The organism is Paraburkholderia edwinii (assembly GCF_019428685.1).
GTDB classification, from domain to species: domain Bacteria; phylum Pseudomonadota; class Gammaproteobacteria; order Burkholderiales; family Burkholderiaceae; genus Paraburkholderia; species Paraburkholderia edwinii.
The window spans coordinates 4,651,650-4,709,320 of the sequence record NZ_CP080095.1; the positions used below are offsets into that span (position 1 = coordinate 4,651,650).

The 57,671-nt window shown below is 63.9% G+C and carries 45 protein-coding genes and 1 pseudogene (2 of these 46 cut by a window edge); 12 read left to right on the forward strand and 34 right to left on the reverse strand.

The window, feature by feature from the left end:
* From gmhB to KZJ38_RS20680, 3 genes are all read left to right on the forward strand, one after another.
* Positions 1-126 carry the 3' end of a D-glycero-beta-D-manno-heptose 1,7-bisphosphate 7-phosphatase gene (gene gmhB / locus KZJ38_RS20670; protein ID WP_219797999.1) on the forward strand. The gene continues 432 nt to the left of window position 1, outside the view, so the window shows 126 of its 558 coding nt (coding positions 433-558); its start codon lies off the left edge, out of view; its stop codon occupies positions 124-126.
* Between the two features lie 40 nt (positions 127-166).
* A complete protein-coding gene (locus KZJ38_RS20675) occupies positions 167-925 on the forward strand; it encodes a lysophospholipid acyltransferase family protein (protein WP_219798000.1) in 759 nt (252 codons plus the stop codon).
* Positions 926-990: 65 nt separating this feature from the next.
* On the forward strand, positions 991-1,848 hold the full coding sequence (locus KZJ38_RS20680; protein WP_219798001.1) for a M48 family metallopeptidase: 858 nt from the start codon (positions 991-993) through the stop codon (positions 1,846-1,848).
* Positions 1,849-1,907: 59 nt separating this feature from the next.
* Here KZJ38_RS20680 and gloA read toward each other — a convergent pair whose 3' ends face one another.
* From gloA to KZJ38_RS20715, 7 genes and pseudogenes are all read right to left on the reverse strand, one after another.
* Positions 1,908-2,294: a lactoylglutathione lyase gene (gene gloA / locus KZJ38_RS20685; protein WP_219798002.1), complete on the reverse strand. Its 387-nt coding sequence runs from the start codon at positions 2,292-2,294 to the stop codon at positions 1,908-1,910.
* A gap of 87 nt (positions 2,295-2,381) precedes the next feature.
* Positions 2,382-3,542, reverse strand: a complete 1,161-nt coding sequence (locus tag KZJ38_RS20690) for a porin (protein ID WP_219798003.1) — start codon at positions 3,540-3,542, stop codon at positions 2,382-2,384.
* 274 nt (positions 3,543-3,816) lie between these two features.
* Positions 3,817-5,388: pseudogene (locus KZJ38_RS20695) on the reverse strand (YadA family autotransporter adhesin); the annotation flags it as partial.
* Between the two features lie 774 nt (positions 5,389-6,162).
* Positions 6,163-7,092: a ribosomal RNA small subunit methyltransferase A gene (locus tag KZJ38_RS20700; RefSeq protein WP_219798005.1), complete on the reverse strand. Its 930-nt coding sequence runs from the start codon at positions 7,090-7,092 to the stop codon at positions 6,163-6,165.
* Between the two features lie 31 nt (positions 7,093-7,123).
* Complete coding sequence (gene pdxA, locus KZJ38_RS20705) at positions 7,124-8,146, reverse strand: 4-hydroxythreonine-4-phosphate dehydrogenase PdxA (RefSeq protein WP_219798006.1); 1,023 nt, start codon at positions 8,144-8,146, stop codon at positions 7,124-7,126.
* 69 nt (positions 8,147-8,215) lie between these two features.
* Positions 8,216-9,589, reverse strand: a complete 1,374-nt coding sequence (locus KZJ38_RS20710; protein ID WP_219798007.1) for a peptidylprolyl isomerase — start codon at positions 9,587-9,589, stop codon at positions 8,216-8,218.
* 97 nt (positions 9,590-9,686) lie between these two features.
* Complete coding sequence (locus KZJ38_RS20715) at positions 9,687-12,056, reverse strand: LPS-assembly protein LptD (protein WP_219798008.1); 2,370 nt, start codon at positions 12,054-12,056, stop codon at positions 9,687-9,689.
* Positions 12,057-12,285: 229 nt separating this feature from the next.
* Between KZJ38_RS20715 and KZJ38_RS20720 the strand changes: the two genes are divergently transcribed.
* Positions 12,286-13,416 carry an aminoglycoside phosphotransferase family protein gene (locus tag KZJ38_RS20720; RefSeq protein ID WP_219798009.1) on the forward strand — a complete coding sequence of 377 codons (1,131 nt, stop codon included), beginning with the start codon at positions 12,286-12,288 and terminating at the stop codon, positions 13,414-13,416.
* A gap of 8 nt (positions 13,417-13,424) precedes the next feature.
* Positions 13,425-14,180, forward strand: coding sequence for an N-acetylmuramate alpha-1-phosphate uridylyltransferase MurU (gene murU / locus KZJ38_RS20725; RefSeq protein WP_219798010.1), 756 nt, complete (start codon positions 13,425-13,427; stop codon positions 14,178-14,180).
* A 127-nt stretch (positions 14,181-14,307) separates the two neighbouring features.
* Here the strand turns inward: murU and KZJ38_RS20730 are convergent, their stop codons facing one another.
* A complete protein-coding gene (locus tag KZJ38_RS20730; RefSeq protein ID WP_219798011.1) occupies positions 14,308-16,224 on the reverse strand; it encodes an ABCB family ABC transporter ATP-binding protein/permease in 1,917 nt (638 codons plus the stop codon).
* 171 nt (positions 16,225-16,395) lie between these two features.
* Here KZJ38_RS20730 and KZJ38_RS20735 point away from each other — a divergent pair, with 171 nt between their 5' ends.
* Complete coding sequence (locus KZJ38_RS20735) at positions 16,396-16,791, forward strand: acyl-CoA thioesterase (protein ID WP_219798012.1); 396 nt, start codon at positions 16,396-16,398, stop codon at positions 16,789-16,791.
* Positions 16,792-16,861: 70 nt separating this feature from the next.
* Here the strand turns inward: KZJ38_RS20735 and KZJ38_RS20740 are convergent, their stop codons facing one another.
* Both KZJ38_RS20740 and KZJ38_RS20745 read right to left on the reverse strand, forming a co-directional pair.
* Positions 16,862-19,987, reverse strand: coding sequence for a sensor domain-containing protein (locus KZJ38_RS20740; protein ID WP_219798013.1), 3,126 nt, complete (start codon positions 19,985-19,987; stop codon positions 16,862-16,864).
* A 196-nt stretch (positions 19,988-20,183) separates the two neighbouring features.
* Positions 20,184-20,660, reverse strand: a complete 477-nt coding sequence (locus tag KZJ38_RS20745; protein ID WP_219798014.1) for a nitrate reductase associated protein — start codon at positions 20,658-20,660, stop codon at positions 20,184-20,186.
* 236 nt (positions 20,661-20,896) lie between these two features.
* On the opposite strand from KZJ38_RS20745, the gene fdhD reads away from it, so the two are divergent.
* The gene (gene fdhD / locus KZJ38_RS20750) at positions 20,897-21,733 is read left to right on the forward strand and encodes a formate dehydrogenase accessory sulfurtransferase FdhD (protein ID WP_219798015.1); all 837 of its coding nucleotides are present in this window, start codon (positions 20,897-20,899) and stop codon (positions 21,731-21,733) included.
* Between the two features lie 206 nt (positions 21,734-21,939).
* Here fdhD and KZJ38_RS20755 read toward each other — a convergent pair whose 3' ends face one another.
* The 17 genes from KZJ38_RS20755 to KZJ38_RS20835 all read right to left on the reverse strand — a co-directional run bounded on the left by KZJ38_RS20755 (position 21,940) and on the right by KZJ38_RS20835 (position 44,061).
* The gene (locus tag KZJ38_RS20755; RefSeq protein ID WP_219798016.1) at positions 21,940-22,704 is read right to left on the reverse strand and encodes an enoyl-CoA hydratase; all 765 of its coding nucleotides are present in this window, start codon (positions 22,702-22,704) and stop codon (positions 21,940-21,942) included.
* Between the two features lie 340 nt (positions 22,705-23,044).
* A complete protein-coding gene (locus tag KZJ38_RS20760; RefSeq protein WP_219798017.1) occupies positions 23,045-24,253 on the reverse strand; it encodes an acetyl-CoA C-acyltransferase in 1,209 nt (402 codons plus the stop codon).
* Between the two features lie 22 nt (positions 24,254-24,275).
* Positions 24,276-26,714: a 3-hydroxyacyl-CoA dehydrogenase/enoyl-CoA hydratase family protein gene (locus tag KZJ38_RS20765; protein WP_219798018.1), complete on the reverse strand. Its 2,439-nt coding sequence runs from the start codon at positions 26,712-26,714 to the stop codon at positions 24,276-24,278.
* Positions 26,715-26,846: 132 nt separating this feature from the next.
* Positions 26,847-28,634 (reverse strand): acyl-CoA dehydrogenase C-terminal domain-containing protein, encoded by a 1,788-nt coding sequence (locus KZJ38_RS20770; RefSeq protein WP_219798019.1) that lies wholly within the window; start codon positions 28,632-28,634, stop codon positions 26,847-26,849.
* Positions 28,635-28,697: 63 nt separating this feature from the next.
* Positions 28,698-29,303: a TetR/AcrR family transcriptional regulator gene (locus KZJ38_RS20775; RefSeq protein ID WP_219798020.1), complete on the reverse strand. Its 606-nt coding sequence runs from the start codon at positions 29,301-29,303 to the stop codon at positions 28,698-28,700.
* Between the two features lie 213 nt (positions 29,304-29,516).
* Positions 29,517-30,776 (reverse strand): cardiolipin synthase ClsB, encoded by a 1,260-nt coding sequence (clsB, locus tag KZJ38_RS20780; RefSeq protein WP_219798021.1) that lies wholly within the window; start codon positions 30,774-30,776, stop codon positions 29,517-29,519.
* Entirely contained in the window at positions 30,773-31,261 is a 489-nt protein-coding gene (nudB, locus tag KZJ38_RS20785; protein WP_219798022.1) for a dihydroneopterin triphosphate diphosphatase, read from the reverse strand. Before nudB ends, clsB begins: the two co-directional genes overlap by 4 nt.
* Positions 31,262-31,422: 161 nt before the next feature.
* Positions 31,423-33,225, reverse strand: a complete 1,803-nt coding sequence (aspS, locus tag KZJ38_RS20790; protein ID WP_219798023.1) for an aspartate--tRNA ligase — start codon at positions 33,223-33,225, stop codon at positions 31,423-31,425.
* Positions 33,226-33,289: 64 nt separating this feature from the next.
* Positions 33,290-33,949, reverse strand: coding sequence for a DUF502 domain-containing protein (locus KZJ38_RS20795; protein ID WP_219798024.1), 660 nt, complete (start codon positions 33,947-33,949; stop codon positions 33,290-33,292).
* 84 nt (positions 33,950-34,033) lie between these two features.
* Positions 34,034-34,483 (reverse strand): FmdB family zinc ribbon protein, encoded by a 450-nt coding sequence (locus tag KZJ38_RS20800; protein WP_219798025.1) that lies wholly within the window; start codon positions 34,481-34,483, stop codon positions 34,034-34,036.
* 288 nt (positions 34,484-34,771) lie between these two features.
* On the reverse strand, positions 34,772-36,352 hold the full coding sequence (ubiB, locus tag KZJ38_RS20805; RefSeq protein ID WP_219798026.1) for a ubiquinone biosynthesis regulatory protein kinase UbiB: 1,581 nt from the start codon (positions 36,350-36,352) through the stop codon (positions 34,772-34,774).
* A gap of 15 nt (positions 36,353-36,367) precedes the next feature.
* Positions 36,368-37,012: a ubiquinone biosynthesis accessory factor UbiJ gene (locus tag KZJ38_RS20810; RefSeq protein ID WP_219798027.1), complete on the reverse strand. Its 645-nt coding sequence runs from the start codon at positions 37,010-37,012 to the stop codon at positions 36,368-36,370.
* A 171-nt stretch (positions 37,013-37,183) separates the two neighbouring features.
* Entirely contained in the window at positions 37,184-38,188 is a 1,005-nt protein-coding gene (locus KZJ38_RS20815; protein WP_219798028.1) for a Tim44 domain-containing protein, read from the reverse strand.
* Positions 38,189-38,226: 38 nt separating this feature from the next.
* Positions 38,227-38,958: a bifunctional demethylmenaquinone methyltransferase/2-methoxy-6-polyprenyl-1,4-benzoquinol methylase UbiE gene (ubiE, locus tag KZJ38_RS20820; RefSeq protein WP_219798029.1), complete on the reverse strand. Its 732-nt coding sequence runs from the start codon at positions 38,956-38,958 to the stop codon at positions 38,227-38,229.
* 82 nt (positions 38,959-39,040) lie between these two features.
* Positions 39,041-39,463 (reverse strand): gamma-butyrobetaine hydroxylase family protein, encoded by a 423-nt coding sequence (locus KZJ38_RS20825; protein WP_219798030.1) that lies wholly within the window; start codon positions 39,461-39,463, stop codon positions 39,041-39,043.
* 7 nt (positions 39,464-39,470) lie between these two features.
* The gene (locus KZJ38_RS20830; RefSeq protein WP_219798031.1) at positions 39,471-39,899 is read right to left on the reverse strand and encodes an HIT family protein; all 429 of its coding nucleotides are present in this window, start codon (positions 39,897-39,899) and stop codon (positions 39,471-39,473) included.
* Between the two features lie 34 nt (positions 39,900-39,933).
* A complete protein-coding gene (locus KZJ38_RS20835; protein WP_219798032.1) occupies positions 39,934-44,061 on the reverse strand; it encodes a DUF3683 domain-containing protein in 4,128 nt (1,375 codons plus the stop codon).
* Between the two features lie 628 nt (positions 44,062-44,689).
* Between KZJ38_RS20835 and ilvA the strand changes: the two genes are divergently transcribed.
* Genes ilvA through queF form a run of 3 tightly spaced genes read left to right on the forward strand, consistent with a single transcriptional unit; the run spans position 44,690 to position 47,982 of the window.
* Positions 44,690-46,213 (forward strand): threonine ammonia-lyase, biosynthetic, encoded by a 1,524-nt coding sequence (gene ilvA, locus KZJ38_RS20840; RefSeq protein WP_219798033.1) that lies wholly within the window; start codon positions 44,690-44,692, stop codon positions 46,211-46,213.
* Between the two features lie 39 nt (positions 46,214-46,252).
* Positions 46,253-47,161 carry a 5'-nucleotidase gene (locus tag KZJ38_RS20845; RefSeq protein WP_219798034.1) on the forward strand — a complete coding sequence of 303 codons (909 nt, stop codon included), beginning with the start codon at positions 46,253-46,255 and terminating at the stop codon, positions 47,159-47,161.
* Complete coding sequence (queF, locus tag KZJ38_RS20850; protein WP_219798035.1) at positions 47,158-47,982, forward strand: NADPH-dependent 7-cyano-7-deazaguanine reductase QueF; 825 nt, start codon at positions 47,158-47,160, stop codon at positions 47,980-47,982. Before KZJ38_RS20845 ends, queF begins: the two co-directional genes overlap by 4 nt.
* Positions 47,983-48,238: 256 nt before the next feature.
* Here queF and KZJ38_RS20855 read toward each other — a convergent pair whose 3' ends face one another.
* Together KZJ38_RS20855 and KZJ38_RS20860 are read right to left on the reverse strand one after the other, a co-directional pair.
* Positions 48,239-48,625 carry a RidA family protein gene (locus KZJ38_RS20855; protein WP_219798036.1) on the reverse strand — a complete coding sequence of 129 codons (387 nt, stop codon included), beginning with the start codon at positions 48,623-48,625 and terminating at the stop codon, positions 48,239-48,241.
* A gap of 35 nt (positions 48,626-48,660) precedes the next feature.
* Entirely contained in the window at positions 48,661-50,184 is a 1,524-nt protein-coding gene (locus tag KZJ38_RS20860) for an N-acyl-D-amino-acid deacylase family protein (protein ID WP_219798037.1), read from the reverse strand.
* A gap of 172 nt (positions 50,185-50,356) precedes the next feature.
* Between KZJ38_RS20860 and KZJ38_RS20865 the strand changes: the two genes are divergently transcribed.
* Positions 50,357-51,640: an amino acid deaminase gene (locus KZJ38_RS20865; protein ID WP_219798038.1), complete on the forward strand. Its 1,284-nt coding sequence runs from the start codon at positions 50,357-50,359 to the stop codon at positions 51,638-51,640.
* A 108-nt stretch (positions 51,641-51,748) separates the two neighbouring features.
* Here KZJ38_RS20865 and KZJ38_RS20870 read toward each other — a convergent pair whose 3' ends face one another.
* The gene (locus KZJ38_RS20870) at positions 51,749-52,213 is read right to left on the reverse strand and encodes a MarR family winged helix-turn-helix transcriptional regulator (RefSeq protein WP_219798039.1); all 465 of its coding nucleotides are present in this window, start codon (positions 52,211-52,213) and stop codon (positions 51,749-51,751) included.
* 87 nt (positions 52,214-52,300) lie between these two features.
* A complete protein-coding gene (locus KZJ38_RS20875) occupies positions 52,301-53,896 on the reverse strand; it encodes an MDR family MFS transporter (protein WP_219798040.1) in 1,596 nt (531 codons plus the stop codon).
* A gap of 182 nt (positions 53,897-54,078) precedes the next feature.
* Between KZJ38_RS20875 and KZJ38_RS20880 the strand changes: the two genes are divergently transcribed.
* Positions 54,079-54,921: an EcsC family protein gene (locus KZJ38_RS20880; protein ID WP_219798041.1), complete on the forward strand. Its 843-nt coding sequence runs from the start codon at positions 54,079-54,081 to the stop codon at positions 54,919-54,921.
* On the opposite strand, the gene KZJ38_RS20885 is transcribed toward KZJ38_RS20880, so the two are convergent.
* From KZJ38_RS20885 to KZJ38_RS20895, 3 genes are all read right to left on the reverse strand, one after another.
* Complete coding sequence (locus KZJ38_RS20885; RefSeq protein ID WP_219798042.1) at positions 54,891-55,850, reverse strand: alpha/beta hydrolase; 960 nt, start codon at positions 55,848-55,850, stop codon at positions 54,891-54,893. The genes KZJ38_RS20880 and KZJ38_RS20885 overlap by 31 nt on opposite strands.
* Positions 55,851-56,025: 175 nt before the next feature.
* Positions 56,026-56,460, reverse strand: a complete 435-nt coding sequence (locus KZJ38_RS20890; RefSeq protein WP_219798043.1) for a CHRD domain-containing protein — start codon at positions 56,458-56,460, stop codon at positions 56,026-56,028.
* Positions 56,461-56,595: 135 nt separating this feature from the next.
* Positions 56,596-57,671: the end of an ATP-binding protein gene (locus KZJ38_RS20895; RefSeq protein ID WP_219798044.1), read on the reverse strand. It continues 2,767 nt past the right edge of the window; only the last 1,076 of its 3,843 coding nucleotides appear in the window; the start codon falls outside the window, past its right edge; the stop codon is at positions 56,596-56,598.

Below are 57,671 nucleotides of genomic sequence, written 5' to 3' on the forward strand. Positions count from 1 at the left end.
CCGCACCTGGTGCTGACCGGCAAAGGGCAAAAGACGCTGGCCGCCGGCGGCCTGCCCGAAGGCACGCGCATTCACGACGACCTGCGCGCCTTTGCTTTGGATTTCCTCGCCGAAGAACAGGATTGATGCGCGTCGTGAGCATCACCGATACCCGTTGAACCGACCGATGCGCTTTATACGCTCCCTGCTGCTCTTTATCTTTTTCATCGTCTTCACGATTCCGTATGCGACGGCCTGCTTTATCGCGTTTCCGTTCATGCATGCGGACCGGCGCTACTGGATGGCGGTCGGCTGGTGCAAATCCGTATTCGTGGTGCTGCGCGGCGTAAATGGCATCCGTCATCAGGTGCAGGGGTTCGAGAATCTGCCCGACGGGCCGGCCGTGCTGCTGTCGAAGCATCAGTCCGCATGGGAAACGCTCGCCTTCCCCGCACTCATGCCGCGGCCGCTCTGCTACGTGTTCAAGCGCGAACTGCTGTACGTGCCGTTTTTCGGCTGGGCGCTCGGCATGCTGAAGATGGTCCATATCGACCGCAAGGAAGGCAAAAACGCTTTCGCATCGGTGACGAGGCAAGGCAAGCGGCGCATGGAAGAAGGCGCATGGGTCATCATGTTTCCCGAAGGCACGCGCACGCCGACCGGCAAGCAAGGCAAGTACAAAACGGGTGGCGCGCGCTTCGCGATTGCAACCGGCGCGCCTGTCGTGCCGATCGCCCATAACGCGGGGCGTGTGTGGCCGCGCAACTCGTTTATCAAATATCCGGGTATAGTCACGGTGTCGATCGGCAAGCCGATCGACACGCGCGGGCTCACGCCCGATGAAGTGAACATGCGCGTCGAAACATGGATCGAAGCCGAGATGCGACGCATCGATCCAGCCGCATATGGCGCCGGGCACAACGCGCCTGCCGCCGCGCAAATCTGACGCGCGCACGCCGTCTCTTCGTCATATTCGTCATCGAGACGGCGTATTAGCGTGAAGCGAGTCCGATGCAGAAGTCTTCCAAGCCGCAACCCGCCGCGGCGCTCGATAGCCGGCAACTCGATCTGCCGCTCTTCGAAGAGCCCGGCCTGTCCGAATCGCCGTCGCCGCAAAAACCGGCGGTGCCGCTTGCGCCCGACGGCACGAAGCTGCGCCACGTTACGCTCGGCGCGCGTTCGCTCTACTACCATCTGAAACGTTCGTCGCGCCGCTCGATCGGCTTCGCGATCGACACCACGGGGCTCACGATCACCGCGCCGCGCTGGGTCACGCTGACCGACATCGAAACCGCGATCGCGGAAAAACAGCGCTGGATATTTAACAAGCTCACCGAATGGCAGACGCGTGTCGAGCAGCGTGCGTTGCCGCGCGTCGACTGGAAAGATGGCGCGCAGGTGCCGTATCTCGGCCACCCGGTGCGCGTGACGCTCGGCGCGCCGAACGGCACGCTGCTACTCGATGAGAAAGCGGCCACGCTCGCCCTGCCGCTGCCGATGCAGGCCGACCCGCAACAGATCAAGGATCGCGTGCAGGGCTGGCTGCAAAGCGAGGCGAAGCGCCTGTTCGGCGAACGCCTCGATGTCTACGCGGAAAAGCTTGGTGTGAATTACCGCGCGTATGCGCTGTCATCCGCGGCGACGCGCTGGGGCAGTTGCTCGAGCGACGGCAAGATTCGCCTGAACTGGCGGCTCATTCACTTCCCGGTGTCGATCATCGACTATGTCGTTGCGCACGAACTTGCGCACTTGCGCGAAATGAACCACAGCCCGCGCTTCTGGCAAACGGTCGAATCGATTTTCCCCGAGTTCCGCGAAGCGCGGCAGACGCTCAAGCATCATCCGCCCGAGTTGCTGCCGGCGCTCTGAGTGCGGGTGATTGCGCGGGTGACGGCGCGGCTCATTCGCCAGCCGGTTGCGCCGGCCGGTTACGACTTCTTCTGGATGAACTCGATCTTGTAGCCGTCCGGGTCGGTGATGAATGCGATCACCGTCGTGCCGTGCTTCATCGGGCCGGCTTCGCGCACCACCGTGCCGCCCTGCGCCTTGATTTTTTCGCATGCGGCGTACGCGTCTTCGACTTCGATCGCGAGATGGCCGAAGCCGCTGCCGAGGTCGTACGACTCGGTGTCCCAGTTGTGCGTCAATTCGATGACCGTGCCCTCACGCTCGTCCGTATAGCCGACGAAAGCGAGCGTGAATTTGCCGTCCGGATAATCCTGGCGGCGCAGCACTTTCATGCCGAGCAGTTCGGTGTAGAACTTGATCGAGCGATCGAGATTGCCGACGCGAAGCATAGTGTGGAGAAGGCGCATCGTGAGCTCCTGATTGCGGGGTGTCGAGGACGTAAATGTACCTAAAAAGCCGGGCCTTCGCTGAGGAAGGGACCGTTCGCTTACGCGTCAGAAAAGATGCCGAAGGCCTGCCATCAGCCCGACCTGCGTGCCCTTCTGCGCGAGCCCGACACCGTTGACGCCCTGCAGCTGCGCGCCGATCAGATCGCCGCGGTACAGCGCGTAATCGGCTTCGACGTAGACGTCCGTGCGCTTCGAAAGGTTGTAGTCGGCGACGAACTGGTACTGCCACGCCGAACCGTCCTGTGCGGAAGTCTTGCCGTCCTGCAGCGTACGCCATACATTGACCGCGAGATGCCATGCATTGCCGAGCGCCTGCGTGACGCCGCCGAATATCATCCGGCGCCGCGAAAAATCGGTGTATTTGAGCGCGGCGAGCACCGGCGCCGTAAACGGACCGTTAGCGAAGTTCGAAAAGCCCGGATCGTTGCGATTGACGATATAACCGAGCGCAAACCGCGTGCCGTCCCATAGGTACGCGCCGCCGAAAGTCCACGCTTTCGCGGTGCTGCCGTTCACCGAATCGCGCGTCTCCTCATAAGCGCCCCCGAGATTGAGCGGGCCGCCCTTCGGCGTGTACGCCGCGGCCGCGCCGAACTGCGAGCCATACGACGTGTGCCCCGCGACGCCGCCGAACGCATAGGCGGCGGCGAACATCAGGCCATCCACGCGCGCCTGATACTGCACCTGGTTGCTGGTCCAGATGCCGCCCGACATCGTGACTTCCGGCTGGAAACTGAAGTTGTACGGGATCCATGGGTTGCTACCGTAGCCGCCGATCGTGATGCCTTCGATCAGCACATTCGGCTGCCGCCCGAAGATGAGCCGTCCATACGAAGACGATTGCACGCCGACCTGCGCTTCGTTGATGAACGGCAGCGTCGTGTCGCTCTGGCCGGAATTGATATAGAAGCGGTTTTCCAGCCGGAAGAACGCCGACCAGCCGCCGCCGAGGTCTTCAGTACCGCGCAACCCCCAGCGGCTCTCGCTCATGCCGCCGTTGCCGAGGCCGACGGTCGAATCGCCGGCCTTGTTCGTGTGCGTCATATAGCGGACGCTTTCGTCGACGATCCCGTACAACACCACGCTCGATTGCGCGTATGACGGCGTCGCGGTGAACGCGACGGCGATCGCGATGGCGCTTGAGGCTAGCGCCGTCCGCGCGGCAGACGGCGCCGGAAAACAGGTCCCCCTTCGGGCCTTCACCATGCCGTCTCCTTGTATGGCGCGTCGGTCGAAACGCGCTCATGCGGCCTGAATCGGTTATCAGCGGCGGAGAAACGTCGAAGCAGAATGCGAGCAGACTACGAATTCCGCTGCATGATGCCTGACGTAAGGGGGAATGTGCGAAAAATGTAAGTCGTTTGACTTCGCGTTAGTTAAGCCGGTTAGTTGAACCCAGCCGGACGGGACGCGACGATCACCACTGAAAACCGGCGCCCGCCACCACACCGACATTGCCGTTGGTGCTCGTATTGCCGGACAGCTTCACGACGAACTTGTTGTTTTGCGTCACATACGACGCGCCGAATGCGGCGCCCGACTGGCCGCCGTAGCGCGCGCCGGCCACGGCGACCATCGTCTTGCCGGCCTGCGTCGGCTGCGGCAGACCGGCGACCGCCATCGCGGCCGCGGTGCCCGCGTTTGCACCTTTCGCAACGTTGTTGATCTGCCCTTGCAAACCGGAAATCTGCTGGTTCGTGTTCGCGACCGCGGCGTTCAGTTGATTGACGTTCACCGCGTCGGTACCTTGCACGCCCGCCGCGACGTTGACGATCTGCCGTTCGGCGCCTGCCGCGCCGACCGATACCGTGTTGTCGCGGTTCGCGACTGCATTCGCGCCGAGCGCGACCGAGTTGTTCGCCGCCGCATTCGCCTGCGAGCCGAGCGCCACCGATGCGGTGCCGGACGCCTGTGCGCGGTCGCCCAGGGCAGTCGAATCGTTGCCGCTCGCGCTCGCCCCACCGCCCGCCGCAATCGAGTTCGAGCCGCTCGCGGCAGCCGGTCCGCTGACGGTGCTCGACGCAATCGCAGTCGATCCGTTTGCGTGGTAGTTCTGCACGGCCTGGCCAAGCAAACCGAGTTGTTCGTTCGTCGCGTACAACTGTGCGCCGGTGACGGCGTCGGTGCTCGTGGCGCTCAGTTCGGCATCCTGCAGATTCGACAGCGAGACGCGCGTCGCTGCGCCGGCACCGCCAAGCGTGACACGGTCATGGGCCGAACTGTCGTAAGCGATGATATCCGCGGTGTCGAGTTGCGCCGCGACATTGACGCCGGCCCTCAGCGCCGCGCCACGCAGCAGTCCATCGTTGGCACCCGCGCTGCTCCCGCCTGGCAGCGCGGCAGTAATCGCCGCGTTCATCTGGCCGAGCGTCACCGCATCGCTGAAATTCACGCCGTCTGCCACGTTGACGATCCGGCGCTTCGAGGTATTCGAGCCCACTGCGAAGGTGTTGGCCTGGTTCGTCGACGATCCAGCGCCGATCGCGATCGCATTGATGCCTGTTGCACGCGCGTTTGCGCCAATCGCCAGGGCATTGTCGCCGGTCGCCTGCGCGAACCCGCCGATCGCGACCGAATTGGTTCCCGACGCGTTCGCATCCAGAGCGGTCGTGTCGCCAAACTTGATGTATTTGAGCTTCCCCGACGCGTCCGTGATCCGCTGGTCGAGCGCATCGACCGCGCCGTTGACGCCGATGACGGTATCGCCGCCGACTGTGTACCGCGGCATCGTGACACTGCCGTCCGCAAGCACAACCGAGCCGCCGCCGAGCGCGGCCGCGACACTGCTCGCCGAACCGTAAAGCTGCGCGCCGTTGATCGCGTCCTTGCTGGCCGGGTTGACCGCCCCCGGCTTCACATTCGTGATCGTCGTGCCTGCCGTGCCGCCCGCGAGCGTCGCCTTGCCGCGCGTGAGATCGTCGTAGGCAACGAATGCGTTGGTCGGGTTTCCGGACGTATCGACGTTCAGACCGGCCGCCTTCAGCTGACCGACGTTGACCGCGTCGGTATTGTTGACGCCTGCCGACATGTTGGTGAGCCGACGTGTCAGCGTGCCGGTCAGATTCTGGTTCAACAGCGCGGTATCGGATGAATTGCCATCACCACCGTCGCTGTAAGTGCCTTTGAGCGGATTGTCGCCGACCCGGCCGACCGACACCGTGTCGGCCTCCGTCGCGACCGAACCGGTGCCGAGCGCGACGCTGTTCCGCGCGCCGCTCGCCACATAGGCAGCCGTGCCGACGGCGCTGCCGAAATACGCGTACGTCTGGGTGCTGAAGCCGAAGCCGCTCGCGAAGCTGACGTTGGCGGGCACATAACCGTACGCGCCGACCACGGTCTCCGCCAGATTGTGCGGAGCGTCCTTCACGCCGGCATTGGCAAAACAACCGCCGACGACCGACCATGTTCCGCTGCCGGCATTCGTCGTCGTGCAGTTTTGCCCCGTCGACTTGTCGGTATCGTTGATCGTGATCGCGCTGGCGAATGAAGGTCCCGCAGCAGTCAGGCCAGCGGTTCCCAACGCAATCGCAGCGAGGCCGGTCGCGAACCTCGCTCGCCTCGTCGGCCGACACAGCCGGCTGTCGAAGTTTTCGCACACGGCAATGCGAATGGGCGTCACGGCATGTCGGACGATCTGACGGTTCTTCTTCATTTTCTAATCCTAACTAAATGGAACGAATGCGCTGAAGTATAGAAACGTGCAGACACCCGTCCTTATAGGACCAGTCCGAAAAACCTCGAACCCGACTTAGTTAATGAGGCCGCGTCGAGGCGGCGTGGATGCGGCGCGAACAGGATAGAAAGATGAACAACCAGGCGATTTCGCCTAAGCGCGCGAACCCGATATCGTTTGAGCGACGCGCACATACTCGTCGACCGGCACGTCTTCGGCGCGCCGCGCGAGATCGAAGCCGAGCGCATCGAAATCGACTGCGTCGCGATACGCCGACAGCGTATTGCGCAGCATCTTGCGTCGTTGAGAGAACGCGGCCGTCACGACTTCGCCGAGCGTCGTTTCGTCGACGGCGGGCAGTTCGTGCGGTGCGTAGGGGATCATCCGCACGATCGCCGAATTGACTTTCGGCGGCGGCTGGAAGGACTCGGGCGGCACATCGAGCAGCTTGTCGATCACGTACCGGTACTGCAGCATCACCGACAGACGGCCGAAGGCCTTGCTGCCCGGCTCCGCCACCATCCGCTCGACTACTTCGTCCTGCAGCATGAAGTGCTGGTCGATCACATCGCGTGCGAAGCTCGTGAGATGGAACAGCAGCGGGCTCGATATGTTGTACGGCAGATTGCCGACAATGCGCAGCGACGGCTTGCGCGCCGGCACATTGCCAGTCGCATCGCCGGCTGCATCGGCTGATGTACCGGTCGACGTACCGGTCGACGTATCGGTCGACGTATCTGTCGACGTATCAAGCCCTGCCAGCGTGCTGAAATCAAAAGCAAGCGCATCGCCCTCATGCAACTGCAGACGCTCGCCGAATTTCTCCTTGAGCCGCGCGATCAGATCGCGGTCGAGCTCGACCGCATGCAACGGCGATCCGGGCGTCGCGAGCCGTTCGATCAGCGGCTCGGTCAAGGCGCCGAGGCCCGGCCCGATTTCGACCATGCGCTCGCCGCGTTGCGGGCGAATCAGGTCGACGATCGAATCGATGATGCCGAGATCGACGAGGAAGTTTTGCCCGAACCGCTTGCGCGCGAAATGGCCCTGGTGTTGCCGGCTGGGATGCAGTCTCGTCGATGACATCGAATTCGGAATAGAAAAGTGCGGCCGGAAATCAGGCGCCGCGCCGATGGCGCGCCATCGACACCGCGGTATCGATCGCGGCGATCAGACTGCCCGCATCGGCGCGGCCGGTGCCGGCCAGATCGAGCGCGGTGCCATGATCGACCGACGTGCGAATGATCGGCAGACCGAGCGTCACATTGATGCCCTCGCCGAACGTCGCGTACTTCAGAACAGGCAGGCCCTGATCGTGAAACATCGCGAGCACGCAGTCGGCTTCGGTCAGATAGCGCGGCTGAAACAGCGTATCGGCCGGATACGGACCGCGTGCATCGATGCCCTGCGCGTTCGCCCGCTCGAGCGCCGGCGTAATCACGTCGATTTCCTCGCGGCCCAGATAGCCGTTCTCGCCCGCATGCGGATTAAGCCCGGTGACGAGAATGCGCGGCGCGGGCAGGCCAAAATGATGACGCAAGTCGTGACTGATGATACGCAGCGTATCGACGATGCCGTCGATGGTGAGCGCCGCTGCGACATCCTTCAACGGCAGATGCGTCGTCGCGAGCGCCACGCGCAGCGGACGCTGGCCTGTGCCCGCGAGCATCATCACGACGTGCGGCGTATGCGTGCGTTCGGCCAGATATTCGGTGTGGCCGGTGAACGGCACACCGGCATCGTTGATCGTGCTCTTTTGCAGCGGCGCGGTAACGATCGCATCGAATGTGCCGGCCACCGCGCCGTCAATCGCGGTATCGAGCAGCGCGAGCACATAGCGCCCATTCGCCGCGTCAAGCTTGCCGACCTGCGCCGGCGCGCCAAGCGCATGATGCAACACCTCGATGCGCCGCCCCTGCAACGCGTTCCAGTCGACGCCGACCGCCTGCGCGCGCTCGGCGAGCAGCGCCGCGTCGCCGAGCACGGTGAAGTGCGCGTCGGGCCAGTGCGCGCCGGCTGCCGCCAGCGCCTGCGCGGTCAATTCGGGACCCACGCCTGCCGGTTCGCCGGTCGTGATCGCGATATTCAGCGACCCGGAACGCGGAGAAGAAAAAACAGCAGGCGAGGTGTCGGTCGTCATAACTTCCGTGATTGCACGAGTGACTTCATTGGGCTACTTCGGGCTACTTCATCGTGTTACTGCGACGACTTACTGCACCGAGCTGCCGGGCGCAGTCTTGTAGTCGACATACGCCGTGTCGCGCAGTTCGCGCAGCCAGTCGGCGTAAGCCTGCTCCGCCTTGCGCTGGCCGATTGCCTGGCGCGCAAGATCCATCTGCTGCGCGACCGAGCCTTCCGCTTCACGGCGGCCGAGCACCTCGATAAGGTGGTAACCGTATTCAGTACGCACCGGATCGCTGATCTGGCCGTCCTTCAGGCTGTTCATCGCGCGCTCGAATTCAGGCACCGTCTCGCCCGGGCTCACCCAGCCAAGATCGCCGCCTTGCGACGCCGAACCGTCCTGCGAATAGGTACGCGCGAACTTGCTGAAGTCGCCGCCGTCCTGGATTTCCTTCTTGATCTCGAGCAGCTTCTCGCGTGCCTGCGGCTCTGACTGCCCGTCGCCGACGCGCAGCAGAATATGGAGCACGTGCGTTTGCACGAGCCGCGCCGAATCGCCGGTCACCGTCTGCCCGCCCGAGCGGCGGTCGACCAGCCGCACGATTTCGAAGCCATCGTTCGTGCGAATGACCGACGGATTCACCTGACCCGCACGCAGCGTCGAGGCCGCCGTGACGAATTCCGGCGGCAGCTTGGCCGGCGGCAGGAAGCCCATGTCGCCGCCCTTGCTCGCGTCGGTTGCCTGCGAGTTCGACTTTGCAAGCTTTTCGAAATCATTGCCGCTGCCGCTCATGGCCTGCTTCAGCAGATCGTCAGCTTTCTTCTGCGCGGCTTCGATATCGGTTTGCGGCGCATTGAGCGGCGCCTTCAGGAAGATATGCTCGAAACGCAGGTCGCTCGTGCTGCCCGCGCTCGGTCCGCGCTGGCTCGCGATGTAGTTCGCGACCTCGGCGTCGGATACCGTGACCTTGCTGTCCACTTCCTTTTCGCGCAGACGCTGCAGAATCAGCTCGGTTTTCGCGTCGCCGCTGAACGTCGTCCAGGGCACGCCTTCGGCCTCGATGCGCGAGCGGTACACCGCGAGCGTCATGTTGTTCGCCTGCGCGAGACGCTCGAGCGTGCGCTGCACGGTGGCGTCGTCGACGGTGATGTTGTCCTCGCGCGCCTTCTGCAGCTGGATGCGTTCGAGCACCATCTGGTTCAGCACCTGCTGGCGCAGCTGATCCACGGGCGGAACCGGCGCGTGCTGCTGGTTCAGACGCCGCGTGATGAGACCCATGCGCTCATCGAGTTCGCGTTGCGTAATCACGCCATTGTTGACCACGGCAGCAATCGTATCGACCGTCTGGCCGCTGCCGTTATCGAGCGCCTGCGCGTGCGCGGGGCCCGCCAGCATCAGGAACGCGGCAGCCGCGAACCCGGTCGCGAACGATGCCGAACGAAGCTTTTTCATGATTCCCACAGATACTCCAAATGATGTCGGGCTTTGGTGCCGCGGGCATTATCCGCCCATGACATTACCGCCCGTATCCTCGTATTTTATAAGCCCGCAAAACCGGTCATTCAAAATTGTTGAAGCGCGACTCGGGCGGCGGTGGCGGCGGCGGCGGCGTATAGCCAGCGACGCTCGTACGGAACGCGGACACAAGGCCGTTGTCGACGCTCGACAGGCCCTTCAACGTCAACTGCGCGAGGAAACGCGTCGCCGACGTTGCCAGGCCCTGCGTGTTGACCCCGTTCGCGTACTTCTGCACACCGACGCCGAGCGTCCAGCAATCGGCGTCGTACTGCATGCCGATGAGGCCATCGACGAGCCGGTGGCCTTGCAGGTCGTAATTGACGCGGCCCACCGCGAACACGCGGTGCGACAGCGGCCATTGCCCCGAGATCAGGATCTGGTTGATCGGCTGGTTTTCGAGCGTCGTGTTGGCGCGCGTGTAACGGTAGCCGAGGTTGATCACCTTGCCCGTTTCGGGACTGAACCCGAAGCCGATGCTCGATTTCACCAGCTGATTGTTGTCGGCATTATATTGGAACGCCGTTTCCTGCGCGAAACCATAGCCGAGCTTGAACGACGCCCCCGCGATCAGGTCCGAATGGCGTGCCGTCGATTCCGCCTGACCCGGCAGAAGCGTAACGCGCTGGTCCGTGAAGTAGTACTGCTGCGCGATCACGAAACGCGCGCGTTCGTCACCGGTCGCCGCGTTGATGAAGCGCGTCGTCAACGCCGCGGTCACGCGGTTCGCATCGGAGATGCGGTCGTCGCCGACGAACGTGTTCGGCTGGAAGATCTCGGCGAGGCCGAAGTCCGAATCGGCGGTATCGAAGAGCGGCGCGTCGTTCTGATTGCGGAACGGCGTGTACACGTAGTACAGCCGCGGCTCGAGCGTCTGGATATAGTCCGTGCCGAAGATGCGCACCGACCGGTCGAAGATCAGGCCCGTATCGAACGAAAACGTCGGAATCGATTCGGTGAAGTTCTTCGGCTGCCCCGCGACCGAATTCGTGCCGAGGTTGCTCAGGTTGTACGACGCGAAGTGCCACTGCACCTTCGGCGTGACGAAGTAGCCGGGCCCGACCACCGAGTACGCGAGGTACGGATCGAAGACGACGCGGTCGCCTTCGGTCATGTTGTCCGCAGTGATGCGGAAGCGCGAGTAGTCGGCCGTCGCTCCGTAGTCGAAGCCGTTGACGTCGTACTTCGCGTAGTTGACCCGCAACTCCGGCTCGCGGCCGTACGGCGGCGTCGAGCCTTGCAGCGTCTGCCAGTGCTGTTCGCGCGCGAGCACGGACCACGGACCGCTGTTGTACGTCAGGCCGGCTTCCTGCTGATACAGCAGCTGCGTACCGTTGAGGAACTGGTTCGTCGACGACGCCAGATCCTCCGGATACGTGTTGTCCGATACCTTGTTGTAGTAGACGTAGCCGCCGAACCCGCCGCCGAAGTTCTGGTTGTGCTGGATGTAAATCGCGTAGCGGTTCGTCTTCGTGATCGCGTCGTCGGGCAGGAACTGGCCCGTGATCGACCCGCTATACGTCGGCGACAGGTAGCGGTAGTTGACGTCCGTCAGCACGCCGCGCCGCGAGATGATCCGCGGCGTGATCGTCAGATCGCGGTTCGGCGCGATGTTGAAGTAGTACGGCAGCGACAGTTCGAAGCCGTTGTTCGAACTCACCGAGAAGGTCGGCGGCAGCAAACCGCTGCGGCGATCGCCCGTCAGCGGGAACGACATCCACGGGCTCGCGAAAATCGGCACGCCCTGGAAGAACAGCACGCCGTTGTGCGCGACGCCTTCTTCGGCACCGGTGTCGAAATCGAATTCAGTGCCTTTGATGTACCACGCAGGATCGTTTTCGCACGCGCACGCTGTGTACGTTGCGTTCGAAAACACCGAGCGCTCGTTGTCGAGCAGATCGACGCGTTCCGCGCTGCCCGAACCGCCCGTCGCCGTGAAGTGATACTTCGGCGCGGTCATGAAACCTTCATTCGACTCGACTTTCAGGTGCGCCTCGGGGCCGACGAACAGCGCGCCGCTGCCGAAGACGCGCACATGGCCGTACGCATCGGCCATGTCGGTATCCTGATCGTAGTGCAGCGCGTCGCCCTTGATGACCGAGGTGGCCTGACGCACTTCGGCCGAACCTTTCGCCGCCATGTCGCGATCGGCAGTGCCGGTGGTCGCATCGCCGAGCACGAAGGTCGCGGCGCGCTCGCCGGTCGGCACAGTATGGTCTTCGAGTTGCGGGGCCAGCCGCAGATCCCACGGCGAGTTGTCGAGCGGCTGCGCCTGCGCCGCTTCACCCACAAGCTGGGCGTGCGAGAGCGCAGGAAAGAGGCCGGGCACGGCAATGAGTGCCGCGACGAGCCGCCTTGTGCGCGGCAAGCCGTCGCAAGAAGATGGGTAAGGGAAAAGCTTTCTAGGCGGCATGTATTCGTTTGGCGAATCGGCCCCACCATCAGCTCATGCAGTCACAGTTACCGCCTGCACAAGCGACCCCGGCGACCGGTGGAGTGCGTTGCGCAAATTGTTCGATCTATTCCAGCGGTGAGGCGGGCGGTCAAACGAGTTATGCGAAGGCTGGCGCGAGCCGCGTCAAAAAAGTCGTGGGGTATTATATGGCAAGACGTTCTCTATCCCGTTTTCAGCCCCGATTTTCATGACGCCGAGCTCCGCTCCCGCATCCGCTTCCACCGCCCACACCCACTCCGCCCGACTCGCGCTGCTGACCGCCTGGCTTCGCAGCCACGCCGACCGCTACGGTCTCGATCTCGCCACGCTCGCGCCCGCTTCGGCCGACGCCAGCTTTCGCCGCTATTTCCGGCTGGGTGCGAGCGCGGTCGCGAATGCGTCGGGCGCCGGCGCTGCTGCCGCGCCGGACTCCACGGGCACGCCGTCCGCGGCCAGTTCGTCCGCTGCCGCGACGACGTTGATCGCCGTCGACGCCCCGCCGCCCGAGAAATGCCGCGAGTTCGTGCAGGTCGCGCGGCTGCTCGAAGCGGCCGGCGTGCACGTGCCGCGCGTGCTTGAAGTGGATTTCGACGCCGGTTTCATGCTCGTCACCGATCTCGGCAGCGAACCGTATCTAACGGCGCTCAACGAAGGCAACGCGCGCCAGCTCATGCGCGACGCGATCGACGCGCTGATCCGCTGGCAGCTCAGTTCGCGGGAAGGCGAACTGCCGCCGTTCGACGAAGCCTTCATGCGCCGCGAAATGGAGCTGATGCCCGAATGGTTCATCACGCGCCATCTGGGCCGCGAAGTCGACGAGGCCACGCGCGGCGTGCTCGATCGCACGTTTGCGCTGCTCGTCGCGAGCGCCAGTGCGCAGCCGCATGTGTACATGCTGCGCGATTTCATGCCGCGCAACCTGATGATCGCGAGCCCGAACCCCGGCGTGCTCGACTTTCAGGATGCGGTGTACGGGCCGATCACCTATGACATCGCGTCGTTGTTGCGTGACGCGTTCCTGAGCTGGGACGAGGCCTTCGAGCTCGACTGTTTCGCGTACTACTGGGAACACGCAAAGAAAGCGGGCCTGCCCGTCGATGCCGACTTCGGCGAGTTCTACCGGCAACTCGAATGGATGGGCCTGCAGCGGCATATCAAGGTGATGGGCCTCTTCTGCCGCATCAACTATCGCGACAGCAAGCCGCACTACATGAAAGACCTGCCGCGCTTTATCGACTACGCGCGCAAGGTCTCGCAGCGCTATGCGCCGCTCGCGCCGTTCGCCAGGCTGCTCGACGACCTCGAAGGCCACGCGAACGAAGTCGGCTACACATTCTGACCCGAGCGATGACCACACCGGCCACCGACCCGACCTTGACGACGGCGATGATCTTCGCGGCGGGCCGCGGCGAGCGCATGCGTCCGTTGACGGACACCTGCCCGAAGCCTCTGCTCGAAGCGGGCGGCAAACCGCTGATCGTCTGGCAGATCGAACGGCTTGCGGTCGCGGGCCTGCGCACGATCGTGATCAATCATGCGTGGCTCGGCGAGCGCATCGAGGCCGCACTCGGCGACGGCTCGCGCTGGGGCGTGCAACTGCGTTATTCGGCCGAAGGCGAGGCGCTCGAAACGGCCGGCGGCATCGCGCAGGCGCTGCCCTTGCTCGAACAGGCGGGCCGCGCGGAAATTTTTGTCGGCGTGGCTGGCGACGTCTATGCGGACTTCGACTACGCGATGCTGCACACGCATGCCGCGCGTCTCGCGAAGCAGCCCCAGCCCGGCATGCATCTCGTGATGGTGCCGAACCCGGCGTTTCATCCGAACGGCGATTTCGTGCTGCGCGATGGCGCGCTGTCGCTCGATGGCGCGCCGCGCTTCACGTTCGGCAGCATCGCGCTGTACGACACACGCATGTTTCACGATCTGCCGCGCGGCACGCGGCGCGCGCTGACGCCCTACTATCGCGAGACCATTGCGCAAGGCCGCGCAAGCGGCGAGTTGTATGAAGGGCGCTGGGAGAATGTCGGCACGCCCGCGCAGTTGCAGGCGCTCGATACGGCGTTGCGGGCAGCAAGTGCCGGCGGCGCGAGCCAGACTGCCTAAGCGGACAAGCGGGCGTGGGATAAGTTGCGGCACGAACCTTGGGCGGTAGTAGCGTCGCCCATCAAGTCGCTGCGCGCCAGCCGCTACATTGCGATCTCCAGCTTGCCGCTTTCGCGCGTAAGCTCCATCACCGCGCGACGCGAACCTCGCTCACGTGCTCGCCGGCCTCCGCGCCCTCTTCGCCCTCCACCGCTTGCGTCTGTTCCGCGCGTTGCTGCTGCAGCGCCCACATCTGCGCAAAGAGGCCGCCCATCCGGATCAGTTCCGAATACGTACCGCGTTCGACGATGCGTCCGCGGTCCATCACGATAATCTGCTGCGCGTGCACGACGGTAGACAGCCGGTGCGCGATGATCAGCGTGGTGCGCTCGCGCGCGATCTGGTCGAGTTCGTGCTGGATCGCGCGCTCGGAGCGCGAATCGAGCGCGGACGTTGCTTCGTCGAACAGCAGGATCGGCGGGTTCTTCAGCAGCGTGCGCGCGATCGCGACGCGCTGCTTCTCGCCGCCCGACAGCTTGAGTCCGCGTTCGCCGACCGGCGTGTCGTAGCCGCGCGGCAGGCTGTCGATGAAATCGTGGATATGCGCGGCACGCGCGGCCGCGATCACTTCGTCGCGGCTCGCCTCAGGCCGGCCGTACGCGATGTTGTAGTAGATCGTATCGTTGAACAGCACCGTATCCTGCGGCACGATGCCGATCGCCGCGCGCAACGAATCCTGCGTGACGTCGCGAATATCCTGCCCGTCGATTGTGATCGAACCGCCCGCTGCACGGTCGAGATCGTAGAAGCGGAATAGCAGCCGTGCGAGCGTCGATTTGCCCGAGCCGCTGTGGCCGACCACGGCCGTTGTCGTGCCGGCCGGAATCGTGAAGCTCACGTCGTGCAGGATCGGCCGCGCGGCCTCATAGCTGAAATTCACGCCGCTGAACCGCACCTCCGCGCCGCTCACCGCGAGCGCGGGCGCCTGCGGCGCGTCGGCCACTTCGCGCGGCGCGCCGAGCAGCGTGAACATGCGGTCCATGTCGGTCAGGCTCTGCTTCAGCTCGCGGTACACGACGCCGAGAAAATTGAGCGGAATGTACAGCTGCAGCATGAAGGTGTTGATCAGCACGAGGTCGCCGAGCGTCAGGCGCCCCGCCATCACGCCTTGCGTCGCGCGCCACAGGATAAATACGAGGCCGGTGCCGATGATGGCCTGCTGCCCGAAATTGAGCGCGGACAGCGAATTCTGCGACTTGATCGCGGCGGCGCGAAAGTGCTTGAGGTTTTCGTCGTAGCGCCTCGCTTCCCATTCCTCGTTGCCGAAATACTTGACGGTTTCGAAGTTCAGCAACGAATCGATGGCGCGTGAATTGGCGCGCGAATCGAGTTCGTTCATCGAGCGTCGCAAATGCGTGCGCCATTCGGTCACCTTCACCGTGTACGTGATGTACGCGGCCAGCGCGATCAACGTGACGATCGCGTAGTACGCCTCGTATTTCACGACGAAGAAGCCGAGCACGAGCCCAACTTCGACGAGCGTCGGCAGGATGCTGTACAGCGAGTACGAAATAAGCTGCGTGATGCCGCGCGTGCCGCGTTCGATATCGCGCGACATGCCGCCCGTCTGCCGTTCGAGATGGAACCGCAGCGACAGCGCATGCAGATGACGGAACACCTTCAGCGCAAGCTGCCGCACCGCGCTTTCGGTGACCTTCGAAAAGAGGATTTCGCGCAGCTCGGTGAAGAGCGACGTCGAGAGCCGCACCACGGCATACGCGACCACGAGCAGACCCACGCCGCTTAGCAGTACGACGCCCGGCGCGTGGTCGGCGCGCCCGAGCGCGGTCAGATGCTGGACCGACGCGAGGCCGTCCACAATGCGCTTCATCACGATCGGCACGCCGAGGTTCGCGACCTTCGCGCCGATCAGGCAGCTAAGCGCGAGCGCGACGCGCCATTTGTAGGTGGCGAGATATGGCAGTAGCGACACGATCGTCTGCCAGTCGTTACGCGGCTGGTTCGAGATCGGCGCGGGTTCTCGGGGTGGGGCGAGACGGCGCATCGTTTTATGAGGGAAAGCGCGGCGGAGAAGCCACCGCGCCGCTCGCACGGCACGCCTGACCCGGGCGTGCGCTTTCCCGTACAATTCGTGATCCCTGTATTGTCGCAGAAGCCGGCTAGCCTCGCTGCGCGTGGATTCCCGATGCCGGCTCGCGCTCCCGATGGATTCCCCATGACCGATCTGAACCAGCTCCCGCAGAAGTCCTGTGCATTGCGCGTGATGCCGCAGCCCTCCGACGCGAACGTCCACGGCGACGTGTTCGGCGGCTGGATCATGGCGCAGGTCGACCTCGCCGGTTCGATTCCGGCGGGCCGGCGCGCGAACGGACGCGTCGCGACGGTCGCGGTCAACTCGTTCGTGTTCAAACAGCCGGTATTCGTCGGCGATCTGCTCAGTTTTTATGCCGACATCGTGAAGACCGGCAACACGTCGGTGACGGTCGCGGTCGAGGTGTACGCGCAGCGGATGAGCATCGCGCAGGAAGTGGTGAAGGTGACCGAAGCGACCCTCACCTATGTCGCCACCGATAGCGACCGCCGGCCGCGCGCCTTGCCGCCGCTCGACTAACGCGCGGTTCGGCTCTTACGCGGCGCTCGACTAACGCGCCGCTCGACTCACATGCGGCGTCGACTAACGTCTACGCGTTGACGGGCGCCGCGCCTGCGCCCTGCTGCAGCATGCCCGGAATCGCGTCGCGCGGCAGCGGCTTCGCGAAGAAGAAGCCCTGCATCTCGTCGCACGCGCGCTCCTTCAGGAAATCGAGCTGCGCGGACGTCTCGACGCCTTCCGCGATCACCTGCATCTTCAGCGAATGCGCGAGCGCGATGATCGCCGACGTGATCGTCTCGTCGTCGTTCGATACGCCGATATCGGACACAAACGAGCGGTCGATCTTGAGCCGGTCGACCGGAAAGCGCTTCAGATAGCTGAGGCTCGAATAGCCGGTGCCGAAGTCGTCGATCGCCAGACCGATGCCCAGCGCGTGCAGTTCGTTCAGCATCGTCACCGCTTCTTCGGCATTGCGCATGATCGTGCTTTCGGTCAGTTCGAGCTCGAGGTATTGCGGCGCGAGCCCGGTTTCCGCGAGCACCTGCTTGACCAACTTGGCGACATTGCGCTGCTGGAAGTGCCGCGCGGACAGATTCACCGAGACGCGCGCGGGCGGCAAGCCTTCGTCCTGCCACGCCTTGTTCTGCCGGCACGCCTCGCGCAGCACCCACTCCGACAGCGGCCCGATCAGGCCGCTTTCTTCCGCGACCGGAATAAACGATGACGGCGGCACGAGACCGACTTCCGGATCGCGCCAGCGCACGAGCGCCTCGACGCCGACGATCTGTCCGCTATTGATATCGACCTGCGGCTGGTAGTGCAGCAGGAATTCGTTGTCGCGCAGCGCGCGGCGCAGCCGGCGCTCGAGGTTCATCCGCGCGCCCGCGCTCGCATTCATCTCCGGCTGATAGAACTGGAACGTGTTACGGCCCATGTCCTTCGCACGGTACATCGCGAGGTCGGCCTTCTTCATCAGCGTTTCGGCATCTTCGCCGTCCTGCGGGAAAAGGCTCGCGCCCATGCTGCAGCCCACATATAGCTCGGTGCCGTCGAGCCACACAGGCTCCGAGATGCTCGCGCGCACGCGCTCCATCCATGCGATCAGCGACTGCTCATCGGACGTATCGGACAGCACGACGACGAACTCGTCGCCGCCATGCCGCGCGACGGTATCGGTGGCGCGCGCGCAACGCGCGAGCCGGTCGGCCACCACAGCCAGCAGCCGGTCGCCGACGCTATGCCCGAGGCTATCGTTGACGTTCTTGAAGCCGTCGAGATCGATAAACACGACGGCCACGCCGTTCTGATGCCGTTGCGCGACGACCAGCGCATGCTGCAGCCGGTCGCGCAGCAGATTGCGGTTCGGCAGGCGCGTCAGGCCATCGTAGTTCGCCTGATATTCGAGTTGCTCCTGATAGCGGATCAGCGCGGTCACATCGTTGATCACGCCAATGTGATGCGTCGTTTCGCCATCGGGGTTCGGCACCGGCGCGATATACAGCTGATTCCAGAACAGCGCGCCGTCCTTGCGATAGTTGCGCAGCACCGCGCTCACTTCGCGGTTCGCCGCGAGCGCCTGACGGATCGCCGCGATGCCTTCCTGGTCGCGGTCGTCGCGCTGCAGGAGCCGGCAATCCTGGCCGATCACTTCGGCCGGGTCGTAGCCGGTGATCCGCTTGAACGCCGGGTTCACGTACTCGATCACATTGCCGCCCTCGGCCGGCCCCGTGATCAGAATCGCGTTCACGCTCGCATCGAGCGCGCGGCTTTGCAGCCGCAACGCGAGATCGGCGCGCTTGCGCTGCGTGATGTCCGTGTACGAGCCGAGCACGCCGATCACGCGGCCATCGCTGTCGGTGAACGGCAGCTTGCTCGTGATCGTCGTGCGGAATTCGCCGTCGACGATCATATCGAACTCGTAGTTCATCTTCGGCACACCCGACACGACCACTTCGGCGTCGTGCTTGCGCACGTCGTCGGCGAAATCGCGCCACGGCAGATCGTCGTCGGTCTTGCCGACCACCTGCTCCGGGTAAGCGAGGCCTGCATCGCGCGCAAACGCCATATTGCAGCCCAGATAGCGGGACTCGCGATCCTTCCAGAACACGCGCTGCGGGATATTGTCGATCACCGTCTCGAGCATCTGGTTCGAGCGCTGCGCTTCGGCTTCCGCGTTGATCTGATCGGTGACGTCGGCGGCGAGCACGAACATCGCCGAGCGGCTCGTGAATGTGAGCGGGTGATACGAAATGTCCGCGTTGATGATCGACCCGTCCTTGCGCCGGTGACGCCAGATGCCGGCCACCGTGCGGCCCGTGCGCGGTGCGGCTTCGCTGCGCTGCAGGTGCGTTTCGAGGCGTGTGATCTCGCTCGACGGGCGGATCGCGCGAATCGTCATCTCGAGGAATTCTTCTTCCGAATAGCCGTACTGATGAACCGCGGCCGCATTCACGGCGAGAAAGCGCAGCGACTCGCGATCGAAGATATACATCGGCACCGGATGCTCGTCGAACAGGCCGCGAAACCGCTCGTCGTGACGCTTCAGCGCGCGCGCGACGCGCAGCCGTTCGCGCTCCTTCGTTTCGCGCGAGCCGAACGTGTAGATCAGCAAGGCGCTGCCGGCCAGCATCGTGAAGACGAGCAGCAGCGTCGCGCGCTGCGTGTCGCGCGTCGATTCGGCAAGCCTGGTTTCGAGCGCGATGTCTTCGCGCCGACGCAGGGCGGAAAGGCCCGACTCGAGCCGGTCGACATCCATGCCGAGACGCGTGTACGCGGTCGCGGCCCATGCGCGTGAACTGGCTTCGCCGTTGCCCGGCGCATCGTTCTGCGCGCGGGACAGCGCCTCGGCGATGCTCTGCTTCAGCACGCCGCTATCGGCAGCGAGCGTGCCGAACATCGCGAGCATCGGCGGATCGTCGGCAAGCTGCGCGCGCAGCGTCTCTTCGAGCCGCGCCATCGATGTGCTCATCTTGCCGGCCGCGTTCGCCGGCACCGCGACGCCGGCTGTCTGATAGTGTCCGAGCAGCGCGAGGCTGTCTTCGATCTGCGTGCGATACGCATCGAGGTTTTGCCGGATGCCCGTCGAGCGGATCGTGCGCGCGTCGACGTCGCGCTGCGCGCAAATCTGCGTGTACGCGATAAACGCGTTCGCGCCGACCGCCGCCGTGACGATCGCGAGATTGATCAGGAGCCGCTTCGAGAGAATTGAATTCATGGGTTCCGAAGGTCGTTCGTCCTGCGGGCAGCGCGTCGGCCAAGATCGATCAGTTCATGCGTGCAGGCGGACGCTACGATACAGCACCGACGCCACGCATGATATGGCACCTTTCCGCGCCAACCCTTGGATAACGGCAACGTTCGAAACGGGTTGAGGGTGGATCAGCAAAAAAAGCAGAAAAAATGCGACGAATTCAGCGCGCGAGGCCGAATTCCTTCATCGCGGGCACGAAATCGTGATTCCCTTCCGGCTTGCGCGACAGTTTGGCGAGCACGTAACGCTTGAACGGCTCGAGTTGCGACCATTGGTCGGCGCTCGGCGCGGCGAGCTGTGCAACGTTTGCCTGATGCACGACGCCGTCCGGAACCGCGCCGGTATTGAGCCAGGCGGGGGCGTCTTCGGGCGTGAACCAGTCCGGCTCGACGTTCGCGTGCGTGCGCATCATTTCGAACAGCGCGTGGTCGAAATTCGGCTCGATCGCGGCGTCGTCTTCGACCGGAAAACGCGCGAGCAAGGCGCGGTCTTCGTGCGGCAGCATCTGCCATTGCGACAGCGAAATGCGCAGCCCGAAACGGTCGAGGTTGAAGCGCACGCACATCGGTATGAAGGTCAGATTCTCCGAAGACTCGACTTCGAAGTCAAACAGCAGAGGCGCTTCGTTCAGTCCCATGGCGGATCCTCGGAAGTGGGGGCCGGAAGTGACGCGTGGTGGCGCTTGGTGGCGCGCGGTGATGCGTGGCAGCGCGCGGTGACGCGCCGCGACAGATACCGGGCCGCGCAGCCAACGCCAGCTTGAGGTATTTTAGAACCTTATTGGCGACTGGCCAGTTGCGGGCCCAGTCGCAGGCCACGATCAGGCCCACACCACGCCACACCAGGCCCGCCCCGGGCCACGAGGAGCAGCGCTTGAACCCACTGGAAACCGCCGGGCAACCCGGCACGATCGAGCAGCCGGTGCGCCGTCATCGCGGCGGCACGATCGAAACCGTCGACGATCACGTCGGCCAGGAGTGGCCGGTTGCGCTCGTCTTCAACGGTATTTCGCACGCTGTGATGATGTGCACGCCGCGCGATCTCGAAGCGTTCGCGGTCGGCTTTGCGGTGTCCGAAGGGATTGTCGACCGCAATGCCGACATTCAGGACATCGAGGTTGAACTGCATGAAAACGGCAATGCCGACAGCCGGATGCCGTATGCGGAAGTGCAATTGACGGTCGTGCAGCAAGCCTTCGTCGCGTTGAAGGAAAAGCGCCGCGCGCTAGCCGGGCGGACCGGCTGCGGCGTATGCGGGATCGAGAGCATCGATCTGCTCGATCTGCAGCCGGAGCACGTGCCCGATACCGGCTTCTTGCAGCGCCTTGCACCGGACGCGATTGCGCGCGCGGCGCGCGAGCTGCCCAAACATCAGGCGTTGACGCAACTCACCGGCGGGCTGCACGCCGCCGCGTGGTGCGATGCGAGCGGCGCGATCCGCTATGCGTTCGAAGATGTCGGCCGCCACAACGCGCTCGATAAACTGATCGGCCAGCTTGTGCTCGACCGTGCCGATACGAAGGACGGCTTCGTGTTTCTGTCGAGCCGCGCGAGTTACGAGCTGGTGCGCAAGGCGGCGCGCGTCGGCGTGCCGATGGTCGCGACGATCTCGGCGCCGTCGTCGCTGGCGATTTCGATTGCGCGCGAAGCCGGGATCCGGCTGGTCAGCTTTTGCCGTGAGAATAGTTACGTCGACTACGACACCGTGTGACCGATCGTCGCGGTGGCGGCATGCGGGAGCGCGCGGCGACGTCGTGCGTTTGCGATGCCGCAGTGACTGCGCAATGACCGCGCAGTGACCGCGCAGTGACCGTTATGCCAGCGAGCGAGCGGTGAGATGACGTGCGGCGTGGCGCGCGGCCAAACCGGTCACGGGTTGGTACGCGCTGCATGGCGCTGCATGGCAGCTACATCGCGCTACGAAATCGAACGAAAATCCGGCTTACGTTTTTCGAAGAACGCACTGAACGCCTCGCGCGCCGCCGGTGCGAGCAGCATCTTCGCGAAGTGCACGGCCTCGTCGGTCATCTGCGTTTGTATCTCGTGCTGGCTCGCGCGTTTCATCAGCGACTTCGTCACGCGCAACGACGCGGGCGGTAGCGCAGCAAGCTTCTGCGCCTGCTGCAGCGCGAACGCATCAACTTCCGCGGCCGGCAACAGCCGGTTCACGAAACCCATCCGCAGTGCCTCGTGCGCGTCGAACGCTTCGCCGAGCATCAGCTTTTCGGCGGCGGCTTGATAGCCGGCGACGCGTTGCAGCAGCAACGACGACGCGGCTTCCGGACACAGCCCCAGCTGCGTGAACGGCAACGCGAACGTCGCCGTATCGGCCGCATAGACGAGGTCGCAGTGCAGCAGCATGGTCGTGCCGATGCCGACGGCCGCGCCCGCCACGGCAGCGACGAGCGGCTTTTCGGCCGAACTGATCGCGCGCAGGAAGCGGAACACCGGTGCGTCTTCGCCGACCGGCGGCGTCTTCAGGAAGTCTTCGAGATCGTTGCCCGCGCAGAAGATGCCGGCGCTGCCGCGCAGCAGGATCGCGCGCACGGTGTCGTCGGAGTGCGCGTCGGCGAGCGCGTCCGCCATCGTCTGGTACATCGCGGCGGTGATCGCGTTCTTCCTGCCGGGGCGGTTGATCGCGATGGTCGTTACGTCGCCGGTGCGTTCGATCTGAATGTCCATGTCTGGTCCTGTCGATCAGAGTTAGCGCTTTAGCGCTTACTCTGATCCCATGCTGACGTTGGTCCGGGTTAGCGCTTTAGCGCTTACCTGGAACCGACAGCGAGTCGATCAGAGTTAGCGCTTTAGCGCTTACTCTGATCCCATGCTGACGTTGGTCCGGGTTAGTGCTTTAGCGCTTACCCGGAACCGACAGCGAGTCGATCAGAGTTGGCGTTTTAGCGCCTGCTCTGATCCGATGCCGCGTTACCCCAGCCTGGCGCTTCAGCGCCCAGGTGGAGTTGTGCGGCGCGCTACGTTGCGGTGAAAACGCCGGCGGCCGTCACGCGCCGTCGCGGCCCAATCAAACCCGCTCAAGAATCCCCGCCGCGCCCATCCCTGTACCGACGCACATCGTCACCATCCCGTACCTGAGCTTGCGACGATGCAGCGCATGCACGACCGTCGACGCACGAATCGCGCCGGTCGCGCCCAGCGGATGCCCGAGCGCAATCGCGCCGCCGATCGGATTGACCTTCGCCGGATCGAGCCCGAGATCCTGAATCACCGCCAGCGCCTGCGCGGCGAACGCTTCGTTGAGCTCGATCCAGTCCATATCGTCCAGCTTGAGCCCCGCGGCCTTCAGCGCGGCCGGAATCGCTTCCTTCGGCCCGATGCCCATGATCTCCGGCGGCACGCCGCGCACCGCGAAGCTAACGAAGCGCGCGAGCGGCGTCAGATTGAATTGCTTCAACATCTTCTCGGATACGACAATCAGCGCGCCCGCGCCATCGGACGTCTGCGAGCTGTTGCCGGCCGTCACGCAGCCTTTGTTCGCAAACACCGGGCGCAGCTTCGCCAGTCCTTCGAGCGACGTATCGGGGCGTGGCCCTTCGTCGAGCGCGACTTCGCGCGTCTTCACGCGCACCTCGCCGCTCGCGAGATCGGGGAAGCGCTCGACGATCGTGTACGGCGCGATCTCGTCCTTGAATTCGCCGGCCTGCTGGCCCGCGAGCGCGCGCTGATGCGACTGCAGCGCGAACTGGTCCTGCGCCTCGCGGCTCACTTTCCAGCGTTCGGCGACACGCTCGGCCGTCAGGCCCATGCCGTACGCGATGCCAACGTCCTCGCCGCGATCGAAGATATGCGGCGACAGCGACGGCTTGTTGCCCATCATCGGCACCATCGTCATCGATTCGCAGCCGCCTGCGATCATCGCCTCCGATTCGCCGACGCGAATGCGGTCCGCGGCCATCGCGAGCGCGGTCAGACCCGACGCGCAGAAGCGGTTGACCGTCACGCCGCCGACCGTATTCGGCAAGCCCGACAGCAGCGCCGACATGCGCGCGACGTTGAGGCCCTGCTCCGCCTCGGGAATCGCGCAGCCGACGATCGCGTCTTCGATCACGCTCGTGTCGAGCCCCGGCACCTGCGCGACCGCCGAGCGGATCGCATGCACCATCAACTCGTCGGGACGCGTGTTTTTGAAAATGCCGCGCGGCGCCTTGCCGATCGGCGTGCGGGCCGCGGCGACGATATATGCGTCCTGCAATTGCCTGTTGCTCGTGCTCATTTTTCGCTCCTTGGTCCGCCGCCTAGTTGCGCACCGGCTTGCCGGTTTGCAGCATGCCCATGATCCGTTCCTGCGTCTTCTGCGTGCCGAGCAGTTCGATAAACGCGCGGCGCTCGAGCGTCAGCAGCCATTCCTCGTCGACGAGACTGCCCGCTTCGACGTCGCCGCCGCAGATTGTTTCGGCGATGCGGCTCGCGATCAGATAGTCGTGCTCGCTGATAAAGCGGCCGTCGCGCAGATTAACGAGCTGCGCCTTGATCGTCGAGATTGCCGAGCGGCCCGCGACCGGCACTTGCGTCACGCGCAGCGGCGGCCGATAACCGGCTGCGGACAAGGCACGCGCTTCTTTCTTCGCGACGTCGAGCAGTTCGAACACATTGAAGACAATCGTGTCGGTCGGCTTCAGATAGCCCATCGCGCGCGCTTCGAGCGCGGAGCCGGAGACCTTCGCGGTCGCCGCATATTCGTACGGCTTTTGCAGGAACTTCAGCAGATCGCCGCCGCTCGCGCCGATCAGGCTTGCGGCTTCGGCCGCACGCAAGGCGGCTTCTTTCAGCCCGCCGCCCGCCGGCAGCAAACCGACGCCGACTTCAACGAGGCCGATATAGCTTTCGACGTGCGCCACGCGCTTCGCGCTTTGCAGCATCAGCTCGCAGCCGCCACCGAGCGCGATGCCCGACACGGCGGGAATCACCGGCACGTTCGCGTATTTGATGCGCAGCATCGTCTGCTGGAATTTCTTTACGAACGGCTCGATGCCCTTTGCGCCGCCCTTCATAAACGCGGGCAACGCCTCTTCGAGATTCGCGCCGGCGGAAAACGGGCCGCCCGGCGTGCCGAGCTTCAGCGACGTCGGTTGCCAGATCACGACGCCCTTGTAGTCCTTCTCGGCGAGCTCGATGGCCTGCACGATGCTGTCGAGCACGGCCGGGCCCATCGTGTTCATCTTGCTCCGGTACGAGACGATGACGATGTCGTCTTCGCCTGGACGATCGTCGACCCACGCGCGCAGGCCGTCGTTTTCGAACAGCGTCTTGCCGTAGGTGGCCGGGTCGCGGCCCGCTTCACCGGCGAGCGGCGCGCGGAACACCTGCTTGTCGTACACGGGCAGCGATGAGCGCGGCACGAACCGTTTCGCCGCCGGCGACCATGAACCGTCGGCCGTATGCACGCCGCCCTTTTCGGCAACCGCGCCGTCGAACACCCACGCGGGCAGCGGCGCATTCGACAAGGCCTTGCCGGCCGCGATATCGTCGCGCACCCATTCGGCGACCTGCTTCCAGCCGGCCGTCTGCCAGCTCTCGAACGGGCCTTCGTTCCAGCCGAAGCCCCAGCGCACCGCGAAGTCGAGGTCGCGCGCGTTGTCGGCAATGGATTCGAGATGCACCGCGATGTAGTGGAACACGTCGCGGAAGATCGCCCACAGAAACTGCGCCTGCTTGTGGTCGGATTCGCGCAACAGCTTCAGGCGCTCGGCGGGCGGCCGCTTGAGGATGCGTCCGATCAGTTCGTCGGCCTTCGCGCCGCTTTCGACGTAGTCGCCCGCTTGCGGGTCGAGCACCTTGATCGCCTTGCCGTCCTTGCGATAAAAGCCCGCGCCGCTTTTCTGACCGAGCGCGCCGTTCTTCACGAGCCCGGCGAGCACCGCGGGCGTTTCGTAGACCGGAAAGAACGGATCGTCGGCGAGATTGTCCTGCATCGTCTTGATGACGTGCGCCATCGTGTCGAGCCCGACCACATCCGCCGTGCGGAACGTCGCCGACTTCGCGCGGCCGAGGCGGCTGCCGGTCAGGTCGTCGACTTCGTCGTAGCGCAGGCCGAACTTCGCGGCTTCGGCGATCGTCGCGAGAATCGAGAAGATACCGACGCGGTTCGCGATAAAGTTCGGCGTGTCTTTCGCGCGCACGACGCCTTTGCCGACCACGCTCGTCAGCAGCGTTTCGAGTTGATCGAGAATGTCGGGCCGCGTGTGCGCGGTCGGAATCAGCTCGACCAGATGCATATAGCGCGGCGGATTGAAGAAGTGCACGCCGCAGAAACGCGCTTTCAGTTCGTCGGAAAAGCCCTGCGACAGTTCGGTGATCGACAGCCCCGACGTGTTCGACGCGAAGATCGCATGCGGCGCGATATGCGGCGACACCTTCTTGTAGAGGTCGTGCTTCCAGTCCATGCGCTCGGCGATCGCTTCGATCACCACGTCACATTCGGCGAGCTTGTCGATGTCGTCGTCGTAGTTCGCGGGCTGGATGAATTGCGCGTCGTCTTTCACGCCGAACGGCGCCGGCGACAGCTTCTTCAGATTCTCGATTGCCTTCAGCACGATGCCGTTCTTCTGGCCTTCGCGCGCCGGCAGATCGAATAGCAGCACCGGCACCTTCGCGTTCACGAGGTGCGCGGCGATCTGCGCGCCCATCACGCCGGCGCCGAGCACGGCCACCTTGCGAATGATCAGATTGCTCACGTCGTTTCTCCGGAGAGTCATGCAATGTTGCGTGGACAAGCCGCGTTCGATGTTCGACACGGCTGTCGTGCGATTCGGTTGCGCGCGAGGCGGCTCGCGCGCGAATCTTCAAGAATGCGGTTAGAAAAGCGGTCAGAACAGCGCTTCGTCGATTTCCATCAGCGTCTTCGCGCCCGCGCGCGCGGCGCGGATCGTCGACGCGGTTTCGGGCAGCAGCTTCGCGAAGTAGAAGCGCGCGGTGGCGAGCTTCGCCTTGTAGAACGGATCGCCCGACGCTTCCTTATCCAATGCAATGCGTGCCATCCGCGCCCAGAAATACGCGAACACCAGATGCCCGACCGTGCGCAGATACGGCACCGCCGCCGCGCCGACCTCGTCGGGGTTCTGCATCGCCTTCATGCCGATTTCCATCGTCAGCTTCTGCACCTTGTCCGCGATATCGGCGAGCGGATTGACGAACTCCTGCATCTCGGGTTTCACGCCTTCTTCGTCGATAAAGTCGGTGACGAGCTTGCCGAACTTCTTCAGCTTCGCTCCCATGTCGCCGAGCACTTTGCGACCGAGCAGATCGAGCGACTGGATCGCGTTCGTGCCTTCGTAAATCATGTTGATGCGTGCGTCGCGCACGTACTGCTCCATGCCCCACTCGGCAATGAAACCATGTCCGCCGTACACCTGCAGCGCAAGATTGGTGCCCTCGAACGCGTTGTCGGACAGGAACGCCTTCAGGATCGGCGTGAGCAGCGCGACCAGATCCCCCGCCTCAGCCCGTACTGTGGCATCGCCATGCGACAGTTCCTTGTCGATCTGCAACGCGGCCCAGTACGAGAACGCGCGCGCGCCTTCCGCGTAGGCCTTTTGCGTCAGCAGCATGCGGCGCACATCCGGATGCACGATGATCGGATCGGCCGCTTTCTCCGGCGCCTTCGGGCCGCTCAGCGCGCGCATCTGCAAACGGTCTTTCGCATAGGCGCGCGCGTTCTGATAAGCGACCTCAGTCAGCCCGAGGCTTTGCATGCCGACGCCAAGGCGCGCCGCGTTCATCATCACGAACATCGCGTTGAGGCCTTTGTTCGGCTCGCCGACGAGCCAGCCCTTCGCGTTGTCGAAATTGATCACGCAGGTCGCGTTGGCGTGAATGCCCATCTTGTGCTCGATCGAGTCGCATTTCACCGCGTTGCGCGAGCCGGGCTCGCCCGCGTCGTTCGGCAGGAACTTCGGCACGACAAAGAGCGAAATGCCTTTCGTACCCATCGGCGCATCGGGCAGACGCGCGAGCACGAGATGGACGATGTTTTCGGCCATGTCGTGCTCACCGCTCGAGATAAAGATCTTCGTGCCGGTGATGGCGTATGACCCGTCGCCGTTCAGCTCGGCCTTTGTACGCAACATGCCAAGGTCGGTACCGCAATGCGCCTCGGTCAGACACATCGTGCCGGTCCATACGCCCGACACGAGCTTGGGCAGATAGGTTTGCTGCAGCTCCGGCGTGCCGTGCGCATGCAGGCATTCGTACGCGCCGTGCGACAGGCCCGGATACATGGTCCATGCCTGGTTCGCCGAGTTCAGCATTTCATGGAGCGCGTTATTGACGAATGCGGGCAGCCCCTGGCCGCCGTAGTTCGGGTCGCATGCAAGCGCGGGCCAGCCGGCTTCGATGAATTGCTGATAGGCCTGCCTGAACCCCGCCGGCGTGGTGACGACGCCGTCGCCTGCGTAGGTGCAGCCTTCCTTGTCGCCGCTCTGGTTCAGCGGGAACAGTACTTCGGCGCAAAACTTGCCGGCTTCTTCGAGCACCTGGTTGATCGTGTCGGCGTCGAGGTCCGCATGCTTCGGCATCTGCCTGACTTCGTCTTCGACGTTCAGCAGCTCGTGCAGCACGAATTGCATGTCGCGCAACGGCGCGGCGTACTGTCCCATGTGGTGTCTCCGATGCAGGTTATTGGCCCGAGGGCGCCGCCAACGTTGCTAGCTTGCAGGCAGCTAGCGGCTAGCGCCCTCGCTTTGGTACGAAACGATCAGTTTTTCCAGCGCGGCCCACGTCAGACGCACGGCATCGGGCAGATGCAGAAAGCGCGCGTCATGATGCAGACCCAAGGTGAAGCTATACAGTTCGAACAACATCAGCTGCGGATCGGTATCGCGGCGCAGATGCCCTTCGTCGATTGCCTGTGAAATCGCGCGCGTGAGCGCCGCGCGCCACATCGTCACGCTCGATACGAGCTGCTCGCGCACCGGGTTGTCGGGCCGGTCGTCGTACTCGACCGCGCCGCTGATGTAGATGCAGCCGGTCGTGACTTCCTGGATGCGCTTCTCGATCCAGCGCGAGAGCATCGAGCGCAAACGCGGCAGACCGCGCGGTTCGCGCAGGCTCGGAAAGAACACCTCGTCCTCGAAGCGGCGGTGGTACTCGCGCACCACTTCGACCTGCAAATCTTCGCGGGACCCGAAATGCGCGAACACGCCACTTTTGCTCATCTGCATGCGCTCGGCCAGCAAGCCGATCGTCAGGCCTTCGAGTCCGTCACGGCTCGCGAGATCCAGCGCCGCATCGAGAATGGCGGCTCGCGTCTGTTCGCCTTTTCGCATAGCAATTACCGTCTGATGAGATGAAACAGAAATCGAACGGACGTACTATTATTGTTTGCAGCCGCCCGCGAAACAAGGAATTTATTAGAAACGGGTTTCTAACCAGGTTTTCAATTTTGCGTCATCCGTTTAGAGCGCGATGCCAAATTTTTAGAGTTATTTGTCTGCGTTTTTGGTTGTTTTTCGGCATCGCTTGCGGGTGAGGTCCGGCGGCTAGTCGTATCCGCCGACGGTCAGCAGCTTCATCAGCGCCCGGTAGCCCTGATAGGCGAACCAGTTGACGAATTGTTCGGACAAGGGCCGCGCCTCGTAGTGCGCGACGTCGATGCCGCGCGATTCCGCAAACGCGGCGAGGATCGCGCCGCGCAACTGGTCCAGCTGCTGATGCAGTACGAGCACCACGTTGGCCTCGTTGTTGAGCACGAGACTCAGCGCATCGAGATTCGACGAACCGACGGTGCCCCAGTTGGAATCGACCACGGCGACTTTGCCGTGCAGCATCGTCTTCTCGTACTCGGCGATCTTCACGCCCGCGCGCAGCAGCGAGCGGTAGAGGAACGGCACGGCATAGTCGAGTATGGCGAACTCCTTTCTGCCGACCACGAGCCGCACGTCGACCCCTCGCTCGGCCGCGTAGATTAGCGCGCGCCGCAGCTTCCGGCCCGGCATGAAATACGGATTCGCAAGCAGCACTTCGTCGCGCGCCTGCCCGATCGCGGTCAGATACGCCTTCTCGATCGCACGGCGGTTCACGATGTTGTCACGCGCGACGAAGGCGACCGACGGCTCGGCCGCCGCGCGGACGTCGCCCGTGCGGATGCGGCGGCGCGCGCGCACGAACTGGTCGGTAACCGCCTGCGCATTGGTCGCGCCGTCGGTGTCGGGCGTCGGCTTCGGGCGGTGGCCGATGCGGATGCGCCGCCATTGCAGATCGAACGCGACACGCACGTCGGCAACCACCGGGCCGCTCAGTTCGACCGCGAAATCCCAGCGCGGAAACGGCAGACGCGTGCCGTTCTGGTCGTAGTCGTCGACGATATTGATGCCGCCGCAGTACGCGTAGGTGTCGTCGATCACAGCAAGCTTGCGGTGCGTGCGCGAGAAGCCGAAGCGGCCGAACAGATGCGGGTTGTAGATGCGATGCTCGATGCCGGCCGCGACCCACTCGCTGAAGATCTGCAGGCGCGTGGTGCCGATGCCATCCGTGATCACCCGCACGCGGACGCCGCGTTGCGTCGCGCGCAGCAGTGCGGCGGAGACGTCGTGGCCGGCGTCGTCGTCGGCGAAGATGTAGGTTTCGAGCGTGACGACATGTTTCGCCGCGTCGATGCGTTCGATTAGCGCGGCGAAATACTGGTCGCCGGACGTGAAGAGCCGCACGTCGTTGCCGGTCGTGAAGCGGTAGCGTGACAGATAGCGCCGGCCGAGCAGCGTCTGTCCGAAGTGGGCGAGACGGCGCTGACCGCCGCTCATGCGCCGCGCCCCGTATTCAGCGCGCGTACGCGCTCGGGCAGTTGCAGGATCGCGTCGCGGTTCGACCACGAGAAGCATTGCTGTGCCGCGTCCTGATACGGCAACCAGATATGCGCGGTGTGCTCGCGCGGCGCGAGCGTCACTTCGAGGCGGCGCGGCACTTGCAGACTGAACCAGTGTTCTGTGTTGACGGTCACGCCTTCGGCATAACGATGCCGCCATTCGGCGAAGATCTCGAACTGGATATGGTGATGCCAGTCGATCAGCGCCTCGCGCGGTACGTCGCGCGAGCCGACGACGATGCCGGTCTCCTCGCCCACTTCGCGCGCGGCCGTTTCCGCAAACGGCTCGTCGACATAGTTGCGCGCACCGGTCACCGACTGCCACAGTGCGGGACGATCGGCCCGCTCGATCAGCAGCACGTCGAGCTCGGGCGTATGGATCACGACAAGCACGGATTCGGGGATCTTCGGCGGTTTCGGCATGGGTCGTCAGTCGGAACGCGTCGGCGACGCAGGTCGATCGATATGCAATTCTGCAATTGCAAGCAGGCTTCCCCGCGAATGTAACGCAAAAAGCGAAAAAGGCGCTATCGAGCGCCTTTTTCGTGCGTGGCCTGCGCCACGGTGCGGCCGGTACTGCGCGCTTATTGCGCCTTCTGCTCTGCCTGACGCAGACGGATATGCAGCTCGCGCAGCTGCCGTTCGTCGACTTCGCTCGGCGCCTGCGTCAGCAGATCCTGCGCGCGTTGCGTCTTCGGGAACGCGATCACATCGCGAATCGAATCGGCGCCGGCCATCATCGTGACGATACGGTCGAGGCCGAACGCGATGCCACCGTGCGGCGGCGCGCCGTACTGCAGCGCGTCGAGCAGGAAGCCGAACTTCAGGCGCGCTTCTTCCGCGTTGATCTTCAGCGCGCGGAACACCTTGCTCTGCACGTCTTCCTGATAGATACGCACCGAACCGCCGCCGATTTCCCAGCCGTTCAGCACCATGTCGTAGGCCTTCGCGAGGCAACGGCCCGGGTCCGTCTCGAGGAACTCGAGGTGCTCGTCCTTCGGGCTCGTGAACGGATGGTGCGCGGCGACGTAGCGGTTCTCTTCCTCGTCGTACTCGAACATCGGGAAGTCGATCACCCACAGCGGCTTCCAGCCCGACTCGACGAGGCCGTTCGCCTTGCCGAATTCCGAGTGGCCGATTTTCAGGCGCAGCGCGCCGAGGCTGTCGTTGACGACCTTCGCACGATCAGCCGCGAAGAAGATGATGTCGCCATCCTGCGCGCCGGTGCGCTCGATGATCGCCGCCACCGCCGCGTCGTGCAGGTTCTTGACGATCGGGCTTTGCAGACCGTCTCGGCCCTTCGCGACTTCGTTGACCTTGATCCACGCGAGGCCCTTCGCGCCGTAAATGCGCACGAACTCGGTGTAGCTATCGATATCGCCACGCGACAGTTCGCCGCCCTTCGGCACGCGCAGCGCCGCGACGCGGCCGTCCTTCGTATTGGCCGGTGCGCTGAACACCTTGAATTCGACGTCCTTCACGGCATCGGTCAGGTCGGTGAATTCGAGCTTCACGCGCAGGTCCGGCTTGTCCGAGCCGAAGCGGCGCATCGCTTCCGAGTACTGCATGACCGGGAACGCATCGGGCAGCGTGACATCGATCGTTTCCTTGAACACGTGGCGGATCATCGCTTCGAACAGATCGCGAATTTCCTGCTCGCGCAGGAACGACGTTTCGCAGTCGATCTGCGTGAATTCCGGCTGACGATCCGCGCGCAGGTCTTCGTCGCGGAAGCACTTCGTGATCTGGTAGTAGCGGTCGAAGTTCGCGACCATTAGCAACTGCTTGAAGAGCTGCGGCGATTGCGGCAACGCGAAGAACTGGCCCGCGTTCGTGCGCGACGGCACGAGGTAGTCGCGCGCGCCTTCGGGCGTGCTCTTCGTCAGCATCGGCGTTTCGATGTCGATAAAGCCTTCCGCGTCGAGATACTTGCGCACTTCCATCGCGACGCGATAGCGCAGGCGCAGGTTGTGCTGCATCTGCGGACGGCGCAGGTCGAGCACGCGGTGCGTGAGGCGCGTGGTTTCGGAGAGGTTGTCGTCGTCGAGCTGGAACGGCGGCGTGACCGACGCGTTGAGCACGATCAGCTCATGGCACAGCACTTCGATCTTGCCGCTCGCGAGGCCCGCGTTGGTCGTGCCTTCCGGACGGTTGCGCACGAGGCCCTTGATCTGCACGCAAAACTCGTTGCGCACGCCTTCGGCGGTCTTGAACATCTCGGCGCGATCCGGGTCGCAAACGACCTGAACGAGGCCTTCGCGGTCGCGCAGGTCGATGAAGATAACGCCGCCATGGTCGCGGCGCCGTTGTACCCAGCCGCACAGCGACACGCTTTGGCCGAGCAGGTGTTCGGTCACCAGACCGCAGTATTCAGATCTCATCGACATGATGTTTGTCTTTCGTTTTGCGTGAGTGAACGGAGCGCGCCGCCCGTAGCGCCGCGCACCGGCATTACATGGGTGGCTCGACGGGCGTGCGGCGCGCCGGTGTGACCGGCTGCGGCGCGGCCGGCGCGACGACGCCCATCGAAACGATGTACTTGAGCGCCGCGTCGACCGTCATGTCGAGCTCGATCACTTCGCTCTTCGGCACCATCAGGAAGAAACCCGAAGTGGGGTTCGGCGTGGTCGGCACATAGACGCTCACGAAGTCTTCCTTCAGGTGATTGACCACGTCGCCCCCCGGAATGCCGGTCAGGAACGCGATCGTGTACGAACCGCGGCGCGGGTATTCGATCAGGAGCGCCTTGCGGAACGCGTTGCCGCTCGACGACAGCAGCGTGTCCGACACCTGTTTCACGCTCGTGTAAAGCGGACCGACGACCGGAATACGCGCGACGATCAGTTCCCACCAGCTGACGAGCTTCTGCCCAATGAAGTTCTGCGTCAACAACCCGACGACGAAGATGAAAGCTAGCGTCAGCACGGCGCCGAGGCCTGGCAGGCGGAAACCGAACAGATTTTCGGGACGCCAGGCCTGCGGCAACAGCAGCAGCGTCTGATCCATCGTCCCGATGATGAGACCGAGCACCCACAGTGTGATGGCAAGAGGCACCAGCACCAGCAGGCCGGTCAGGAATACCGATTTGAGCGTCGTCTTTTTCGTCGTCATTGGCTTCGCCAGAAATCCGCGCGGACGTTGCCTCGCGCGGCGTGGCCGCCACCCGTTCGGGCAGCAAGACCGCTTGTGTACCGCTTACGTGCTGCTTGCGCTGCCTGATGTGGGACCCGCGGTGGAACCCGCGGTGGACCCGGCGTTAGACCCGGTGGAGGACCCAGAAGCCGATGCGCTGTTCGATCCGCCGGCCGGCTTCGACGACGCAGCCGCGGCGCCGTCCGACGAACCGGATTTGCCGCCTTCGGACGACGCGCCTGCGCTACTGCCTTCGCCGTCCTTGCCGGATGCATTCGAACCGCTGTTGGCCCCGCTGTCGGCTCCGTTATTGGATCCTTTAGACCCGTTACCGCCACGGAAATCCGTCACATACCAGCCCGAGCCTTTCAGCTGAAAACCAGCGGCAGTGACCTGCTTGCGGAATGTATCGGACCCGCATTGCGGGCATTGTGTCAACGGGGCGTCGCTCAGCTTCTGAAGCACGTCTTTCCCGAAGCCGCACGACTCGCAGCGATAAGCGTAGATCGGCATGACCTTTGTCCCTACAGAAATCTTGGAAGCGCTTGCAAAGCCTTGAATTATAGCCGCAAACGGTGTCGACTCCCCCGAAATCGGGTGTCGGCCGGCGCGATGACGCCGTTGAAGGACCGCGCCGAAGCGAGCTTCAGGAGCATCGCTCCGGCGCGCAGCGAGGAGTCACAGCGTGCAATACCGCGTGACCGTGCCCGCATACCCGTTGTCTTAAATGAGGGCGGCGGGCGCCGGAATCAAGTGCGCTTGCCGCGCACTGCCGACTCAACCGCGCGCTCAACCCCGCACTCATCCGCCATACGCGAACGCAATCCACGCACGCGCGAGCACCGCGCCAACGCCGACCGCGACGCCGAACATCAGAAGCCCCTGCAGCAGCCGGTTCGTGCGTTTCTGTTCGAGCAGAATCTGCCGAATCGTTTCGTCGTTGATGCCGCGCTGCTGCGGATCGTGCCGATGCGCGAGTGCCTGATGCACGAGCCGCGGCAATTGCGGCAGCGTCTTGCTCCACTGCGGCGCCTCGATCTTGAGCCGCTCGTACCAGCCGCGCAAACCGATCTGCTCGTTCATCCAGCGTTCGAGATACGGCTTCGCGGTCTTCCAGAGATCGAGCTCGGGGTCGAGCGAACGGCCAAGGCCTTCGACGTTGAGCATCGTCTTCTGCAGCAGCACGAGCTGCGGCTGGATCTCCACGTTAAAGCGGCGCGACGTCGAGAACAGCCGCATCAGCACCTGGCCCAGCGAGATGTCTTTCAGCGCGCGGTCGAAGTACGGCTCGCAGACCGCGCGTATCGCGCTTTCGAGTTCCTCGACGCGCGTGTTCGGCGGCACCCAGCCCGACTCGAGGTGCAGCGTCGCGACGCGGTGATAGTCGCGCTTGAAGAACGCGAGAAAGTTCTGCGCGAGGTAGTTCTTGTCGAAGTCCGACAGCGCGCCGACGATGCCGAAGTCGAGCGCGATGTAGCGCCCGAAATGCGCGGGGTCGAGGCTTACCTGGATGTTGCCAGGGTGCATGTCCGCGTGGAAGAAGCCATCGCGAAACACCTGCGTGAAAAAGATCTCGACACCTTCGCGCGCGAGCTTCGGAATATCGACGCCCGCCGCGCGCAAGGTCTCGACCTGGCTGATCGGCACGCCGACCATGCGCTCCATCACGAGCACGTTGGACGTGGAGAACTCCCAATACATCTCGGGCACGAGCAGCAGATCGAGGCCTGCAAAATTGCGCCGCAGCTGGCTGCCGTTCGCGGCCTCGCGCATCAGGTCGAGCTCGTCGTGCAGATATTTGTCGAATTCGGCCACCACCTCGCGCGGCTTCAGGCGCTTGCCATCAGCCCACAGCCGCTCGGCCCACACGGCGATGTCGCGCAACAGCGCCAGGTCCGAATCGATCACGGGCAGCATGTTCGGCCGCAGCACCTTGATCGCCACCGACTTGCCCGCGTGCTGGCCGGCCTTCACGGTGGCGAAGTGCACTTGCGCGATCGACGCGCTCGCGACCGGCACGCGCTCGAAGTCGTCGAACAGTACGTTGACCGGCGCACCGAGCGAGCGCTCGATGATCGAGATCGCGACATCGGAGTCGAACGGCGGCACCTGGTCCTGCAACTTCGCGAGTTCGTTGGCGATGTCGGGGCGCAGCAGATCGCGGCGCGTCGACAGGACCTGGCCGAACTTCACGAAAATCGGTCCGAGGCTTTCGAGCGCAAGGCGCAGCCGCAGCCCGGGCGGATCGTTGAACTTACGGCCGATGGTCGTAATACGCAGCAACAGTCGCACGCGACGATCGTTGATGCGGCTAAGCATCATCTCGTCGAGACCGAAGCGGATGACGGTAAAGAAGATCTTGAGAAAGCGCAGAAAACGCATGGTTGAGCCCGGTGACTAGCGCGTGCCGCGCGTATTGGCGGCGGCACCCGGTGCGGCATTGCCGCGGGCTTCGACCTTCTGTTCTAGACGTTCGATGCGCTTTTCGACACGCGCAAGCGTATCGCGAGCGCGCGCGAGTTCGGTGTTAAAGCCGTCGAGCGCGCTGCGCCGCACGAGCTGCGGGTCTTCATCAAGCAGGTATTCCGCGACCGAGTCGACCAGATTGCGCCCGGTGCGAAGCGCCTGTTCGCCGGCCGAGCGCGCGAGCGACGCGATGCGCCACGCGGGCCCATCGCCGATCAGGCGCGCGAGATCTTCCTCGGGCTCCCAGCGCAGATGCTCGGCGAGCTTCGCGATCAACGTGGCGAATTCGGCATCGCCTTCGATCTTCACGTGCTTCATGACCGCGGCCTGCCCGCCTTGCAGGAACACGGGCAGCGCATCGGCCGGCACCGATACCGTGACATCGACCTGTTGCGCCGCGGTCTCGTCCACGGCGGCCACATAGCCGTCGGGCTGCACGAGCAGGATCATGTCCACGGGGGCACAGGATAGCCGGGCAATCTTCCCGGCATAGGGAGCGAGACGCTCGCGAGCCCACGATTCGCGGGCGAGCAGATGGTTGACGGCAGCAGCGAAGGGCTTGGCGGCTAGGGTCATCGTGTTGGAATGAAAAAACCCGCGCAGGCGGCTTGCCTGCGCGGGTTCCTATTGTAACGTCCGTTCCCTTTCCAGCCGATTCAGCCGAACGGCCTATTTGTTGATTCCGGCAGCGTTGTCGAACGCCGCTGCGGTCAGCTAGCGGGAACTGACCGGGGAACTGACGACGGCTCAGTGATGCGTGACCTGCTGGATGCCGGCGAGCAGCCAGCCTTCGCCGGTCTTCGTCGACTTGGACAGATTCCAGATTTCGACGAAAGGCTCAGCCGCGCCACCGATCGTCTCGCGGATCAGCCCCGAGAAGCGCACGCTCGCGAGGTATTCCTCGGCCCGGTCTTCGACGCCGAGCAGTTCCGCATTCAGTTGCACGACGTCGGTCTGGTTGCGCCCGGCACCGCGCGAGTCGAGGTCGATCTTCACTTCCGCGAACATTTCAGGCGTGGTGAACTCGCGGATGTCGGCCATGTTGCCGGCGTCCCATGCTTCCTGCAGTCGCACGAAGTAGACCTTCGCGTTGCGCAGGAACGCGTCCGTATCGAAGTTTGCAGGCACTGCGGGCGCCGCGCCGATTTGCGGCGTACTTAGCGGATTGCCCTGCGGCTCGAGATACTGGCCGCTCGGCGGCGCCGTATAGCGCGGCTCCTGCGAATAGCCGGTGCCGCCCGCATTGAGCGTGGGCGAACCGCCTGCATAAGCCGGGGCGTTCGCATCGCGCTTGCGGCCGAAGAACTTGCGGATCAGCCAGATCGCCACGATCGCAATCAGCGCGATGATGATGAAGTTGGCCATCGCACCGGCGAACGCTTCGCCGAGACCGAAGTGCGACAGCAGCGCCGCGATGCCGAGACCGGCCGCGAGGCCTGCGATCGGCCCGAGCCAGCGCGAGCGGTTAGGCTGCGCTGCGGGCGTGGGCGCCGGCGCCGGCTGCGCGCGCTGCATCTGCGCGTTCTGCCCTTGCCCCGGCTGCTGCGACGGCGGCGGCGTAGTTTGCCGCTGCATCATCGACGAGTCGTTCGATTGACGGCCGAAACTGCGTCCGCCGCCCATCCGTTTCGCTTCGGCGTCGAGCGACGCGAGCGTGCCGACCGTGATCAAACCGACCATTGCCAGCAGCCCGATTCTCCGCGCCCAAGGCCGCGAAACCTTACGTTTAGACAACAGATTCGAATCGGACATTTCTGACAATTCCTTTTAAAAACGAGCGGTTAGGGACGCTAATACTTTGTCCCGGTGTGCAAGGCTACCACGCCAGCTGACAGATTGTAATATTTGACGCCTTCGATGCCAGCTTGTTCCATCATCGTTTTCAAAGTTTCCTGGTCCGGGTGCATCCGGATCGACTCGGCAAGGTAGCGATAGCTTTCCGCGTCTTTGGCGAAACGATCGCCAAGCCACGGCAGCACCTTGAATGAATATAGGTCGTAAGCCTTCTTCAGCGGGTCCCACACTTTCGAAAACTCGAGCACGAGCACGCGCCCGCCCGGCTTCAGCACGCGGCGCATTTCCGCCAGCGCGGCTTCCTTGTGCGTCATGTTGCGCAAGCCGAAGGCCACCGTCACCACGTCGAAGTAGTTGTCCGGAAACGGAATCTTCTCCGCGTCGCAGAGCAGCGCCGGCGTGACGACGCCCTTGTCGAGCAGCCGGTCGCGGCCCACGCGCAGCATCGATTCGTTGATATCGGTATGCCAGACCTCGCCGGTCGGCCCGGCCTGCTTCGCGAACGCCTTCGACAGGTCGCCGGTGCCGCCCGCGATATCGAGCACCTTGAAGCCCGGCCGCACACTGGCCTGCGAGATCGTGAACGCCTTCCATGCGCGGTGCAGCCCGCCCGACATCAGGTCGTTCATCAGGTCATAGTTGGAGGCAACCGAGTGGAATACGCCCGCCACCTTCGCCGCTTTGTCCTGTTCGTCGACCGTCTGATAGCCGAAGTGGGTTTTGCTCATCGCGCTTGTCCTCGCGTTTTTTGACGATTGTTGCGCCGCATCGAAGTAGCGGCCGGGCGAATGGTATCAGCCCGTGTCAGTATTAGTGACAGTGCCCGTGGCCGTGGCCACCGGCGGGCGCGGCGGCCATCGGCGCGTCGCGGTCCACGCCGGCCGCGGCGAGCGTATCGAGATACTCGCGCCACCGCTCATCCTGGCGCGTTGCGAGATCCCACAGCAGATCCCACGAATAGATGCCGGTCGCGTGGCCGTCCGAAAACGTCGGCTGCAACGCATAGTTGCCGACACCTTCAAGCGCCGTGATCGTCACATCGCGCTTGCCCGTTTGCAGCGTCTCCTGGCCGGGCCCGTGACCGCGCGCTTCCGCCGACGGCGTGTACACACGCAGCAGTTCGAACGGCACGCGATACGACACGCCGTTTGCATATTGCAGTTCCAGCACGCGCGACACCGCGTGCACGACAACGCCGGTCGGCACCGGGGTGTCGGGAGTCAGTCCGCTCATAGTCACCTCACGCGAGAGCCTGTTCGATTTCGCCGCGCACCGCGTCGCGCAGCAGCGTGGCCTGCGCGCGGCGCTGCGACAGCATGGCTTCCGATACGGTCCGCTGACGCGGCGCCCAGATCGGCAGCGGAAAATGCGCATCGTTGGAAAAGCGCGGAATCACATGCCAGTGCACGTGCGGCACCTGGTTGCCGAGGCTTGCCAGGTTGATCTTGACCGGCTTCATCACGCGCCGCATGGCGCGTTCCACGGCGTTCACCGCGCGCATCACACGATCGCGGTCCGCGTCGGCGAGGTCGGAGAACTCGGCCACGTGCTGGTTCCAGATGACGCGGCAAAAGCCGGGGTAGTCTTGTTCGTCGGCCAGGACGACACGCAAGGTGTCGTCCTTCCACAAAATGTCGCCGCCGTCTTCGCGGCAGAAGATACAGTCCATCGTCGCCCTCGAGCGCATACCGTCATGCTTGCAATTAGACCAGCACGCGCTCGATTCCGCCATTATTCGCACGGGCGACGTAGTCGGCCATCCAGTTTTCGCCGAGCACGTGGCGCGCGATTTCAACGACGATGTAGTCTGCTTCGACGTTGGCGTCTTCGTTATAGCGCGACAGGCCTTGCAGGCACGACGGGCAGCTGGTCAGAATCTTCACATCCGTTGCTCCGTTCGGTGCGCCGTTCGCCGTGCCGTTCTTGCCACCCGGTTGCGGACCATCGCCAGCCTTCAGCACCGAGCCTGGTGCCGCACCGGCCGCACCCGCGGCCGCATTGGCCATATTGATCGCGTTCGCGCCCGCTTCGGCGACGAGCGGAATCCCGCGCAGCTTCGCCGCGCCCTTGCGGATTTCCTCTTCCTTGCGGAAGCGCACCTGCGTCGAGATGTCGGGCCGCGTCACCGCCAGCGTGCCCGATTCGCCGCAGCACCGGTCGTTCTTTTCGATCTTGTAACCGTCGTGCTCCGAGCCCATCAATTCATTGACGAGCTTGACGGGGTCGATCGTCTTGATCGGCGTGTGGCACGGGTCGTGATACATGTAGCGCGTGCCCTTCACGCCGTCGAGCTTGATGTTCTTCTCGAGCAGGAATTCGTGGATGTCGATGATCCGGCAGCCCGGGAAGATCTTCTCGAATTCGTAGCCGGCCAGCTGGTCGTAACACGTGCCGCACGACACGACCACGGTCTTGATGTCGAGATAGTTCAGCGTATTCGCGACGCGGTGGAACAGCACGCGGTTATCGGTGACGATCTTCTCGGCCTTGTCGTACTGGCCCGAGCCGCGCTGCGGATAGCCGCAGCACAGATAGCCCGGCGGCAGGACGGTCTGCACGCCCGCTTCCCAGAGCATCGCCTGCGTCGCGAGGCCCACCTGCGAAAACAGACGCTCGGAGCCGCAGCCCGGGAAGTAGAACACCGCTTCCGAATCGACGGTCGTCGCCTTCGGGTTGCGGATGATCGGCACGATCTTGTTGTCTTCGATGTCGAGCAGCGCGCGCGCCGTCTTTTTCGGCAGGTTGCCCGGCATCTTCTTGTTCATGAAGTGAATGACCTGCTCGACCACGGGCGGCTTGCCGGTCGTCGCGGGCGGATGCGCGGTCTGCTTCTTCACGAGCTTTTTCAGCACGTCGTTGCCCAGACGCTGCGCCTTGTAGCCAACGCCCATCATCGCAGTACGCGCGAGATTGATGGTCTGCGGGTTGGTCGCATTGAGGAAGAACATACCGGCCGCATTACCGGGGTTGAACTTCTTCTTGCCCATCTTGCGCAGCAGGTTGCGCATGTTCATCGTCACGTCGCCGAAGTCGATCTTGACCGGGCACGGCGTCGCGCACTTATGGCAGACCGTGCAGTGATCGGCGACGTCGTTGAACTCGTCCCAATGCTTGATCGATACGCCGCGGCGCGTCTGTTCTTCGTACAGGAACGCTTCGACGAGCAGCGAGGTGGCGAGAATCTTGTTACGCGGGCTATACAACAGGTTCGCGCGCGGCACGTGCGTCGCGCACACCGGCTTGCATTTGCCGCAGCGCAGGCAGTCCTTCACCGAATCGGCGATCGCGCCGATATCGGACTGCTGCATGATCAGCGACTCATAGCCCATCAGGCCGAAGCTCGGCGTGTAAGCGTTGCGCAGGTCTGCGCCTTCGAGCAGCTTGCCCGCGTTGAAGCGTCCTTGCGGGTCGACGCGCTGCTTGTAGGCGCGGAATTCGGCGATCTCGTCGTCGGTGAGGAATTCGAGCTTCGTGATGCCGATGCCGTGTTCGCCGGAAATCACGCCGTCGAGCGAGCGCGCCAGCTTCATGATGCGTGCGACCGCGGTATGCGCGTCCTGCAGCATCTCGTAGTTGTCGGAGTTGACGGGGATGTTCGTGTGAACGTTGCCGTCGCCCGCGTGCATGTGCAGCGCGACGAACACGCGGCCACGCAGCACCTGTTTATGGATAGCCTGCGCTTCCTCGAGGATCGGCTTGAACTCGCCGCCGTTGAAAATCTGCCGCAATTCCGCGCGGATTTCCTGTTTCCACGACACGCGTATCGTGCGGTCCTGCGTGACGTCGAATACCGTCACGCCCGGCTGTTCATCGACGCGATCCGCGAATTTCTCCGCGAGCGCCGCATAGCCAAGACCCACCAGATAATGCTGCGCCTCGCGCAACGACAGATCGAGCTTGTCGCGCAGGAACGTCCAGCGCGCGCGGACCTGATTCAGCAATTCGAGCGCATGCTGAACGCGATCTTCGAGCAGTTCGGCGCTCGGAATTTCGTTGGCGTCGTCGCTCTTGCCGAGCGGCAGCTTGCCCGCCTTGAAAAACGCTTCGAGCGCATCGACGAGCTGCAGCTTGTTCTTGATCGACAGCTCGATATTGATGCGCTCGATGCCGTCCGTGTACTCGCCCATCCGGTTCAGCGGAATGACGACGTCTTCGTTGATCTTGAACGCGTTCGTGTGCTTCGCAATCGCGGCAGTCCGGCTACGGTCGAGCCAGAAGCGCTTGCGCGCCTCGGCGCTGACCGCAACGAAGCCTTCGCCGCTCTTGCCGTTCGCCATGCGGACCACTTCGGAGGTTGCGGCCGCAACCTTATCGGCATCGTCACCGACGATATCGCCGATCAGCACCATCTTCGGAAACGCGTTGCGCTTGCTCTTCGTCGCATAGCCGACCGCACGCAGATAGCGTTCGTCGAGATGCTCGAGGCCCGCGAGAATCGCACCGCCTTCGCGCGACGTTTCGAACAGGTAATCCTTGATTTCAACGATGCTCGGAATCGCCTCGCGCGCCTGGCCGAAGAATTCGAGGCACACGGTGCGCGTATGCGCGGGCATCTTGTGCAGCACCCAGCGCGCGGACGTGATGAGCCCGTCGCAGCCTTCCTTCTGCACGCCCGGCAGGCCCGCGAGGAATTTGTCGGTGACGTCCTTGCCGAGGCCTTCCTTACGGAAACGCCGCCCTTCGATCTCGAGCGGCTCGGTGCGCAACAGCTTTTCACCCGGCGCATATTCGCCGTCGAACCACTTCAGTTCAAAGCGCGCGACAGGAATGTCGTGAATCTTGCCGAGGTTGTGATCGAGACGCGTGACTTCGAGCCAGTTGCCTTCCGGATCGACCATCCGCCACCACGCGAGATTGTCGAGCGCGGTGCCCCACAGCACGGCCTTCTTGCCGCCCGCGTTCATCGCGATGTTGCCGCCGATGCACGATGCGTCGAGCGACGTCGGGTCGACCGCGAACACGTAGCCAGCCTGTTCGGCCGCTTCGGTCACGCGGCGCGTGACGACGCCCGCGCCCGAGTAGACCGTCGCGACCTTGCGATCGACGCCCGGCAGATCGGTCAGCTCGACGGCGCCAAGCTTCTCGAGCTTCTCGGTGTTGATGACCGCGGAGAACGGCGTGAGCGGCACGGCGCCGCCCGTATAACCGGTGCCGCCCCCGCGCGGAATCACGGTGAGGCCGAGTTCGAAGCAAGCTTTCACCAGGCCTGCAATTTCATCTTCGTTATCGGGCGTCAGCACGACGAACGGATATTCGACACGCCAGTCGGTTGCATCGGTGACGTGCGACACGCGCGCGAGGCCGTCGAAGCGGATGTTGTCCTTCTGCGTGCGGCGGCCCAGCTCGCGCAGCGCGCGGCGGCGCAGGTCGGCGCTGCGTTCGAACTCGTCAGCGAACGCATCGACCGCGCGGCGCGCCGCGGCCACCAGCGCCTCGACGCGCGCGGCGCGATCGACGCCGGCGTCGTCGTGATGCGCGGTCAGATCGGCGCGGCGGCGCTTCTCAATCTCGGCCAGCCGGTGGTGCAGCGCTTCGATCAGCAGCTTGCGACGCTTCGGATTGTCGAGCAGATCGTCCTGCAGATACGGATTGCGGCGCACGACCCAGATATCGCCGAGCACTTCATACAGCATCCGCGCCGAGCGGCCGGTGCGGCGTTCGTTGCGCAGTTCGTCGAGTACAGCCCACGCTTCGTCGCCGAGCAGACGGATGACGATCTCGCGATCGGAAAACGACGTGTAGTTGTAGGGGATTTCACGCAGGCGCGGGGCGGGATCGGTAGCCACTGCGTGAGCGGCGCCGTGCGGGTCGAATACTTGAGGTGCGTTCATGGTTGGACGACTCGGTGTGTCAGCCAACGGGAACCGCCGCGATTCTCATGAGGCGGCGGCATCGGCTGACGATGCGCGTGGGGCGCAATGCTGGGAATTCTTCTATTGGGCGAAGCCGCGGCTGGCCAAACCCGCCGGCGGACGCACTCACGCCGGCTGCTTCGCTGGCTCAGATACCGCTACACGATCGTGCATGCCGCACGTGCCTCTCCGCGGCGGGACGAGACTCGCGCGGGACGGGCATCAGGTGGGCGATCCGAGGCTGCCAGTGCATCTTCCGATCCTTGTTCCAAAACGCGATTCTACCGCATGATCCCTGCGCGCGTTGACGCCTCCGTGACGGCGCCATGGGCATTTGCGACGCCTGGCGACTACCGTTGAGGCGGCCGGAAGCGGTCGCGATCACGTTGATTTGCCGACCGGCCGGTCGGGTTTCGGATCGCCGTGCCGAGGGGACCACCGTGGACTCACTGCGGCGAACTCACCCAGCGGACCTACCGCGGTCCGACTGCGCAACAAACTGCGCATTCCGCGTGCCGCTCACCTTAGCTAACCGGTCTGAGCGCGCACGGATGGCGCTATCATTGACCTTTTCCCGTCTTATTCAGCGCATCGCGCCGTGAACCGCATGGCCTCCAACGACTATCTGAAGAAAATCCTGACCGCGCGCGTCTACGACGTCGCCCGGGAGACCGAACTCGAACACGCGCGGAACCTGTCCGCCCGGATGCGCAACGCGATTTATCTGAAGCGCGAGGACAACCAGCCGGTCTTCTCGTTCAAGGTGCGCGGCGCCTACAACAAGATGGCGCATATTCCGGCGGACGCGCTGTCGCGCGGCGTGATTACGGCGTCGGCGGGCAATCATGCGCAGGGCGTGGCGCTGTCGGCCGCGCGTCTCGGCGTGAAGGCGATCATTGTCGTGCCGGTGACGACACCGCAAGTCAAAGTCGATGCGGTGCGCGCGCACGGCGGGCCGACCGTCGAAGTCGTGCAGGCCGGCGAATCGTATAGCGATGCGTATGCGCACGCGATGCGCCTGCAGGAACAGCACGGCCTCACCTTCGTCCATCCGTTCGACGACCCGTATGTGATCGCCGGCCAGGGCACCGTCGCGATGGAAGTGCTGAGCCAGCATCAAGGTCCGATTCACGCGATCTTCGTGCCGATCGGCGGCGGCGGGCTCGCGGCCGGCGTGGCCGCCTACGTGAAAGAAGTGCGCCCGGAGATCAAGGTGATCGGCGTGCAGACCGACGATTCCTGCGCGATGGCGCAGTCGATCAAGGCCGGCAAGCGCGTCACGCTCAATGAAGTCGGCCTGTTTTCGGACGGCACGGCCGTGAAGCTGGTCGGCGAGGAAACCTTCCGGCTCTGCCAGCAGTATCTCGACGAAGTGCTGACCGTCGATACGGATGCCCTTTGCGCCGCGATCAAGGACGTGTTCCAGGACACGCGCAGCGTGCTCGAACCGGCCGGCTCGCTCGCCGTGGCGGGCGCGAAGCAATACGCGGAGCGCGAAGGCATCGAGAACCAGACGCTGATCGCGGTCACGTCGGGCGCGAACATGAACTTCGACCGCATGCGTTTCGTCGCCGAGCGCGCGGAAGTCGGTGAAGCGCGCGAGGCCGTCTTCGCGGTGACGATTCCGGAAGAGCGCGGCAGCTTCAAGCGTTTTTGCGAGCTGATCGGCACGCGCAGCGTGACCGAGTTCAACTACCGGATCGCCGACGCGAAGTCCGCGCATATTTTCGTCGGCGTGCAAATCAAAAGCCGTGACGAGTCGGCGCGCATCGCGGCTTCGCTCGAAGCGCACGGCTTCGCGACCGTCGATCTGACCGGCGACGAACTGTCGAAGCAGCACATCCGTTATATGGTCGGCGGCCGCTCGCCGCTCGCGCACCATGAACGCCTGTTCCGCTTCGAGTTTCCGGAGCGGCCCGGCGCGCTGATGAAGTTCCTGTCGTCGATGGCGCCGAACTGGAATATCAGCCTGTTTCACTATCGGAATCAGGGCGCGGACTACAGCTCGATTCTCGTCGGCATTCAGGTGCCCGCGAGCGAAGACGCCGAATTCGCACGCTTTCTCGCGACGCTCGGCTATCCGCACTGGGAAGAAACCGCGAATCCGGTCTACCGTCTGTTTCTTGGCTGATCAGATGGCGGAGAACGACTTCATCATGGCGCTTTGACGATGGCTTTCACGCTCGAAGACAAACTGGTGGTCGCGATCTCGTCGCGCGCGCTGTTCGACTTCGAGGAAGAAAACCGCGTCTACGAGGACGGCGACTTGCGCGCGTACGAGGCGCTGCAGCGTGAGCGCCTCGATGTGCCGGCGAAGCCCGGTGTCGCGTTTCCGCTGATTCGCAAGCTGCTTGCGTTGAACGCGGGCACGCCGCGCGTCGAAGTGGTGATCCTGTCGCGCAGCGATCCTATCAGCGGCTTGCGCGCGTTCAGCTCGGCGCGCGAACATGGGCTTGCGATCGAACGCGGCGTGTTCACGCGCGGCCGAGCACCGTTCGGCTATCTGCATCCGCTCAACGCGTCGCTGTTTCTATCCGCGAATCAGAACGACGTGCGCGACGCGCTTGCGGCCGGCTTTCCTGCCGCGCGCGTGCTGCCCGAATCGGCGCGGATGGCGAGCAAGTATCCGCACGAAATCCGCATCGCGTTCGACGGCGACGCCGTGCTGTTTTCCGATGAAGCCGAACGCGTGTTTCAGCAGGAAGGACTGCAGGCGTTCGTCGGTCATGAGACCGACAACCGCGACTTGCCGCTTGCCGACGGCCCGTTAAAGCCGCTGCTCGAAGCGCTGCACCGCCTGCAAAAACTCGCCGACGACGCGGCGCCGATGCGCATCCGTACCGCGCTCGTCACCGCGCGTTCGGCACCGGCGCACGAGCGGGCGATCCGCACGCTGATGGCCTGGAACATCGAAATCGACGAAGCGATGTTCCTCGGCGGCCTCGACAAAGGCGCATTTCTGCGCGAGTTCGAGCCCGACTTTTTCTTCGACGATCAAATTCGCTACTGCGATACGGCCCGGGCGCACGGCGTCTCCGCGACCGGGCATGTCGTCAGCGGCATCGTGAACGCATCATGACACCCGACCAATCCCCGCTCGGCAAACCCGCCACGTACACCGAACAGTACGACGCGTCGCTGCTGTTTCCGATTGCGCGCAGCAACGCGCGCGAGCAGATCGGCATTACCGCGCGGCTGCCGTTTTTCGGCACCGACATCTGGAATGCGTACGAGCTTTCGTGGCTCAACGCGCGCGGCAAGCCGCAGATCGCCATCGCGACGTTCTACGTGCCGGCTGATTCGCCGAATATCGTCGAATCGAAGTCGTTCAAGCTGTATCTCGGCTCGTTCGCGCACACGCAGTTCGATTCGATCGATATCGTGCGCGATACGATCAAACGCGACGTCTCGGCATCGTGCGGCGCGACGGTTTCCGTGCATCTCTCCGGGCCGGCCGAATTCGGCAAGCTCGGGCTCGAGGAATTCGACGGGCTGTCGCTCGACCGGCTCGATCTCGATACCGACATTTACCTGCCCGACGCGTCGCTGTTAAAAGCCGCGCACGGCGAAGCGCCCGTCGAAGAAACGCTGTATTCGAACCTGCTGAAGTCGAACTGCCCGGTCACCGGCCAGCCCGACTGGGGCAGCGTGCAAATTCATTACGTCGGACCGCAAATCGATCAGGCGTCGCTGCTGCGTTACATCATTTCGTACCGCAACCACACGGGGTTTCACGAGCAATGCGTCGAGAAGATGTTCGTCGACCTGCTCGCCGCATGTCAGCCCGTGAAGCTCGCGATCTACGCGCGTTATACGCGGCGCGGCGGGCTCGATATCAATCCGTTCCGCACGAATTTCAATCTGCCGATGCCGGACAATCTGCGCACCGCGCGGCAGTAACGCAGAGGAAAAAGCACTACAGGAAAGCGCCGGCCCACACCATATCGACGCTGACACGGCGTACCCGTCCGATGCTTGCGCATCGATACGCCGTGTCAGTTTTCCCCAGCGGCTGGGCCGGCGATGCGTAGAGTCGCATGAGCCGCGCATAAAAACTATCGGGCTTCCCTGATTCGCATGCAGGACATGCCCGACATTCTGACAACGCGTGCCGAAGGCCACACCTTCATTCGTTGTGCACGCTGCCCGGTCTCAATCAACGCTGCGGCGCCTTATACGCCACGCAATCCACTTCGACCTTGCAGTCGATCACCATGCTCGACACAACGCACGCGCGTGCCGGCGGATGCTCGCCGAAGTACTCGCGAAACACCTTGTTAAACGAAGCAAAGTCGCGCGGATCGTCAAGCCACACGCCGCAGCGCACAACATGCTCGGCGCTATAGCCCGCTTCCTTCAGGATCGCGAACACATTCTGCAGCGCCTTGTGCGACTGCTGGACAATGCCGCCGTTGATCACTTCGCCGTTTTCCATCGGCGTCTGCCCGGACACATAGAGCCAACCGTCCGCTTCGACCGCCCGCGCAAACGGCATATGCTGGCCGCCCGTTCCTTTTCCGCCTTCAACGCCATAACGCTTCATCGTCCGCTCCCTTCAAAGAGATAGTCAGATACGGTTCAAAAATCCTGCGGTGCGTGATCGTCCTTAGCGGCCCTTGCGTCCTTAGCGGCCAGTTCAGTCGCCAAAGGCCGCGCACCGCGCGCGACAAATCGACCGGCGCGCCCGCCGGTCGGCGCACCGTCGCGATACGACAGCACACCGTTCACCCACACCGCTTCGATGCCCTCAGCCGCCTGCTGCGGCTTGTCGAACGTGGCCGCGTCACGCACGCGGGCCGGGTCGAACAGCACAAGGTCGGCGTGATAGCCGACATGCACTTCGCCGCGCTGCGTCAAGCCGAAGCGGCGTGCCGACAGACTCGTCATCTTGCGCACCGCTTCCTCGAGCGGGATCAGTTGCTGATCGCGCGCATAGTGGCCGAGCACGCGCGGAAATGCGCCCCACAGGCGCGGATGCGGCAGCGGATCGTTCGGCAGGCCATCGGAGCCGATCATCGTCGCCGGGTGCGACAGGATGCGCCGCACGTCGTCTTCCGACATGTTGTGATAAACCGCGCCCGCCGGTTGCAGACGCTTCGCCGCTTCCTGCTGCGTCACGCCCCATTCGATCGCGATCGCGCTGATCAGCTTGCCCGCCATCTGCGGATGCGGCGTCGACCAGGTGATGGTGATGTCGATGTCGCCGGTCACCTGCTTGACGTCGAGCGTCGACGAACTGCGGCTGTACGGATAGCAATCGCAACCGATCGGCTGCATGCGCCGCGCGCCTTCGAGCGATTCGAGCACTTCACCGCTGCGCCCCCAGTTCGTCGGCCCTGCGCATTTCAGATGCGAGATCACGACCGGCACGCGCGCATGGCGGCCGATGCGGTACGCCTCGTCCATCGCGTCGAGAATCGCATCGAACTCGGTGCGCATGTGGGTGGTGTACAGCGCGCCGGCTTCGGCGAGCGGCTCGGCAAGCGCCATCACTTCTTCAGTCGGCGCGGCGAATGCGGAGCCGTACGCGAGGCCCGAACTGAGCCCGAGCGCGCCGTGCGCGAGCGCTTCCTTCAGCTGCGCGCGCATCTGCTCGATTTCCTGTGCGGTCGCGGCCCGATCGAGCCGGTCCATCTGGTTGTTGCGCAGCGCGGTATGGCCGATCAGCGCGGCGACATTGACCGACGGCTGCGCCGCATTGACCGCCTCGACATACGCGGCAAAGGTCGGATAGCTGAACGCATCGCGCGCGCCGAGCAGATTCATCGGATCCGGCGGATCGCCGTTCAGCGTAACCGGTGAAGCACTGATTCCGCAGTTGCCGACAATCACCGTCGTCACGCCTTGGGAGATTTTCGGCAGCATCTGCGGCGCGCGAATCACATGCGTGTCGTCGTGCGTGTGGACGTCGATGAAACCCGGCGCGAGCGCGTGGCCGTTCGCTTCGATCACGTCTTCGGCGAGCCAGTTCGACAGGTTGCCGATCGCGGCAATGCGCCCGTCGCGCAGCGCGACGTCGCGCTGCACCGGCGGCGCGCCCGTGCCGTCATAGAGCTGCGCGTCGAAGATCAGCGTATCCGCGGCTTCGGGATGCGAGTGCATGGGTCAGTCTCCTCGTGGTTGACGCTCGCCGGCGCCGCGATGCGCGGCGAGCGCATGCTTCATACGGGGCAGCGTACTTTCTGTAACATATCGAAGTCAACTTTGCTGCTGCAGAACTACACAATCACGGCGCGACAACCGCGCGACGAACCGCACGATGGAGTAACACGAGATGAAAGTTACAAACTATCAGGGTCCAACGATCGATCCATTCAGCAAAGGGCTCGGCAATGTCCCGGGCACCAGTATCCAGCTGACCGACGCGGGCCGTCTCGAATGGAATCTGCTCGACGAAGACGTCAGTCTGCCGGCCGCCGTGCTCTACGCTGATCGCATCGAACACAACCTCAAGTGGATGCAGGCCTTCGTCGCCGAATACAACGTGAAGCTTGCGCCGCACGGCAAGACCACGATGGCGCCGCAACTGTTCCGTAAGCAGATCGAAACCGGCGCGTGGGGCATCACGCTCGCCACCGCGCATCAGGTGCGCGCCGCCTATCACGGCGGCATCTCGCGCGTGCTGATGGCCAACCAGCTGGTCGGCAAGCGCAATATGCTGATGGTCGCCGAGCTGCTCAGCGATCCGGACTTCGAGTTTTACTGTCTCGTCGATTCGGCTGCGGGCGTCGAACAGCTGGGCAAGTTTTTCGGTTCGGTGCGCAAGGAACTCAATGTGCTGATCGAGCTCGGCGTGCCGGGCGGGCGCACCGGCGTGCGCGACGGCGCGCAACTGAAGGCGGTGCTCGAGGCCATCGCGCGCTACCCCGATTCGCTGCAGCTGGCGGGCATCGAACTGTATGAGGGCGTGCTGAAGGAAGAAACGGAGGTGCGCGCGTTTCTGCGCGCCGCGGTCGCGACCACGCGCGCGCTGCTCGACGCAAAACGCTTTGCGCGCACGCCGGCGATTCTGTCGGGCGCCGGTTCCGCGTGGTACGACATCGTCGCTGAAGAATTCGCGCAAACGGCCGATGCCAGCCAGGTTGAAATCGTGCTGCGGCCGGGCTGCTATCTGACGCATGACGTCGGCGTTTATCGCAAGGCGCAGAACGACATCTTCGCGCGCAATCCGGTGGCGAAGAAAATGGGTGAAGGCCTGCAGCCCGCGCTGCAGTTGTGGGCCTACGTGCAGTCGATTCCCGAACCGGACCGCGCGATCATCGGCTTGGGCAAGCGCGATGCGGCGTTCGATTCAGGGCTGCCGGAACCGGCGCGTCACTATCGGCCCGGCGGCACGGCGACGGCGCCGCGCGATGTGGCCGCCAGCGAAGGCTGGGAAGTGTTCAACATGAACGACCAGCACGCGTATATGCGGATTCCGGCGGGCGCCGATCTGAAAGTTGGCGACATGATCGCGTTCGACATCTCGCACCCGTGCCTGACTTTCGACAAGTGGCGTCAGGTGCTCGTCGTCGATCGTTCTTATCGCGTGACGGAAGTGATCGAGACGTTCTTTTGATGTAGCTTCGACAGCGGGCTCGATCACACAAAAGCGACGAAACGGCGGCATTTTGCGTGCCGCCGTTTTTGCTTGATGCGACGAGTGCGATTTCTTTTGCCGCGCTCGTCAGCTGCCCGCTTCGGCTGCGCGTGCCGGCACCCCTGCCGCCACCTCGCCGATGCGCGCTTCGAGCATGCCCAACGCGTTCGACAACGCTGCGAGCGCGTCTTCGGGCAGCGTCGCCATCGTCTCGTGCAAAAACGCATTGCGGCTGGGCAGGCTCGCTTCGATTGCCGCGCGGCCTTCATCGGTGAGCCGCACATTGGTGACGCGATTGTCGCGTGCGTCCATGCTGCGTTCGATCCAGCCGAGCGCTTCCAGCGATTTCAATTGCCGCGTCAGCGCGCCGGGATCGACGCGCAGCTTCTCGACGAGCCGCTTTTGCGACGACTCGCCGTCCTGCTCGTACAACGCGAGCATGATCCGCCAGCGCGGCATCGGATGCCCGACCTGCGCCTCGAACGCCGACATGAACGCGCGATACGTGCGGCCAAACTGATGAAGGATCGCGATCCGGTCCTGTTCTTCCATTAGTTGCTACCCAACCCAAGTCATTGAACTATCGATAGCGCCGATCTGCGCGCCCATACACGTCAACGCGACGCGCCAGTCAACCGGTCATTCCGCGGCGACGGTCGGCTCGAGCTTGCGCGTCAGCTTCACCGGCGGCACGCGCCGGCTTTGCCAGACCGACGCCAGCGCGACCAGCGTGGCGATCGCGAGACCCATATGAATCGCGCCGACTAGCGAGCTGCGCGCCGCTTCCAGCAGAACCGCGCCGTCGTGACCCGCCCGATGCAGCTGATCGAGCAGGCTCGCCTGCGCGCCGTGATCGATCAGGATCTGCGGATCGCCAAGCGCGTGGTACCAGTGGCTCGCATTATCGTTCTCGAGCGCATTGCGCACACCGTGCGTGTACATCTGCGTCACCAGCGTGCCGGTGATCGCCGTGCCCATCATGCCGCCGATCATGCGCAGCGACTGCAGCAGCGCCGTTGCAATGCCGAAATGCTCGCGGCCCGCGGTCTGCTGCGCGAAGATCGTCAGGTTCGGCAAAACGAAGCCGAGGCCCAGACCCGCCAGCACCATCAGCATCATCAGCAGCCAGTGCGGCATGGTGCGCATCGACATCGCGGCGCCGAGACATGCGACCGTCAACAGCACAAAGCCTATATACAGCATCAGATTCGGGTTGCGCACACGCGAAACGACCCGTCCATTCGCGATGCTGCCGATCGTAATGAACACGACGAGCGGCGTAATGACCAGTCCCGCCTCGTTCGGCGACATGCCGAAACCGCCCTGGAACAGCAGCGGCGCGTAAAACAGAATCGAGAACATCGAGAAGCCGGCCAGCACCGCCAGCACGAAGAGCGCGTTCAGACTGCGATTCTTGAACATGTCGGCCGGGAGGATTGCTTGCGGAAAGCGCTTTTCCCATTGCCATAGCGCATATGACGACGCGACGCTGACGGCAAGCAACCCGACCGTTGAAACGCTGAAGCCATGCTTTGGCAGCATTTCGACGAAGAGCTGCAAGCTTCCCAGCGCGAGTGCGATCAGCAGTGCGCCGGGCCAGTCGAGCCGCATCTTGCCTTGATGCGCGACGTGCCGCAAATGCGGCAGATAGCGCCACACGAAGATCAGCGAGATCAGGCCCACCGGAATGTTCACGTAAAACACCGAACGCCAGCCGTAATACTGCGTGAGAAAACCGCCGAGCGATGGCCCGACCGCGTTGGCGATGCCGAACGCCGTGCTCATCAACACCTGCCAGCGCAGACGCACGACCGAGTCGGGAAAGAGGTCGGGGATACAGGCGAACGCGGTACCGACCAGCATGCCGCCGCCGATGCCCTGCAGGCCGCGCGCGAGGACCAGGAACAGCATGCTGTTCGCCGCGCCGCATAACACCGACGCGCCGGTAAACACGATGATCGACGCGATGACGAACGGCTTGCGCCCGTAGTAGTCGCCGAGACGCCCGAAGATCGGCACCGTGATGACCGAAGTCAGCAGATAGGAGGTGGCGACCCATGCGTAGAGCTCGAAGCCTCTGAGTTCTGCGACGATGGTCGGCAGCGCCGTGCCGACCACGGTCTGGTCGAGCGCAACGAGCATGGAGACAAAGGAAACGCCGAGCATCGCAAGCAGCGACTCCCGGAACGGTAATACTTGCCCACTCGAATGGTGAGCGGCGGTATGGACGGCCATTTTTGTCGGCACAACTGTTGACGAGTCAACGATGTGGAATCATACCATACTGCCAGGCTCTAATCTTGCGGGGAACCTGCCGGCGATGCGTCGTCGTCATAACGCGCACGATAAGCGGCGACATGCGCTGCAACACGCGCAGCAGAATGCGCGGCCGCTATTCGCCTGTCTCAAGGAGTGACATGGATCCGATTTCGTCTGAATCGTCTGAAGCAGAAACACTGTCGCCCGACGACCTGAACGCGCTGCGGCGCGCGAAGCACGAGCTCGAAAGCCCGGCGCTCGCGATGAAGCTCGCGGGTATCGTCGGCTCGCCGATCGAGAAGCTGCTCGCGAAGATCCCGGCTGCCGCGAATGAAAAGGTCAACGATGCGACGCAAGCGGCGCTGCGCAAGTGCCTGCAGATCGCGCTGCGCACACTAGGCCGCGCGGTGCCGCTCGCGGCCAACGACAAGCCGAGCAATCTGCTGCACAAGTTCGCGGTCGCGACGACGGGCGCCGCGGGCGGCGCGTTCGGCATGCTCGCGTTGCCGGTCGAACTGCCGGTCACGACCACCTTGATGTTTCGCTCGATCTGCGACATCGCGCGCAGCGAGGGCGAAGATCTCGCGTCGATCGATACGCAACTGCAGTGTCTGACCGTGCTCGGCATGGGCAGCACGTCGAAAGCCGACGACGATGCCGACTACGGTTACTTCATCATGCGCGGCGCGCTCGCGCAGGCGGTGTCGAAGGCGTCGTCGGAAATTGCGTCGAAGGGGTTCACGTCGCATGGGTCCGCGGCGCTGCTGCGTCTGTTGAACACGATCGCGTCGCGCTTCTCGGTGCAGGTCAGCGAGCAGGTCGCGGCGAAGTCGATTCCCGCAATCGGCGCGGTGCTGGGCGCGATGGTCAACACCGTGTTTATGGATCACTTTCAGCACATCGCGCACGGCCACTTCACGGTGCGGCGGCTCGAGCGGCGTTACGGTCTGGACGCGGTACAGGCTGCGTATCAGGCCATCGACGCCTTGCCCGGCGTTTGAGCGGCGTCGCGTAGCGGCGTGACGCGGCGCACGAAGTGCGCGGCATCGTCGAGTGCGCGCCGTGCTTCGGGCAGGAACGGCGACCACAAGTGCCACGCGTGCGGCACCTTCGGCCAGACCTCGAATTCGACCGCCACGCCCGCTTGCGTCGCGCGCGCGGCGGCGCGCCGCGCGTCGTCGAGCAGCACTTCGGTGCTGGCGGCCTGGATGAAAAGCGGCGGCAGGTTGCGCATGTCCGCGTAGAGCGGCGATGCATACGGATGCGTCGCGGGCGTGTCGCCGAGATAAAGCTTTGCCGCGCGGGCGACCGAAGCGCCGCTGAACATCGGGTCCGCGCCGTCGTTGGTCTGGATCGACGCGCCCGTTGCGGCGAGATCGGTCCACGGGGAGAACAGCAGTGCGCCCGCGGGCAGTGGATCGCCGGCGTCGCGCAATGCAACAAGCGTGGCGAGCGCGAGGCCGCCGCCGGCCGAGTCGCCAGCGATCACGACCGTTTGCGGCAATGCGCCGGCTGCGATCAGACGGCGGTACGCGGCAGTCGCATCGTCGAGCGCCGCGGGGAAACGATGCTCGGGCGCAAGCCGGTAGTCGAGCGAGAAAACGCGCGCGCCTGTGCGCGCCGCAAGACCGAACGACACCGCGCGATGCGTGCGCGGCGAGCAGAAGTAATAGCCGCCGCCGTGCAGATAAAGGATAGTCGGCACGCGCGCCGAGCCGACGGTTGCTACAGGGTCGAGCCATTCGCCGCGCAACGGCCGGTCGCTTTCTCCGTACTGCTCACGCAACTGCCAGCCGCGCGGTACACGCGGCGACCAGACACGCTTCGCAGTCATGGCGCGCGCGTGTTCGGCGCTAACTTCGGGGCGCTGTGTGTGCGGCAAAAAATGACGACGCAGAATCCAGCAGGCCAACGCGCTTTGCCAACTCATCGGAACACGCTCCATCGATGGGACATCGATACATGGTACGTGTGTTCGTGATCGGCGCGTCGAGGGTGAGGCGCAGCGGAATGCCGGGAGAGAGAAAGAACCGGCTCGGTTCAAAACGAAGAGGCTCGTGTGCCGGTTCTGTACTTATGGCCTGCGGCGCAGCGGTTCGCCGCGCTCAATTCGCCGGCAATACCTGCCCGCGAATTTCGCCCATCGGATTCTGCGCGGTATGGATGTTGAAGTACCACTGGCCACCCATCAGGTCCGTCACCTGTTGTTCGGTGAGCGTCGCCGAGCCCTTGATCGGATTCGCGAGCGCTTTCTTGTCGATCGGCACGACGATCGACGCATTCTGGCCGACCGGCGCCGGGCCGTGAAAGTGCGCGGCCGTTGCCGGTCCGGACAAGCCGTCGTACGTGACCGTCCATTGCAGCGAACTTGTCGTCGTATCGAAGGTGGCGTTCAACATGCCGTGACCATGGCTCACGCGCGGCGGCACTTCGCTCGACGGCTGGAGATCGGCCTTCAGCGAGACGGTGTCCGCATAGGCGGCGCACGAGGCAAGCAGGAACAACATTGCAGCAAGCTTCAACTTACGAATGGCCATCATCGTTATCTCCGAATCCGTGTCCGTGTCGAACTTCTGCGGACATACTAGATGAATTCGAAGGCACGCATATGGCAGCATGGAGCGCGCTTTCAGCATTCCAAGGCTTGCGATGGAATCGCGATGCGCGACGTCGCGCTACGCGAGCAGCGCCGCTTGCCCTTCGATGCCGTCGAGCATTGCATTGCACTTACGTACGAGCGCGAGGCCGTCGACACGCAAACGCTCGGGCTCGCTGCCGGCGATACCGCGGCGATAGTCTTCGAGCACGCTAAAGAGCGGCGGGTATTGCAGCACGCCGACCGCGCCCGCCACACGATGGTGCCAGGCGCGCAACGCGTCGACATCCGGCGCTTCGAGCAGCGGCGGCAACGCGCGCACATCGTCGCGCACCGAGGAAACGAACGAATCGAGCAGCGCTTTCACCGTCGATTCGCTGCCCCAGATGCGCGTCAGATGAGCGAGGTCGACGGGCACGAACGGCTCGGCCGATGCGTCGTGGCGTTCTTTGTCGGCTGACGGTACGGCGCCGGATTCTGATGAAACGCTATCGCTGTGGGTAACCGAAGCGTTGTCGCGCGCTGGCTTGCGATGACCGTCCGCCGCGAACCAGCGGCTCAGATGCTCGCGCAACGTCGCGATCCGCGTCGGCTTGATCAGGCAATCGTCCATGCCCGCGTCGCGGCATGCTTTCAGGTCTTCGGCGGCCGTGTTCGCCGTAATGCCGACGATCGGCAGATGCGCCGCGACGCGTCCTTCCGCACCATTCGCTTCCTTTGCACGTATGCGGCGCGCCAGCTCGTAACCCGACAGGTTCGGCATATGGCAATCGGTAATCAGAAAGCCGTAGCGCGTGCGTTCGAGCGCCTGCAACGCTTCTTCGCCGTCGTTCACTACATCACACGCAAAACCGAGCAGCGAAAGCTGATGGCGGATCAGCTCCTGGTTGACCGGATGATCTTCGGCGACCAGCACGAGCCGGCCGCTCGCAATCGCGCGTTCGCGATCGGGCGGCGTGACTTGCGCCACGTGCTCGCCACGCGCGCGCTCGCGTGCGGGCTTCACCGCAAGGCCAGTCAATGCTGCCGCGCATGCTGCGCCGAGCCCGCGCCATGAAATCGGATTGATGCTCACGCGCACGGTATCGTCGACGATCCGATAACCGGTCGGCTTCGGCTTTTCGGTGAGGCAAATTACGCGCGAGTGCGGCAGCG

Coding starts and splice junctions, on each gene's coding strand:
- KZJ38_RS20845 (WP_219798034.1), top strand. CDS start 46,253: ATGGCTTTCACGCTCGAAGACAAACTGGTGGTCGCGATCTCGTCGCGC.
- KZJ38_RS20875 (WP_219798040.1), bottom strand. CDS start 53,896: ATGGCCGTCCATACCGCCGCTCACCATTCGAGTGGGCAAGTATTACCG.
- KZJ38_RS20855 (WP_219798036.1), bottom strand. CDS start 48,625: ATGAAGCGTTATGGCGTTGAAGGCGGAAAAGGAACGGGCGGCCAGCAT.
- KZJ38_RS20730 (WP_219798011.1), bottom strand. CDS start 16,224: ATGCGCCGTCTCGCCCCACCCCGAGAACCCGCGCCGATCTCGAACCAG.
- ilvA (WP_219798033.1), top strand. CDS start 44,690: ATGGCCTCCAACGACTATCTGAAGAAAATCCTGACCGCGCGCGTCTAC.
- KZJ38_RS20825 (WP_219798030.1), bottom strand. CDS start 39,463: ATGAGCGGACTGACTCCCGACACCCCGGTGCCGACCGGCGTTGTCGTG.
- KZJ38_RS20720 (WP_219798009.1), top strand. CDS start 12,286: ATGACGCCGAGCTCCGCTCCCGCATCCGCTTCCACCGCCCACACCCAC.
- pdxA (WP_219798006.1), bottom strand. CDS start 8,146: ATGACGACCGACACCTCGCCTGCTGTTTTTTCTTCTCCGCGTTCCGGG.
- KZJ38_RS20755 (WP_219798016.1), bottom strand. CDS start 22,704: ATGGACATTCAGATCGAACGCACCGGCGACGTAACGACCATCGCGATC.
- ubiE (WP_219798029.1), bottom strand. CDS start 38,958: ATGAGCAAAACCCACTTCGGCTATCAGACGGTCGACGAACAGGACAAA.
- KZJ38_RS20870 (WP_219798039.1), bottom strand. CDS start 52,213: ATGGAAGAACAGGACCGGATCGCGATCCTTCATCAGTTTGGCCGCACG.
- KZJ38_RS20880 (WP_219798041.1), top strand. CDS start 54,079: ATGGATCCGATTTCGTCTGAATCGTCTGAAGCAGAAACACTGTCGCCC.
- KZJ38_RS20700 (WP_219798005.1), bottom strand. CDS start 7,092: ATGTCATCGACGAGACTGCATCCCAGCCGGCAACACCAGGGCCATTTC.
- queF (WP_219798035.1), top strand. CDS start 47,158: ATGACACCCGACCAATCCCCGCTCGGCAAACCCGCCACGTACACCGAA.
- KZJ38_RS20760 (WP_219798017.1), bottom strand. CDS start 24,253: ATGAGCACGAGCAACAGGCAATTGCAGGACGCATATATCGTCGCCGCG.
- KZJ38_RS20835 (WP_219798032.1), bottom strand. CDS start 44,061: ATGAACGCACCTCAAGTATTCGACCCGCACGGCGCCGCTCACGCAGTG.
- KZJ38_RS20735 (WP_219798012.1), top strand. CDS start 16,396: ATGACCGATCTGAACCAGCTCCCGCAGAAGTCCTGTGCATTGCGCGTG.
- KZJ38_RS20770 (WP_219798019.1), bottom strand. CDS start 28,634: ATGGGACAGTACGCCGCGCCGTTGCGCGACATGCAATTCGTGCTGCAC.
- KZJ38_RS20775 (WP_219798020.1), bottom strand. CDS start 29,303: ATGCGAAAAGGCGAACAGACGCGAGCCGCCATTCTCGATGCGGCGCTG.
- nudB (WP_219798022.1), bottom strand. CDS start 31,261: ATGCCGAAACCGCCGAAGATCCCCGAATCCGTGCTTGTCGTGATCCAT.
- gloA (WP_219798002.1), bottom strand. CDS start 2,294: ATGCGCCTTCTCCACACTATGCTTCGCGTCGGCAATCTCGATCGCTCG.
- KZJ38_RS20740 (WP_219798013.1), bottom strand. CDS start 19,987: ATGAATTCAATTCTCTCGAAGCGGCTCCTGATCAATCTCGCGATCGTC.
- KZJ38_RS20860 (WP_219798037.1), bottom strand. CDS start 50,184: ATGCACTCGCATCCCGAAGCCGCGGATACGCTGATCTTCGACGCGCAG.
- KZJ38_RS20810 (WP_219798027.1), bottom strand. CDS start 37,012: ATGACCCTAGCCGCCAAGCCCTTCGCTGCTGCCGTCAACCATCTGCTC.
- murU (WP_219798010.1), top strand. CDS start 13,425: ATGACCACACCGGCCACCGACCCGACCTTGACGACGGCGATGATCTTC.
- KZJ38_RS20890 (WP_219798043.1), bottom strand. CDS start 56,460: ATGATGGCCATTCGTAAGTTGAAGCTTGCTGCAATGTTGTTCCTGCTT.
- ubiB (WP_219798026.1), bottom strand. CDS start 36,352: ATGCGTTTTCTGCGCTTTCTCAAGATCTTCTTTACCGTCATCCGCTTC.
- KZJ38_RS20680 (WP_219798001.1), top strand. CDS start 991: ATGCAGAAGTCTTCCAAGCCGCAACCCGCCGCGGCGCTCGATAGCCGG.
- KZJ38_RS20675 (WP_219798000.1), top strand. CDS start 167: ATGCGCTTTATACGCTCCCTGCTGCTCTTTATCTTTTTCATCGTCTTC.
- clsB (WP_219798021.1), bottom strand. CDS start 30,776: ATGAGCGGCGGTCAGCGCCGTCTCGCCCACTTCGGACAGACGCTGCTC.
- KZJ38_RS20690 (WP_219798003.1), bottom strand. CDS start 3,542: ATGGTGAAGGCCCGAAGGGGGACCTGTTTTCCGGCGCCGTCTGCCGCG.
- KZJ38_RS20745 (WP_219798014.1), bottom strand. CDS start 20,660: ATGGGACTGAACGAAGCGCCTCTGCTGTTTGACTTCGAAGTCGAGTCT.
- KZJ38_RS20715 (WP_219798008.1), bottom strand. CDS start 12,056: ATGCCGCCTAGAAAGCTTTTCCCTTACCCATCTTCTTGCGACGGCTTG.
- KZJ38_RS20830 (WP_219798031.1), bottom strand. CDS start 39,899: ATGGACTGTATCTTCTGCCGCGAAGACGGCGGCGACATTTTGTGGAAG.
- KZJ38_RS20865 (WP_219798038.1), top strand. CDS start 50,357: ATGAAAGTTACAAACTATCAGGGTCCAACGATCGATCCATTCAGCAAA.
- KZJ38_RS20795 (WP_219798024.1), bottom strand. CDS start 33,949: ATGACGACGAAAAAGACGACGCTCAAATCGGTATTCCTGACCGGCCTG.
- KZJ38_RS20800 (WP_219798025.1), bottom strand. CDS start 34,483: ATGCCGATCTACGCTTATCGCTGCGAGTCGTGCGGCTTCGGGAAAGAC.
- KZJ38_RS20815 (WP_219798028.1), bottom strand. CDS start 38,188: ATGTCCGATTCGAATCTGTTGTCTAAACGTAAGGTTTCGCGGCCTTGG.
- KZJ38_RS20885 (WP_219798042.1), bottom strand. CDS start 55,850: ATGAGTTGGCAAAGCGCGTTGGCCTGCTGGATTCTGCGTCGTCATTTT.
- aspS (WP_219798023.1), bottom strand. CDS start 33,225: ATGTCGATGAGATCTGAATACTGCGGTCTGGTGACCGAACACCTGCTC.